General features: G+C 35.3%; 59 protein-coding genes (2 of these 59 only partly in view). 26 read left to right on the forward strand and 33 right to left on the reverse strand.

Features of this window, described 5'->3' with window-relative positions:
* On the reverse strand, positions 1-67 hold the beginning of the coding sequence (locus tag KORDIASMS9_RS03245; protein WP_114901459.1) for a 4'-phosphopantetheinyl transferase superfamily protein. It extends 575 nt beyond the left edge of the window; only the first 67 of its 642 coding nucleotides appear in the window; its start codon is at positions 65-67; its stop codon lies off the left edge, out of view.
* A gap of 136 nt (positions 68-203) precedes the next feature.
* On the opposite strand from KORDIASMS9_RS03245, the gene ahcY reads away from it, so the two are divergent.
* The 9 genes from ahcY to KORDIASMS9_RS03280 all read left to right on the forward strand — a co-directional run bounded on the left by ahcY (position 204) and on the right by KORDIASMS9_RS03280 (position 6,746).
* Entirely contained in the window at positions 204-1,520 is a 1,317-nt protein-coding gene (gene ahcY / locus KORDIASMS9_RS03250) for an adenosylhomocysteinase (RefSeq protein WP_114901460.1), read from the forward strand.
* 108 nt (positions 1,521-1,628) lie between these two features.
* Positions 1,629-3,326 (forward strand): helix-turn-helix domain-containing protein, encoded by a 1,698-nt coding sequence (locus KORDIASMS9_RS03255; RefSeq protein WP_114901461.1) that lies wholly within the window; start codon positions 1,629-1,631, stop codon positions 3,324-3,326.
* A 75-nt stretch (positions 3,327-3,401) separates the two neighbouring features.
* Positions 3,402-3,653 (forward strand): hypothetical protein, encoded by a 252-nt coding sequence (locus KORDIASMS9_RS03260; RefSeq protein ID WP_114901462.1) that lies wholly within the window; start codon positions 3,402-3,404, stop codon positions 3,651-3,653.
* 107 nt (positions 3,654-3,760) lie between these two features.
* Positions 3,761-4,030 carry a hypothetical protein gene (locus KORDIASMS9_RS23055; protein WP_162819741.1) on the forward strand — a complete coding sequence of 90 codons (270 nt, stop codon included), beginning with the start codon at positions 3,761-3,763 and terminating at the stop codon, positions 4,028-4,030.
* 25 nt (positions 4,031-4,055) lie between these two features.
* Entirely contained in the window at positions 4,056-4,130 is a 75-nt protein-coding gene (locus KORDIASMS9_RS23995) for an adenosylhomocysteinase (RefSeq protein WP_114905130.1), read from the forward strand.
* 131 nt (positions 4,131-4,261) lie between these two features.
* The gene (locus tag KORDIASMS9_RS03270; RefSeq protein ID WP_114901463.1) at positions 4,262-5,947 is read left to right on the forward strand and encodes a helix-turn-helix domain-containing protein; all 1,686 of its coding nucleotides are present in this window, start codon (positions 4,262-4,264) and stop codon (positions 5,945-5,947) included.
* A 76-nt stretch (positions 5,948-6,023) separates the two neighbouring features.
* On the forward strand, positions 6,024-6,203 hold the full coding sequence (locus KORDIASMS9_RS03275) for a hypothetical protein (RefSeq protein WP_114901464.1): 180 nt from the start codon (positions 6,024-6,026) through the stop codon (positions 6,201-6,203).
* A 124-nt stretch (positions 6,204-6,327) separates the two neighbouring features.
* Complete coding sequence (locus KORDIASMS9_RS23060; protein ID WP_162819742.1) at positions 6,328-6,489, forward strand: hypothetical protein; 162 nt, start codon at positions 6,328-6,330, stop codon at positions 6,487-6,489.
* A 35-nt stretch (positions 6,490-6,524) separates the two neighbouring features.
* Positions 6,525-6,746 carry a hypothetical protein gene (locus tag KORDIASMS9_RS03280; protein WP_114901465.1) on the forward strand — a complete coding sequence of 74 codons (222 nt, stop codon included), beginning with the start codon at positions 6,525-6,527 and terminating at the stop codon, positions 6,744-6,746.
* Between the two features lie 229 nt (positions 6,747-6,975).
* Here the strand turns inward: KORDIASMS9_RS03280 and KORDIASMS9_RS03285 are convergent, their stop codons facing one another.
* Entirely contained in the window at positions 6,976-7,725 is a 750-nt protein-coding gene (locus KORDIASMS9_RS03285; RefSeq protein ID WP_114901466.1) for a LytTR family DNA-binding domain-containing protein, read from the reverse strand.
* A complete protein-coding gene (locus KORDIASMS9_RS03290; RefSeq protein WP_162819743.1) occupies positions 7,722-8,870 on the reverse strand; it encodes a sensor histidine kinase in 1,149 nt (382 codons plus the stop codon). Before KORDIASMS9_RS03290 ends, KORDIASMS9_RS03285 begins: the two co-directional genes overlap by 4 nt.
* Before the next feature lie 190 nt (positions 8,871-9,060).
* Between KORDIASMS9_RS03290 and KORDIASMS9_RS03295 the strand changes: the two genes are divergently transcribed.
* From KORDIASMS9_RS03295 to KORDIASMS9_RS03310, 5 genes are all read left to right on the forward strand, one after another.
* Complete coding sequence (locus tag KORDIASMS9_RS03295) at positions 9,061-11,442, forward strand: TonB-dependent receptor (RefSeq protein WP_114901468.1); 2,382 nt, start codon at positions 9,061-9,063, stop codon at positions 11,440-11,442.
* Positions 11,443-11,524: 82 nt separating this feature from the next.
* Entirely contained in the window at positions 11,525-12,067 is a 543-nt protein-coding gene (locus KORDIASMS9_RS03300; RefSeq protein WP_114901469.1) for a DUF1569 domain-containing protein, read from the forward strand.
* 101 nt (positions 12,068-12,168) lie between these two features.
* Complete coding sequence (locus KORDIASMS9_RS03305; protein WP_114901470.1) at positions 12,169-13,866, forward strand: helix-turn-helix transcriptional regulator; 1,698 nt, start codon at positions 12,169-12,171, stop codon at positions 13,864-13,866.
* Positions 13,867-13,939: 73 nt separating this feature from the next.
* Complete coding sequence (locus KORDIASMS9_RS23065) at positions 13,940-14,119, forward strand: hypothetical protein (protein WP_162819744.1); 180 nt, start codon at positions 13,940-13,942, stop codon at positions 14,117-14,119.
* Positions 14,120-14,357: 238 nt separating this feature from the next.
* On the forward strand, positions 14,358-15,134 hold the full coding sequence (locus KORDIASMS9_RS03310) for a hypothetical protein (RefSeq protein ID WP_114901471.1): 777 nt from the start codon (positions 14,358-14,360) through the stop codon (positions 15,132-15,134).
* Between the two features lie 69 nt (positions 15,135-15,203).
* On the opposite strand, the gene KORDIASMS9_RS03315 is transcribed toward KORDIASMS9_RS03310, so the two are convergent.
* On the reverse strand, positions 15,204-15,959 hold the full coding sequence (locus KORDIASMS9_RS03315) for a hypothetical protein (protein ID WP_114901472.1): 756 nt from the start codon (positions 15,957-15,959) through the stop codon (positions 15,204-15,206).
* Between the two features lie 120 nt (positions 15,960-16,079).
* Between KORDIASMS9_RS03315 and KORDIASMS9_RS03320 the strand changes: the two genes are divergently transcribed.
* On the forward strand, positions 16,080-18,209 hold the full coding sequence (locus tag KORDIASMS9_RS03320) for a M3 family metallopeptidase (protein ID WP_114901473.1): 2,130 nt from the start codon (positions 16,080-16,082) through the stop codon (positions 18,207-18,209).
* 69 nt (positions 18,210-18,278) lie between these two features.
* Here KORDIASMS9_RS03320 and rpmA read toward each other — a convergent pair whose 3' ends face one another.
* The 3 genes from rpmA to KORDIASMS9_RS03335 form a co-directional block, all read right to left on the reverse strand.
* Positions 18,279-18,539: a 50S ribosomal protein L27 gene (gene rpmA / locus KORDIASMS9_RS03325; RefSeq protein WP_114901474.1), complete on the reverse strand. Its 261-nt coding sequence runs from the start codon at positions 18,537-18,539 to the stop codon at positions 18,279-18,281.
* 42 nt (positions 18,540-18,581) lie between these two features.
* A complete protein-coding gene (gene rplU, locus KORDIASMS9_RS03330; RefSeq protein ID WP_114901475.1) occupies positions 18,582-19,232 on the reverse strand; it encodes a 50S ribosomal protein L21 in 651 nt (216 codons plus the stop codon).
* A gap of 77 nt (positions 19,233-19,309) precedes the next feature.
* Positions 19,310-19,759, reverse strand: coding sequence for a DUF4199 domain-containing protein (locus KORDIASMS9_RS03335; RefSeq protein WP_114901476.1), 450 nt, complete (start codon positions 19,757-19,759; stop codon positions 19,310-19,312).
* 170 nt (positions 19,760-19,929) lie between these two features.
* Between KORDIASMS9_RS03335 and KORDIASMS9_RS03340 the strand changes: the two genes are divergently transcribed.
* The gene (locus KORDIASMS9_RS03340) at positions 19,930-21,267 is read left to right on the forward strand and encodes a pitrilysin family protein (protein ID WP_114901477.1); all 1,338 of its coding nucleotides are present in this window, start codon (positions 19,930-19,932) and stop codon (positions 21,265-21,267) included.
* Positions 21,268-21,277: 10 nt separating this feature from the next.
* Complete coding sequence (locus KORDIASMS9_RS03345) at positions 21,278-23,368, forward strand: pitrilysin family protein (protein WP_114905131.1); 2,091 nt, start codon at positions 21,278-21,280, stop codon at positions 23,366-23,368.
* A gap of 81 nt (positions 23,369-23,449) precedes the next feature.
* Here KORDIASMS9_RS03345 and KORDIASMS9_RS03350 read toward each other — a convergent pair whose 3' ends face one another.
* The gene (locus KORDIASMS9_RS03350) at positions 23,450-24,331 is read right to left on the reverse strand and encodes a DMT family transporter (RefSeq protein WP_114901478.1); all 882 of its coding nucleotides are present in this window, start codon (positions 24,329-24,331) and stop codon (positions 23,450-23,452) included.
* A gap of 114 nt (positions 24,332-24,445) precedes the next feature.
* On the opposite strand from KORDIASMS9_RS03350, the gene KORDIASMS9_RS03355 reads away from it, so the two are divergent.
* Together KORDIASMS9_RS03355 and KORDIASMS9_RS03360 are read left to right on the forward strand one after the other, a co-directional pair.
* Positions 24,446-24,991, forward strand: a complete 546-nt coding sequence (locus KORDIASMS9_RS03355; RefSeq protein ID WP_114901479.1) for a cation transporter — start codon at positions 24,446-24,448, stop codon at positions 24,989-24,991.
* An 85-nt stretch (positions 24,992-25,076) separates the two neighbouring features.
* Positions 25,077-25,703: a hypothetical protein gene (locus tag KORDIASMS9_RS03360; RefSeq protein WP_114901480.1), complete on the forward strand. Its 627-nt coding sequence runs from the start codon at positions 25,077-25,079 to the stop codon at positions 25,701-25,703.
* 116 nt (positions 25,704-25,819) lie between these two features.
* Here the strand turns inward: KORDIASMS9_RS03360 and gldD are convergent, their stop codons facing one another.
* From gldD to mutY, 4 genes are read right to left on the reverse strand one after another with little or no spacing between them, the layout of a single operon-like run.
* A complete protein-coding gene (gldD, locus tag KORDIASMS9_RS03365) occupies positions 25,820-26,383 on the reverse strand; it encodes a gliding motility lipoprotein GldD (RefSeq protein ID WP_114901481.1) in 564 nt (187 codons plus the stop codon).
* A complete protein-coding gene (locus tag KORDIASMS9_RS03370; protein ID WP_114901482.1) occupies positions 26,380-27,684 on the reverse strand; it encodes a gliding motility-associated protein GldE in 1,305 nt (434 codons plus the stop codon). The genes gldD and KORDIASMS9_RS03370 overlap by 4 nt, the downstream gene beginning before the upstream one ends.
* A 26-nt stretch (positions 27,685-27,710) precedes the next feature.
* Positions 27,711-28,193 (reverse strand): single-stranded DNA-binding protein, encoded by a 483-nt coding sequence (locus KORDIASMS9_RS03375; protein WP_114901483.1) that lies wholly within the window; start codon positions 28,191-28,193, stop codon positions 27,711-27,713.
* A gap of 42 nt (positions 28,194-28,235) precedes the next feature.
* Complete coding sequence (mutY, locus tag KORDIASMS9_RS03380; protein ID WP_114901484.1) at positions 28,236-29,273, reverse strand: A/G-specific adenine glycosylase; 1,038 nt, start codon at positions 29,271-29,273, stop codon at positions 28,236-28,238.
* Positions 29,274-29,405: 132 nt separating this feature from the next.
* Here mutY and KORDIASMS9_RS03385 point away from each other — a divergent pair, with 132 nt between their 5' ends.
* Both KORDIASMS9_RS03385 and KORDIASMS9_RS03390 read left to right on the forward strand, forming a co-directional pair.
* Positions 29,406-29,696 carry an HU family DNA-binding protein gene (locus tag KORDIASMS9_RS03385; RefSeq protein ID WP_114901485.1) on the forward strand — a complete coding sequence of 97 codons (291 nt, stop codon included), beginning with the start codon at positions 29,406-29,408 and terminating at the stop codon, positions 29,694-29,696.
* Between the two features lie 336 nt (positions 29,697-30,032).
* Positions 30,033-31,580, forward strand: a complete 1,548-nt coding sequence (locus tag KORDIASMS9_RS03390) for a ribonuclease E/G (RefSeq protein WP_114901486.1) — start codon at positions 30,033-30,035, stop codon at positions 31,578-31,580.
* Positions 31,581-31,640: 60 nt separating this feature from the next.
* On the opposite strand, the gene KORDIASMS9_RS03395 is transcribed toward KORDIASMS9_RS03390, so the two are convergent.
* Positions 31,641-32,270 (reverse strand): hypothetical protein, encoded by a 630-nt coding sequence (locus tag KORDIASMS9_RS03395; protein WP_114901487.1) that lies wholly within the window; start codon positions 32,268-32,270, stop codon positions 31,641-31,643.
* Positions 32,271-32,627: 357 nt separating this feature from the next.
* On the opposite strand from KORDIASMS9_RS03395, the gene KORDIASMS9_RS03400 reads away from it, so the two are divergent.
* The 4 genes from KORDIASMS9_RS03400 (at position 32,628) to KORDIASMS9_RS03415 (ending at position 35,679) form a co-directional block, all read left to right on the forward strand.
* Entirely contained in the window at positions 32,628-33,314 is a 687-nt protein-coding gene (locus tag KORDIASMS9_RS03400; RefSeq protein ID WP_114901488.1) for an alpha/beta fold hydrolase, read from the forward strand.
* 170 nt (positions 33,315-33,484) lie between these two features.
* Positions 33,485-34,351, forward strand: a complete 867-nt coding sequence (locus KORDIASMS9_RS03405) for a tetratricopeptide repeat protein (RefSeq protein WP_114901489.1) — start codon at positions 33,485-33,487, stop codon at positions 34,349-34,351.
* 55 nt (positions 34,352-34,406) lie between these two features.
* Entirely contained in the window at positions 34,407-35,186 is a 780-nt protein-coding gene (locus KORDIASMS9_RS03410) for an ATP-grasp domain-containing protein (protein WP_114901490.1), read from the forward strand.
* A gap of 10 nt (positions 35,187-35,196) precedes the next feature.
* Entirely contained in the window at positions 35,197-35,679 is a 483-nt protein-coding gene (locus KORDIASMS9_RS03415) for a hypothetical protein (protein WP_114901491.1), read from the forward strand.
* 20 nt (positions 35,680-35,699) lie between these two features.
* Here the strand turns inward: KORDIASMS9_RS03415 and KORDIASMS9_RS03420 are convergent, their stop codons facing one another.
* Positions 35,700-40,196, reverse strand: coding sequence for a lamin tail domain-containing protein (locus KORDIASMS9_RS03420; protein ID WP_114901492.1), 4,497 nt, complete (start codon positions 40,194-40,196; stop codon positions 35,700-35,702).
* 98 nt (positions 40,197-40,294) lie between these two features.
* Here KORDIASMS9_RS03420 and KORDIASMS9_RS03425 point away from each other — a divergent pair, with 98 nt between their 5' ends.
* Positions 40,295-40,771: a regulatory protein RecX gene (locus tag KORDIASMS9_RS03425; RefSeq protein WP_114901493.1), complete on the forward strand. Its 477-nt coding sequence runs from the start codon at positions 40,295-40,297 to the stop codon at positions 40,769-40,771.
* 2 nt (positions 40,772-40,773) lie between these two features.
* On the opposite strand, the gene KORDIASMS9_RS03430 is transcribed toward KORDIASMS9_RS03425, so the two are convergent.
* From KORDIASMS9_RS03430 to KORDIASMS9_RS03520, 19 genes are all read right to left on the reverse strand, one after another.
* The gene (locus KORDIASMS9_RS03430) at positions 40,774-41,643 is read right to left on the reverse strand and encodes a cupin-like domain-containing protein (RefSeq protein ID WP_114901494.1); all 870 of its coding nucleotides are present in this window, start codon (positions 41,641-41,643) and stop codon (positions 40,774-40,776) included.
* A gap of 110 nt (positions 41,644-41,753) precedes the next feature.
* A complete protein-coding gene (gene bioB, locus KORDIASMS9_RS03435; RefSeq protein ID WP_114901495.1) occupies positions 41,754-42,863 on the reverse strand; it encodes a biotin synthase BioB in 1,110 nt (369 codons plus the stop codon).
* A gap of 28 nt (positions 42,864-42,891) precedes the next feature.
* Positions 42,892-43,371 (reverse strand): hypothetical protein, encoded by a 480-nt coding sequence (locus KORDIASMS9_RS03440; RefSeq protein WP_114901496.1) that lies wholly within the window; start codon positions 43,369-43,371, stop codon positions 42,892-42,894.
* Positions 43,372-43,427: 56 nt separating this feature from the next.
* Complete coding sequence (locus KORDIASMS9_RS03445) at positions 43,428-44,822, reverse strand: flotillin family protein (protein WP_114905132.1); 1,395 nt, start codon at positions 44,820-44,822, stop codon at positions 43,428-43,430.
* Positions 44,823-44,850: 28 nt separating this feature from the next.
* Complete coding sequence (locus KORDIASMS9_RS03450) at positions 44,851-45,471, reverse strand: hypothetical protein (protein ID WP_114901497.1); 621 nt, start codon at positions 45,469-45,471, stop codon at positions 44,851-44,853.
* A gap of 42 nt (positions 45,472-45,513) precedes the next feature.
* Entirely contained in the window at positions 45,514-46,671 is a 1,158-nt protein-coding gene (locus tag KORDIASMS9_RS03455; RefSeq protein ID WP_205318063.1) for a beta-ketoacyl synthase N-terminal-like domain-containing protein, read from the reverse strand.
* 307 nt (positions 46,672-46,978) lie between these two features.
* Positions 46,979-47,554: a tyrosine-protein phosphatase gene (locus KORDIASMS9_RS03460; protein WP_114901499.1), complete on the reverse strand. Its 576-nt coding sequence runs from the start codon at positions 47,552-47,554 to the stop codon at positions 46,979-46,981.
* Positions 47,555-47,577: 23 nt separating this feature from the next.
* Positions 47,578-48,843: an adenosylmethionine--8-amino-7-oxononanoate transaminase gene (gene bioA / locus KORDIASMS9_RS03465; protein WP_114901500.1), complete on the reverse strand. Its 1,266-nt coding sequence runs from the start codon at positions 48,841-48,843 to the stop codon at positions 47,578-47,580.
* A complete protein-coding gene (gene bioD / locus KORDIASMS9_RS03470; RefSeq protein WP_114901501.1) occupies positions 48,843-49,454 on the reverse strand; it encodes a dethiobiotin synthase in 612 nt (203 codons plus the stop codon). The genes bioA and bioD overlap by 1 nt, the downstream gene beginning before the upstream one ends.
* Positions 49,454-49,843, reverse strand: a complete 390-nt coding sequence (locus KORDIASMS9_RS03475; protein ID WP_114901502.1) for a DUF2007 domain-containing protein — start codon at positions 49,841-49,843, stop codon at positions 49,454-49,456. Before KORDIASMS9_RS03475 ends, bioD begins: the two co-directional genes overlap by 1 nt.
* Positions 49,840-50,976 (reverse strand): pyridoxal phosphate-dependent aminotransferase family protein, encoded by a 1,137-nt coding sequence (locus KORDIASMS9_RS03480; RefSeq protein ID WP_114901503.1) that lies wholly within the window; start codon positions 50,974-50,976, stop codon positions 49,840-49,842. The genes KORDIASMS9_RS03475 and KORDIASMS9_RS03480 overlap by 4 nt, the downstream gene beginning before the upstream one ends.
* Positions 50,973-51,476, reverse strand: coding sequence for a hypothetical protein (locus KORDIASMS9_RS03485; protein ID WP_114901504.1), 504 nt, complete (start codon positions 51,474-51,476; stop codon positions 50,973-50,975). The genes KORDIASMS9_RS03480 and KORDIASMS9_RS03485 overlap by 4 nt, the downstream gene beginning before the upstream one ends.
* 154 nt (positions 51,477-51,630) lie before the next feature.
* Positions 51,631-52,413 carry a hypothetical protein gene (locus KORDIASMS9_RS03490; RefSeq protein ID WP_114901505.1) on the reverse strand — a complete coding sequence of 261 codons (783 nt, stop codon included), beginning with the start codon at positions 52,411-52,413 and terminating at the stop codon, positions 51,631-51,633.
* 197 nt (positions 52,414-52,610) lie between these two features.
* Positions 52,611-53,354: a hypothetical protein gene (locus tag KORDIASMS9_RS03495; protein ID WP_114901506.1), complete on the reverse strand. Its 744-nt coding sequence runs from the start codon at positions 53,352-53,354 to the stop codon at positions 52,611-52,613.
* Positions 53,355-53,467: 113 nt separating this feature from the next.
* Positions 53,468-54,181 (reverse strand): hypothetical protein, encoded by a 714-nt coding sequence (locus tag KORDIASMS9_RS03500; RefSeq protein WP_162819745.1) that lies wholly within the window; start codon positions 54,179-54,181, stop codon positions 53,468-53,470.
* Between the two features lie 111 nt (positions 54,182-54,292).
* The gene (locus tag KORDIASMS9_RS03505; RefSeq protein WP_162819746.1) at positions 54,293-55,000 is read right to left on the reverse strand and encodes a hypothetical protein; all 708 of its coding nucleotides are present in this window, start codon (positions 54,998-55,000) and stop codon (positions 54,293-54,295) included.
* A gap of 438 nt (positions 55,001-55,438) precedes the next feature.
* Positions 55,439-55,714, reverse strand: a complete 276-nt coding sequence (locus KORDIASMS9_RS03510) for a F0F1 ATP synthase subunit epsilon (protein WP_114901509.1) — start codon at positions 55,712-55,714, stop codon at positions 55,439-55,441.
* An 87-nt stretch (positions 55,715-55,801) separates the two neighbouring features.
* Positions 55,802-57,310 (reverse strand): F0F1 ATP synthase subunit beta, encoded by a 1,509-nt coding sequence (gene atpD, locus KORDIASMS9_RS03515; protein ID WP_114901510.1) that lies wholly within the window; start codon positions 57,308-57,310, stop codon positions 55,802-55,804.
* Positions 57,311-57,564: 254 nt separating this feature from the next.
* Positions 57,565-57,671: the end of a TonB-dependent receptor domain-containing protein gene (locus tag KORDIASMS9_RS03520; RefSeq protein WP_114901511.1), read on the reverse strand. 2,719 nt of this gene lie beyond the right edge of the window; 107 of the gene's 2,826 nt are visible here — the last part of the coding sequence; its start codon lies beyond the right edge, outside the window; the stop codon is at positions 57,565-57,567.

The raw sequence follows: 57,671 nt of genomic DNA on the forward strand, positions 1-57,671 counted from the left end.
ACTCTTCTATCTTCCAAATCAGCACTTTAGTATCATTATTTACTGTTATAGTTTTGTAAAGAGCCATTATATTAAAAACTTATTTAGTACCTTTGCACTCGCAAACTTTTAACCGCTGCTATTGTACGGTAAAGTTGTGCAGCGAATTTAAACATATTTTAGGTCACAAACCATAATTATTCAAACATAAAAAAAGAAAAAGTATGAGCACAAAATCAGTTCCTTACGTAGCTTATAAAGTTAAAGATATTTCTTTAGCAGCATGGGGAAGAAAAGAGATCGAGTTAGCCGAAGCTGAAATGCCAGGACTCATGAGTCTTCGTGAAGAATATAAGGATGAGCAACCGTTAAAAGGTGCTAGAATTGCAGGTTGTTTGCACATGACCATCCAAACTGCAGTTTTAATTGAGACATTACAGGCATTAGGAGCAGAAGTTACTTGGAGTTCTTGTAACATCTTCTCTACACAAGATCAAGCGGCGGCGGCAATTGCTGAAGCTGGAATTCCTGTGTATGCTTGGAAAGGAATGAATGAAGAAGAATTTGATTGGTGTATTGAGCAAACGTTATTCTTTGGAGAAGATCGCAAACCATTGAATATGATTTTAGATGATGGTGGCGATTTAACAAATATGGTTTTAGATCGGTACCCAGAATTGGTAGATGGCATCAACGGATTGTCTGAAGAAACTACTACGGGAGTTCACAGATTATACGAGCGTATGAAAAATGGTACATTGCCAATGCCTGCGATCAACATTAACGACTCTGTAACAAAGTCTAAGTTTGATAACAAGTACGGATGTAGAGAAAGTGCTGTAGATGCAATTCGTAGAGCTACAGACGTAATGTTGGCTGGAAAAAGAGTAGTTGTTTGTGGATACGGAGACGTTGGAAAAGGTACTGCAGCTTCTTTTAAAGGTGCAGGTTCTATTGTAACGGTTACGGAAATTGATCCAATTTGTGCATTACAAGCAGCCATGGACGGTTTTGAGGTAAAGAAATTAATGAACGTTGTTGGAAATGCTGATATCGTAATTACAACCACAGGAAATAAAGACATCGTTACTGGAGCGCATTTTGAAGCAATGAAAGATAAAACGATTGTATGTAACATTGGACACTTCGATAACGAAATCGCGGTGGCTTGGTTAAATGACAATCACGGAAACACAAAAGTTGAAATCAAACCACAAGTTGATAAGTATACCATCAACGGAAAAGACATCATCTTATTAGCAGAAGGTCGTTTGGTAAACTTAGGTTGTGCAACAGGTCACCCAAGTTTTGTAATGAGTAATTCATTTACAAACCAAACGTTGGCACAAATTGAACTTTGGAACAATGCTGATAATTACAAAAATGAAGTATACATGTTGCCAAAACATTTGGATGAAAAAGTAGCACGTTTGCACTTAGCAAAAATTGGAGTGGAATTGGAAGAACTTTCTACTGAACAAGCTGAGTACATTGGTGTAACGGTTGAAGGACCATTCAAGCCAGAATACTACAGATACTAAGAATCTATTTTATATATATGAAAGCCTTTTGTCAGATGATGAAAGGCTTTCTTTTTTTCTTATATTTAAACAATTACAAATTGCTTTCATAAAAGCTACTGTTATTGTATGTATAGATATATATTTTTTACTTATTGTCTTTTTTTTCTTTGTTGCTATTGTGGACATGCACAACAAGATTCACTACAAAAACTCACATATAAAGATTTAAAAAGCACCTATTGGTCATTGCGTAATAAAAATCCGAAAAAAGCAAAACGTTACGCTACCGCTGCGCTAGAAAAAGCAATTACGGAGCAAAATGACATGCAAAAAAATATTGCATTTGTATTTTTAAGTGATATTGACAATATATTAGGCAATTATGAAACCGCCTTAAAAAATATAAAAACCGTCATTCATTATGCTGACTTTAAGAAGAACGAAACTCTAAAAATATATGCATTAAAAGTGCAGAGCAGTATTTACAGAAACATCGGTAATTACGATAAAGCTTTAAAAATCAATATACAACTCAACACAATTGCCAAAGCATCTAATAATATTTTACTTGAGATAGATTCAAAACATGATATTGGGCTCATGAAAAATGAAATTGGCGTATATGAAGATGCTATTCTTTATTTTCTTGAAAACCTAGAGGCAATTAATACGTTGCCTGAAAAAAAACGTACCTCAAGACATACAAAAACAATTATTGCTTTGGCAGCAACCTATGTCAATACTGATTTGGAAAAAGGAATTTTGTATACTAATAAAGTTAAAGAAATTGCCGAAAAAAATAATGACCAAATTACTTTAGGCTATTACTTTATGTTTAAAGGTAAAATTGTATTTAAGCAAAAGTTATATGAAGAAGCACTAGAACTTTTTAACTCTTCAGAAAATGTATTTAGAACATTAGCATATGAACGAAATCTATTTACTGTATATCGCTATAAAGCAAAATGCCATTACGAATTACAACAATTTGAACAAGCAATTTCTACAGCTTTAAAAGCCAAAAAAATAAAAGATAAAAAACAGTTTCGTCATATTGAATTACTGGACTTACATTGGCTTCTAGTAGACAGCTATAAGAAAGTAAATCTTTTAGAGCGAGCTGAAGAGCATTATAAAATTGCCCGTGAATTGAGTAAAAAAAATGATGTTACAAAGACAAATATTTACACAACTCTCAAAGATAAGTACGATATAGAAAATTTTAAATCACAAATTAAAATACTTACTTCCACATCAAAGAAAGAACAACTATACCGTAAAATTTTATTCTATACAGGAATTACACTTTTTACTTTTCTATTACTTTTTATGATACGATTCTATCAACAGAAAAAAAGAAACAAAGAAAAATTTGCAAACCTGTTGGCGCACATTAAAAAATTAGAAGATGATACTAAAAAAATAGAGGTCAAGAGTGCAAAAAAAGACATTGAACAAAAAGTGCCAGATATAAAAGTTTTACAAATACTCAAAGCACTGGATAAATTTGAAGCAAAAAAAGAATATCTAAATCCCAAGACTAGCTTGGCTACTGTTGCTAAAAAACTAAATACAAATACCAAATATCTATCCAATACAATTAACGAGTATAAGAAGCAAACATTTATAAATTATATTACTTCTTTGCGGGTTAATTATGCTCTACAACGTATTAAAAATGATAAAGTTTTTAGATCATATAGTATTAAAGGAATGGCAGAAGAATTAGGCTTTAAAAGTCAAGGTCCTTTTGCTAGAGCATTCAAAAAACAAACGGGCATATATCCTTCATATTTTATTAAAAATATAGTGTCTAATTCTTAAATTGAAGATACTACAGCTATAAAGTGTTAAAAATATATCATAATGTTACATCATATTAACACTAAAATATTTTTTATGAAAAAAAAACCATTTGCACTAAAACTTAAAAAAGTAAGCATTGCCGACCTCAACTCTCTTTATGGCAAAGGAGACCAAGAAAACCAATCCAATTCGCGTAGAAATAACGTATGTAACCAAACTATTCAAGCAGACACCACTTGTAACACATTTGATGCCTGCGACACTAAATGTTGTCCTACGTTTGAATGTACTAGTACTTCGGAAGCAAACTCTTTATCAGATACAGAATCGTTACTTGAATGTTAGAAATACAGCTGCATATAATTCTTAAAATGAAGACTATAAGTGTTGTGAAGAGCAAAAAACTCCCTTAGTTTCGAGGCATTATTAACACAACATAAAATTATAGGATTATGAAAAAAAAGAATTTAAGTTTATTAAGAATTAATAAAACAGTTATTTCTTCACTTGATACTACTTCTTTAAATGGAGGTAGAACCGTTCAGTCTAATGATGGACCTACTAACTTTGGAGGCACTTGTCCAACACACTGCAATGTAGACCCTCCATTACCTGTAGAATCTTGCGGTTGTATTTATAATACAGTTGCTCCACCTTGTTATCAAGATACGCATGAAATGTGTGAATCAGACTTTTGTAATAATTCAAGAGAGCGCTGTTAGTAACTAATTCATGACTAGCTAAAACATAAAGTTAGGTCAAGCTGAGTACATTGGTGTAACGGTTGAAGGACCTTTCAAGCCAGAATACTACAGATACTAAGAATCTATTTTTATATACTTGAAAGCCTTTTGTCAGATGACAAAAGGCTTTCTTTTTTTAGTATCTTGGGTAACAATAGCACATATACTTAACTAGTATTTAATATGCACATTTTCTAAAATTGTTGCCTCATGAATTTTCGTCACTATTCTTCTTTTTTCTTTTTTTTAATTTTTGTGGGAAACATCATTGCACAGGAAAAAGATTCGCTGGCAACCTTAACCTATCAAACCCTTAAAAATCGCTATCAAGAATTTGCCTATTCCAATCCTAAAATTGCCAAAACGTATGCAGATGCATTGCTAAAAAAAGCGGCAACCGAGCAAAATCTTCAAGAAAAATACGCAGCCTTTTTGTTAAAATCATCTTCCGAAAGCTATTTTGGTAATATGAATGCGTCCTTACGCTATATTGATTCTACAATTGTATATTCCAAAAACACAAAAAACGATCTGTTATACATCAAAGCGTTGAGTCAAAAAGGAAAAACCTATTTCACCTTTGGAAAATACAATAACGCAATTACCTATTACTTACAATTAGATTCTTTAGCGCGAAAAACGAAAAATGTACGGTATCAAATTTACTCCAATCACAGTATTGGTTCTATCAAAAATATCATGGGCGATCATAAAGGTGCCACAGAATTATTTTTAAAAAACAAAGAGATCATTTCGCCCATTATAGAAGAAAAAAAATACCACACACTGTACTTAAATACATTGATCGGACTCAGTTCTGCCTACACCTATTTTGATGTGGACGCTGCCGCAGATTATTTGCCTGAACTTAAAAAAGTGAGTGCTGAACAAAACGACACAGACGCATTAAGTTATTACTTCACCTTGCAAGGAATTGTAGATTACAAGCGCAAAGACTATGAAAAAGCACTAGCGGTTTTGGCGCAAGCAGACAGTTTGGTGTCTTCATTAGGCACAAAAAGAAATTTGTATCCTGTATATCGCTTTCGCGGGAAAACCTACTACGAAAAAAAGATGTTTCCAGAAGCTATTGTTGCTTTTGAAGCGATCAAAACATTGCAACAAGAAATTGAATTTGATGATTTTCAATTTAGAGAAGTACTTTCTTTGTTAGCTAATAGTTACGAACAGATTGACAGCACGGACAAAGCCTTGGAAAATTACCGTTTGGCACACAATTTTTCATACACAGATACCATTCAAAAAGCCATTCGATATACAATTTTAAAAGAATATGACAAGAAAACACTGGAAAGTAAGATTGATACCTTAAAGATAAAATCGACTCAAAAAGAACGACAAAATACTTCGCTGTGGATTGCTTCTGCCGGATTGCTAACAGCGTTTGTCATTTTATTTTGGTTTTACAAGAAACAACAACGCGACAATCAACAAAAGTTTGATGAAGTATTGCAAAAGTTAGCTACGGAAGCTTCACCAACAAAAACCATAGAAACTTCTGGTAAATATCAAATTTCCGATGAAAAAATTACCAAAATCTTAGAAGGCTTGGAAAAGTTTGAGAAGTCGGAAACGTTTTTACAACAAAATACGAGTTTGGTGACGGTTGCCAAAAAACTCAATACAAATACAACCTATTTATCGCAAATTGTAAACGAGCAGAAAGGCGTCAGTTTCAAAAATTACATTACTAAATTACGCATCAATTATGTATTACATCGACTCAAAAACGACAAAGTTTTACGTTCATACAGCATTAAAGCCATTGCCAAGGAATTGGGTTTTAAAAGTGAAGGCGCATTTTCAAGAGCTTTCAAAAAACAAACAGGCATTTATCCATCATTTTTTATCAAAAACCTCACGTCTATTTTATAAAATAAACGTGCTTTTTTTTCATTCAACCTAGCGTATATGCTATCTTCATAAGAAATTATTAAAAACTCAATAAACCATGAAAAAGCATCAACCTTCTTTACATTCTTTAAAATTTAGAAAAACGAGTATTGCAAACTTGTACACCTTGCAAGGTGGCGGCAAACCAATTGTGAGTGACGAATCTTCTTGTTGTTCTGAGCCTCCAGTATGTCCACAAACCGTAACTACAAGACCTGACAGCTTGGCGGATGCGTAAAAAAGCATTCCTTTTACAGTGAAAAATTGCACCGCTATTTTATAAAATGAATTTTGCTTTGATTGTTTTAAGCAAAAATCCAACCTAATTTCATGGCATTAATCAACTTTAAAAACTCAATATCATGAAAAAAAGAAATGTAAAAAGTTTAGCACTAAGTAAAAGATCAATTTCACGATTCAATACTGCATGGATCAATGGTGGAGCATTACCATCTGATCAAGGAAGTTATCCGCCAAGTAAAGAAAAAGAATGGATGAGTCTTCCATATTCGCATTGTTGCTAGTCTCTAATTTATATCTAAACTAAAGTTTTACAATTATGAAAAAAACAAGAATTAAGTTAAGCTTACACAAGCAAAGCATCTCAAACTTAAAAACAGGTGCTGTAAAAGGTGGAATTACAGGAACTACGTGTAACCTTACCAACAAATATTACGATACTTGCTACAGTGGATGTGTTCCAGGACCTACGTTTTGGGATTGCTTTACCATAGGTCAAGGTTGCCCAGTAGAAAATACTGTTCGTGTATGCGATCATTAAAAATTATCGAATCAAAATTAGTTTAACGACTATACGAAAGCCATTATCAAAGTAATTTTTGGTAATGGCTTTTTTTTAGATTATACCAATTTTACTATAAGAAGCGAAGTTGCTTTGGCATTATAGAACGCTGCGAATGTTTTGCAAAGCCTTAGCTACGGAAAATAGTCGCAAGGAAATAGAATGCTGAATGAACGAGCTTATTTGTTGCATCTGATAGTAAAATTGGTTACATATCCAACCACTTCTTAAAATTGGTCGTGCGCTCGCGAGAAACGATAATTTGTTCTTCTTGTGATGGAGTCAACTTTAACAACAATCTGCTGTTAAAGTAACTGTGAATTTCCTGTACCGAATTCACCGAAACCATGTATTTTCGGTTGATACGAAAAAAGTGAATCGGATCGAGAATTTCTTCCAATTGATCAATGGTATATTCAATAGGACATTTTTGACCGACATTTGTGTAGAGAAAAATCACGCCTTCATCCGCCATAAAATATGCGATATCTTCTACTTTATAGGTTTTGAATTGATTCCCAACTTTCACCATAAAACGACGTTTGTATTCTTTTGTGAATAAATGACGTAGTTTGTCAATATCGGTAGATTGCTGTCGATTGTCTATCGTTTCTGTGTATTTATTCAATGCTTTTTTAAGTTCTGATTTGTCAATCGGCTTCAACAAATAATCCAATCCGTTGTACTTAAATCCGCGAATGGCATATTCGTTATACGCCGTTGTAAAAATGATGGGCGGATGTTTTTCGAGTTTGTCAATAATATCAAAACCATATCCATCATTCAATTGAATGTCTAAAAAAATCAAATCGGGCAAATCGTTCGATTGAAACCATTTGTAACCACTTTCTACCGAAGAAAGTTGTGCCAAAATTTCACAATCAGGTGCCAATTCTTCTATTAAATTTCGCAATCTTCTGGAAGCAATATCTTCGTCTTCTATAATAAGTGCTTTCATGCGTGTACAGTTTGTAAAGTTTCTTTTTGTTCTTGAATCAAATCGCTAGAAAGTAATGGCATCACGACTTTAAATTGTGTTTCAGTTTCTTCGATTAACACTTCTTTTTTCGTGTAAAACGCATATCGCTTTTTAATATTTGCCAAACCTAATTGTGTAGATTCTTGCGAATCGGAACGTTTTCTGATGTTGTTTTGAACGATTAACACCTCATCTTTTGTAAAAATATCAATGGTAATCGGATGTTCTTTTGAATAGTAATTATGCTTCAACGCATTTTCCACCAACATTTGAATGGACAAGGTTGGAATGACAAATTTATGTGGCTTTGTATCAATTTTTGTGTGAATGGCAATCGCACCATCATGACGTACTTTCATCATAAAAATAAACGAGTCTAAAAACTGCATTTCTTTCTCCAAACTCACTAAGTCACTTTCTCTATTGTCCAAAATATACCGATAACAACTCGCCAAACGCGCTACAAAATCCGACGCCAAATCGCGATCTTCATACATAAGCGAGGTCAATGTGTTTAAACTATTAAACAAAAAATGTGGACTTATTTGACTTTTTAAAGAATTGTATTTCGAAGTCATCATTTCCTTTTTCAACAATTGCAAGGAACTTTCAATTTCCTTCTTTTCTTGTGTGGTTCTATAAAACTGATTAAAAATGGTCAATGAACCTGTTAACAATGCAGCGCGAAAAAAGTCAATTCGAAAACGCAACCACGATTTATCTGTTGGTAAATCGCAAATACCGTCTATTTCAAAAATTCCCACATAATAAATAATAGCGGCAACAGGCAACACAATCGCCATTGTTGTCAATAAAATTCGAATGCTACTTGAAACCGTTACGCTCGCGATGACCAATGATTTCTTTTCACGACGCATCAACCAATCGTTCACTTCCCAGGTAAGCATAAACAAGGTAAAGGCGGAGAAATAATAAAAAATAGCGGTATAATCTACCACAGGTTCGTCCATTTCATCATGATCAATCGTGAGTTTTACCAACAGAAAAACCACCGTGATAACAACGAATCGGAAGAGTAATTTTTTTAAATACGCCTTTTTGATCATTTCTTTTGTACTTGTAAACTCAAATATAAGGAGATATTTATGGCTAAAATATCGCATGAAGGTTGAATTGTTAAAAAAAGCCATGAACTGTTACATTCCATGCTTTAATTGAAAAAATACTTTTTAAAGATGAAAATTTATAATTAAACACGCTGCAACACAATTCAATAGAAAATATCCCAACTCAGCACTTCTTCATTTTCAATATGATCAAAATCTATCAAATTTGATCAAAAACTAAGAAATCATGAATAAATTAACCGTACTTTTTGTGCTTTGCTGTTCGTTTTGTATGGCACAAACCGGAATTATTAAAGGTAGAATTTTAGACAAACAATCCGAAACTCCACTTCCTGGCGCAACGATTGAATTATTAAATACTGAAAGTCCTGTTGGTGTTACTACGGACATGAATGGGTATTATACTATTGAAAATGTGCCCGTGGGACGACAAATCATTCGCGTAAGCTATATTGGTTTTGAGTCGATTACCATTCCGAATGTGGTGGTGACGACTGGAAAAGACGCTGTTGTCAACGTAAGTTTAGAAGAAGTTTTTGATCAGTTGGATGCGGTCGTTTTAGACACTCCAACCAATAAAGATCGCACCATTAATAAACTCGCTACGGTTTCTGCGCGACAGTTCAGTTTGGAAGAAGTAAACCGTTTTTCGGGCGGACGAAGCGATGTTGGGCGTTTGGCAGCCAATTTTGCAGGCGTTTCTGCACCAGACGATAGTAGAAATGATATTGTAATTCGTGGTAACTCGCCCACAGGATTGTTATGGCGTTTGGAAGGCATTCCCATTCCGAGTCCCAACCACTACTCTACGTTAGGAACTACGGGCGGACCTGTTTCTGCACTGAACACAAACATGTTACGAAACTCAGATTTCCTCACCTCAGCCTTTCCTGCGGAATATGGAAACGCACTTGGTGGTGTGTTTGATTTAGGCTTCCGAAAAGGAAATATTGACAATTATGAATATACCGCACAAGTAGGTGCCTTTACAGGAGTGGAAGCCATGGCAGAAGGTCCGCTAGGAAACAAACAAGGTTCATTTTTAGTCGCGGCGCGTTATTCATTGGTCGGTTTGTTGGGTGTTGGTGCTGGTGGAACTTCCGCTACGCCAAATTATAGTGATATTTCATTCAATATAGATTTTGGTACTGGGAAATTTGGAAATTTAAGTGTATTTGGAATTCTTGGAAACTCTGATATTGAATTTCTGGGTGATGATATTGATGAAGACGACTTGTTTTCTGCGGAAGATGAAAATGCTTTTGTAGAATCTGGTTTTGGTGTGATTGGATTGAATCACCGATTGAATATTGGTAGTAAAAGTTATTTGAAAACCATTGCTTCCGTGTCTACCTCTACCAATACGTTTGAATCGGATCGTTTTATTAATAAAGATACGCCGCAAGAACGCATCATTCGGTATACAGAAGCAGATGACACGCAGAGTAGATTTACTTTTTCCACACTTTTTAATTCTAAATTAAGTAATAAAATTACCTTGAGAACAGGAGTTTTGTATGAGAATTTCAACATAGAATCCGTATTGCGTGATCGTGAAGAACAGCCTGACAACAACAACGACGGCGATCCAGATTTGTTTACATTCCGTGATACCGATGAGCGTTTCGGTTTATGGCAACCGTATATTCAAGGACAATTTCGACTTACCAAAAAGTTAACCTTAAACGCTGGTTTGCATGCACAATACACCAACTTAAACTACCAGTTTGTGTTGGAGCCAAGAACTGCATTAAGTTATAAAATAGCGCCCAAACACAGTTTAAACTTCGGTTTCGGAATTCATCATCAGCAAGCGCCGTTGCCATTATTATTTTTGAATGAAGAGATTAATGGCGAACTCGTACAATCGAATATTGAGTTGGATTTTACCCGAAGTGCGCATTATGTGTTGGGCTATGATGTGCGAATTGCCAAAGGTTGGCGTGGAAAAGTGGAAGTGTATTACCAAGATATTGACAATGCAGCTGTTGAAGCATTTCCGTCGAGTTATTCTTCGTTGACCGAAGGAACCGATTTTGTGTTTGACAATGATCGTGTGTCGTTGACCAATGATGGAACCGGATACAATCAAGGATTGGAAATTACAGTTGAAAAATTCTTTAGTGATGGGTATTACGGTTTGTTGACTACTTCGCTGTTTGAAAGTAAATATGAAGGAAGCGACGGTATTGAACGCAACACGCCTTTTAACAACGGTTATGTATTTAATTTGTTGGCAGGACGTGAATTTGCGATTGGTCGCGAAAAGCAAAATGTATTGTTCTTTGATACGCGTGTTACGTTTGCTGGTGGACGTTATTTTACACCTGTTGATTTGGAGGCGTCACAACAAGCTGGTTATGAAGTGTTGCAAGAAGACATTGCGTTCAGTCAACAATATGACGATTATTTTCGTTGGGATTTAAAATTTGGAATCAAAATTAACAGTACCAAGAAAAAATTGTCACATCAATTTTACGTAGACTTTCAAAACGTGACCAATCAGGAGAATGTTTTTGTGCGTCGTTACAATCGTTTGACCAATAATGTAGATCAAGTGAATCAAATTGGATTTTTCCCAGATGTTGGGTATAGATTACAGTTTTAAAAAAGTTTGTTTATTTAATTAATTCTTGGAAACGTTTTGTTCTTATGAATGAAGCGTTTCCTCACTATTTTAATTTTAGCTTATGAAAAGACGCATTATTTTAGGAATTCTCGCTGTTATTATTTTTTTATTCATCTTTATCAATGTCCGAATGAACCAATCTGATCCCAATGTATTATTACCACAACTTGTAGAAATTGAGCAATATGTAGCATTTCGCAATAGCAGAAATCCAGCAATTTCCAAAGCTGATGTTGCTTGGCATTTGGATCATGTGTTGAAAACCATCAACAGAATTACAGAAGTTTTAGAAAATTCTGATCCGAAAGTGTATGAAGGTTCGTTTAATTTCACCAAAATGGCTTCACTTACCGCAGGATTCATCCCGAGAGGAAAAGTACAATCGCCACCAAGTGTACGTCCGCCAGCCATAATTGTTACAGATGACATTTTAAAGCAATTAACCGAATCGCGAAAAAACATAGAAAAATTAAAGACTTTAGAAGCTACTACAAACTTCAATCATCCCATGTTTGGCATGTTGAACAAGGCGCAAACCATTCGGTTTTTGGAAGTACACACCAACCATCACTTAAAAATCATTTCTGACATTTTGAGACAATAAGGAATTGTTAAAAAGCGAAGATTCCTGTACTTTTTTTATATATTGGGAGTTCATCATTACATTGTCATTCGCGTGACACGTATCTTTCTAATTGTTACCACATGAATTTTCGTTGTTATTTTAGTTTCTTGTTCTGTATATGTTTTGTTGGAACGTTGTTTTCGCAAGAGCGAGATTCGTTAGCTACGTATTCTTATGGAGAATTAAATAAACTTTTTTCTACGTTCAGATATAATGATCCTAAAACTGCAAAGTTATATGCAGATGCTACACTTAAAAAAGCAATTGCTGAAAAAAATACTACAGAGGAATACAATGCATACATACTTCAATCAAAATCTTTTGGATATTTAGGGAATTTACCTGAAGCACTAACACTTGCCGATAAATGTGTTGCATACGCAGAAGAACAGCAGGATATTGTTTTTTATGTAAAAGCGATTAAACGAAAAGGAACATTATATTACAATTTTGGAAAATACAATGAAGCTATTACCTATTATTTAAAGGTTGACTCTATTGCGCGAATTACAGAGAATAAAGACTATCAAGTATATGCAAATCAAAGCATTGCCTCGGTAAAGACTGTACTTGGCGATCATAAAAATGCTGCAAAGTTATTTTCGGTCAATGAAACGATATTAGAGCCTTTGAAAGACGATGCTCTGTACAGCTCAAGATATCTTAGCACCATTATTGGATTATGCTCTTCATATACATATTTCAATATTCCTAAGTCAGAAAAATATCTTTCAATAATCAAAGAGATCAGCACAAAATCTGGAGATAAAGATGCATTATCATACTATTATTCACTTAAAGGAATAATTTCTTATTTGAAGAAGGAGCCTGAAGCTGCCATCAACACATTACACATTGCTGATAGTTTAGTTACCGAACTTGGAAGAAAGAGAAACTTATTTCCCATATATCGTTTTCAAGGAAAAGCCTATTATGATACTGGACAGTTTGAAAAAACAATAGATGTATATGAAAAAATCAAAACGTTACGAAAAGACATTAAGTTTGATCATTTCAAATATCAGGAAGTTATTGCAACATTAGCACTTAGTTATGACACGATTAATAATATAGAAAAGGCTATTGAAAACTTTACACTTGCGCAAGAGTTGGTAAAAGCAAATGATACGATTAAGCAAGCTATTAATTATGAAATCATCAATAAGTATGATAATAAAATTTTACAAGATAAGATTGATCAACTCGTCATTAGAAGCCAAAAAAAGGAACAACAGAATACTTCTTTAGTATATCTGAGTATTGGTTTAGTGATGTTACTTATCGTACTTTTTATAATTTATCAAAAAAATAAAACCAATAATCGCAAGAAATTTGAAACACTTGTTCAAAAATTAGAACAGGTTGAAGAAGAAGCAAGCAAAAAAACAAGCTTCAAAACAACGAAAGAAAAGAAAGTTCCAGACGAGAAGATAACACAAATTCTCAATAGCTTACAAAAGTTTGAAGATACACATGCATACTTGCATAAAAATACGAGTTTGACTTCCGTTGCTAAAAAACTGCATACAAATACTTCATATTTATCCAAAACAATTAATACGTATAAAGAGCAATCTTTTAAAAATTATATTACCGAATTGAGAATCAACTACGCATTGCAAAAACTAAAAAACGATCGACAATTTCGTTCGTATAGCATCAAAGGAATTTCGGAAGAATTAGGCTTTAAAAGTGAAGGTTCGTTCTCCAGAGCTTTCAAAGCACAAACAGGTATTTATCCTTCTTATTTTATTAAAAATATAACCGCTAATTCATAAACCAAAGGTGTTAATTTTAGGCTTCAGTCCTTTTGTTTACTATATTTCAGCTATTAAAACATAAAATCGAAATATGATGAAAAACAAAAAAGAAATGTCTATCAGGCTACGAAAAAGAAGTATTGCAAATTTAAGTTTAGTAAAAGGAGGACATGACACAACACCTGGAGAATCTCACGGTTGTACAGGACCGAAACAATGTCCTACAACCATTGATCCAAGAGCGGATGATTTTCAATCTAATGACTGCTAAAATGCACGAATCAAAAACATCCAGTTCATAAACCGAAACTATAGAAACTAGTTTCTGACAAAAATCCATTTTAATTCAACTCAGAATTGAAATGGATTTTTTAGTGTTATCAAATAACCTCCAGTTCATAAACCAAAGGGTATTTATGTTGTTTTCCTATGTTTAGGCAGTTAATTTCACCTCCAAAATACAGCGTTTGGTGCGCTATTAAAAAAATATGAATCAATTAATATAACAGATGAAAAAAAGCAAGCTAAAACTACGTATCCTAGTCGTTTTTATCATTACCAGTCTATATGCCTGTACTCCTGACAACAACACTGAAGAAACGATAATTCCGGCAAACACCACAAAAATTGCTAGAATTGAACTCACCAGAACAGATTCTCAAGAAATTGAAGAAACCTACGATTTTGAATACCAAAACAACAAATTGCAAAAAATGACCTTAAATGAGTATGTAAGTAATACGGTTGTGTCGTTTGAGTCTAATTATTTTTACACCGATGACATTTTAACACAAATCAATAACGCGCCAGTTAGCTACGACGGAAATACGCTAACAATTACTGGAGAAGACGAACAAGAGATTTTATTTTTCAATGATAATATGCAAATAGAAAAAATAGAACTCTATTACAGATATGCCACGATATTAGAATTAGATGCGATATTTTACTTTACCTATGATGCCGCTGGAAATATCATAAGAAACGATACGCATAATGCAAACGACGAACTACTTTGGTATGCTATTTTTGAATATGATTCGAAACAAAATCCTTTACAAAATATACAATATCCAGTAAAGCAATTACTATACAGTGAGTTTTTTGGTGGGAATGAAAACAATCCTATTAGCCGAAAAGAATTTAACAATAACGGAGAATTACAAGAAGAATTTATCTACGAATATCAATACAATGCCAATGATTTCCCTGTAGAAATGAAAATTACATATATCAATCCATTAGGAACATTTATTTCCTATGAATATTTCACATACGATGAGTAATTAGTTAGTTGAATATTGCAAGATTACCTCACGTAAAAGGCGCTTCAATTGGTTTTGAAGCGTCTTCTTCTAATATCCTGTTACCAATAAACCACGAGCGCCACGCATTCCACACTTTTGATATTTGTGATACGCTTTGGCAGCGCGTTCGCGAATTTCCGCATCGGTTTCATTTAAAATCCAACCGTCAATGGCCCATTTTAACGTATATGCTTCGGGCGACATCAATCCTGTTGTCCACACCAATGGATTTGCGCCAGTTTGTTGCAAATACGTTTTAAAATAGTCTTTACTGATGCATGCCAAGATAATCGCATCTCGTTTTTTAGTATTTTTTGGTGTGAATTTTTCCTCCAAACGGAACTCCATCAAACCATCATGACCAATGTATGCAAGCAAATCTGAATCGCCTCCAAAGTTCATTTGTTGATCGTTTATAGTTATTTCTGTGGAATGATTGCCACTACTCGCTTGTAAAAAATCAATCGTAGTCTGTTTGATAAACTTGCCATCATACGCATCGGCTAACAAATACGTATTAGTTGTTTTATGTTTAAAAAGTACGCGTTCTAGTATTTTGGTGTTCTCTGTGGGAAGTGTTTTGACGAATTCCCAATCCTTACTACGCTTAAAATGTGTTTTCATACCATACAATGCGCCCCAATATAAATTTGTGCGTGGATTTTGTCCATTACCCAACGATTTCGGCACAGGCACAATTCCTTGATTTACATTATCGCACAACGCCACAAACACATGAATCTTCTTTTGTGCGAAAACAGTAAAAGTCATGCAGAAAAGAATACTTGTTAAGAGTGGTTTCATGGTGTTTGGTTTTTAGAAATGTATCTATATAACGCATAAAATGAAAAACTAGTGTAGAACGTTAAAATCATTCATAAAATTTAAAAAAACAGTATCTTGTTAGTCAAAACCCTAACTAAAATGAAACGTATTTCAATAGCCATCATGAGTAGTATTTTAGTATTTGCATCCTGCAATGATGCTACACCCGAAAAAAAATCAGAAACTTCTATGAACAAAAATCCTTTGCTCACCGAATGGAATACACCGTTCGGAGTGCCACCGTTTGATCAAATTAAAAGCAGCGATTACTTGCCAGCATTTCACATTGCATTGAAAGAAAATCAAGATGAAATTACTGCTATTAGCGAAAATACAGAAACACCAACGTTTCAAAATACAATTGAAGCCTTAGAATTAAGCGGAACGTATTTAAACAGAATACAACGTTTATTTTACGCGGTCAACGGAGCAAATACTGACGACATCCTAAAAGCCGCCGCAAAAGAAATTACACCAGCACTCGCAGCACACGACGATTTTATCAACTTGAACGCCAAATTATACGATCGTGTAAAAGCGGTGTACTATCAAAAAGACAAACTCAATTTATCATCTGAAGAAATGCGTTTGCTCGAAGAAAGACTGAAACTTTTTGTGCGTGCAGGAATTGGGCTCAAAGGAGAAAAACAAGATCGCTTGCGCGAAATTAACAAACGATTGGCGAAACTAAGCGGCGATTTTAGCGAGCATCTTCTCGATGAAACGAATGCATTTGAATATCACACAAAAGACAAAAAAGAACTAGGAAATCTTCCTGAAAGTTTGGTAGAATTGGCAAAATCAGAAGCTAAAAAACGCGGTCATGAAGATGGCTATTCGTTTACCTTGCAACGTCCGAGCATCAATCCGTTTTTGCAATCGTCTCCAAACAGAGAAGCGCGTAAAAAATTATTTGACGGATACGCAATGCGTGCTAACAATGACAATGAAAACGACAACAAAGCAATTCTCAGCGAAATGGCAACCTTACGTTTGGAAAAAGCAAAATTGTTAGGGTATGAATCGCATGCAGCCTATATTCTTTCGGATAACATGGCAGAAACGCCAGAAGCTGTATATGGTTTTATGGATAAATTGTGGCCTTCTGCATTGGCGATGGCAAAATCGGAACGAGAAGCGTTGGCGAAAAAGATGAAAAGCGAAGGTGTTTCTGGAACGTTTCAAGGAAGCGATTGGCGACATTATGTAGAAAAAGTTCGGAAAGAACGTTACAACTTTGATGAAGAAGAAACGCGTCCGTATTTTGAAGTAAATGCCGTAAGAGATGGAGTTTTTGCGTTAGCGAAAGAACTGTTTGGTTTGACTTTTAAAGAAATGAACAATGTTCCAAAATGGCATGAAGATCAGCAAGTGTTTGAAGTGTTGGAAGCAGACGGAACACATTTAGGAATTATTTACATGGATTTCTTTGCACGTCCAAGCAAACGCGGCGGCGCATGGATGAACGCGTTGCGCGCTCAGATGAACGTAGATGGAATGGTGACACCAATTGTAACAAACAACTTTAATTATCCAGCACCTACAGGAGATTCACCTTCGTTGTTATCGTTTACGGAAGCAGAAACATTATTTCACGAATTTGGACATGCACTTCACGGATTGTTCTCTAATGTAAAATACGAATCGTTGTCAGGAACCAATGTTCCAAGAGATTTTGTAGAATTTCCATCGCAAGTTATGGAAAACTGGATGAGCGAACCACAAGTATTACGCATGTTTGCAAAACATTACAAAACAGGGGAAGTCATTCCTGATGCAATGATTAAAAAGATGAAAGATGCCAATTCGTTCAATGGCGGATTTGCTACGGTTGAATATATGGCAGCAGCGTATTTAGACATGGCTTGGCATTCTAAAACAGGCGATATTCCAACAGACGTTAATAAGTTTGAAAAAGAAGCTATGGACAAGTTGGGTTTAATTGATGAAATCATTCCTCGATATAGAAGTACGTATTTTGGACACATATTTTCAAGTCCAGTGGGCTACTCTTCAGGATATTACAGTTATTTATGGTCAGAAGTGTTGGATGCAGATGCGTTTCAAGCATTTAAAGACACTGGAAACTTATTTGATCCCGCGACAGCGAAACGATATCGTAAAATGCTCAGTTTGGGCGGATCGCAATTGGGAATGGATTTATACAAAGGCTTCCGAGGTGCCGAACCTGAAATTGAACCTTTGTTAAAGAAAAAAGGATTTAACTAATATAAATCCTTCATAACAAAAAAAGCCTGAACGCAATGTTCAGGCTTTTTTTATACTACTAAATCTTACTTATACTTCGAAAGGTTCGATTGATACATAAGATCTGTTGTTAGATTTCTTTGTGAATTTCACAAGACCGTCTACTTTGGCATGTAATGTATGGTCTTTTCCCATATATACATTTTCGCCTGGATTGTGCGTAGTTCCTCTTTGTCTAACGATGATATTCCCAGCAATTGCTGCTTGTCCACCAAAAATCTTAACTCCTAATCGTTTCGATTCTGATTCTCTACCGTTTTTAGAACTACCAACTCCTTTTTTGTGAGCCATCTTCGTAAGGTTTTAAATTGTTATACTAAAGTGATATTGCAATTAAGCTTTACCACCATCTAATTCATCTTGCCATTTCTTTAACTCATCCCACTTTCCATCAGCAGCTAATTGTGCTTGTGCTGGCCAAGTGTCAGTAACGTGTTTTCCACGAACTTCCGCAATGATTTCAGAAATTTTTGCTGGTTCAGTTTTCGCTAATTCAGCGAATGTTGAAATTCCAGCTTCTACTAAAGTTGATGCAATTTTAGGACCAATTCCTTCAATTTTCTTTAAATCATCTGCTTTAGCAGTTGTTGCTTTTTGAGCTGCAGGCTTCTCTGCGGCTGGTTTTGCAACTTCTTTTTTAGCTTCTTCTTTCTTTGGTGCTGCTTTAGCTCCTGAAGCTACAATGTTTTCAATAACAATTTCTGTTAAAGACTGACGGTGACCATTTTTAACACGGTAACCTTTACGTCTTTTCTTCTTGAAAACAATCACTTTGTCACCTTTAAGGTGTTTTAAAACTTTTGCCTCTACTGCGGCTCCGTTTATAGCTGGGGCGCCAATGGTAACTTGTCCGTTATCGTCTAACAAAAGAACATTGTCGAAAGTCACTTGCTTTCCTTCTTCTGTAGCCAAACGATGAACAAATACTTTTTGGTCTTTCGCAACTTTAAATTGCTGCCCTGCTATCTCTACAATTGCATACATAGCGTATCGTTTAATTAATTAATTTTATCCAAAAATGGACGCAAATATACATCTAATTAATTAATCTACAAATACTTCTATGGTAGTTTATCACTAATATTCCAACTTGGCTTAAATTTTTGCATAAATAATAGACTTAATATCACAGTAGACGCGAAACCTTCTATTAAAATAATAAAGAGTAAAAGTCCAGGTTCTTTCGAAACACTACCAACACTCATTGCCATAATTTTTTCAGCAAATCCTACATCAATGTGAAAAATATAGATGGCCATAAAAAAGGTAAATACTAAAGTTGCTATGAACCCTGAGAAGATTCCGACTTTAAATCCTTCAAAATAATTGAAATTAACACCACTTTCTTTTTTGGTATCTTTAATGACGCTATAAATTCCAAAAGCGACAATGGCACCATTAAGCAAACGCAACCAAGGATTTTCGTGTAAGCCGAATAGTCGTACGAGCAAGAAGTACATAATAAGTCCTAAAGCTATCAAAACACCGTATTTTATAATTTTCTTTTCCATAATAATTTGAGGGTTTTTGGTTATTAATTAACTGATTCCCTTTAATATACGAAAAATTGAACACTTACTAAAATAATCATAAATTTAACAGTTTTCTTGTGAGATGTAACAATTTTATAGAACTTGCGTCTGATCTAAAATAACTCAAAGTCAAAAAAAAGTTTAATGCAATGAAAAAAAGACTATTTTCAATAGCTTCTTTAATGCTGGTAGGTTTGCTTGCCCAAGCACAAGAAGTTAAGTTTGAAGAATACGATCTAGACAACGGTCTGCACGTAATTCTTCATCAAGACAACACAGCTCCTGTGGTAACAACAGCAGTAATGTATGATGTTGGTGGAAAAGATTTAGGAGGCAATAACAATCCTGAACGTACGGGTTTTGCTCACTTCTTCGAGCATTTATTGTTTGAAGGAACAGAAAATATTGACCGCGGACAGTGGTTTAAAATTGTATCTTCAAATGGAGGAAGTAACAATGCAAATACTTCCAACGATAGAACGTATTATTATGAAGTGTTTCCTTCTAACAATTTAGAATTAGGTTTATGGATGGAATCCGAGCGTATGCTGCATCCAGTCATCAATCAAATTGGCGTAGATACGCAAAGTGAAGTTGTAAAAGAAGAAAAAAGACAACGTTATGACAACCAACCATACGGACAATTATTGTTTGTAGTAAGTGAAAACATCTTCAAAAAACATCCATACAAGAATAAAAATATCGGTGAGATGGAGCATTTAGATGCTGCTACCTTGGATGAATTTAAAGCATACTTCAAAAAATATTATGTACCAAACAACGCTACGTTGGTTGTTGCTGGAGATATTGATGTGGCGAAGACAAAGAAAATGATCAAAGATTACTTTGGTTCTATTCCAAGAGGAAAAGACGTCGTAAGAAACTTTCCAAAAGAAGATCCGATCACAGAGCAATTTAATGTAAAATTTGAAGATTCAAACATTCAAATTCCTGCCATTGTTGCAGCATATAGAACACCTGGATTTACCACAAGAGATGCTCGTATATTAGACATGATTTCTACCTATTTAAGTGGTGGAAAAAGCTCAAAATTATACAAGCGTTTGGTAGAAGACAAAAAAATGGCTTTAGCAGTACAAGCGGTAAATTTCAGTCAGAAAGATTATGGTACGTATGCACTATTTTCACTTCCAATTGGCGAGAATTCATTGGAAGATTTGTTAGTTGAAATGGATGATGAAATTAAAAAGCTTCAAACAGACCTTATTTCTGAAAGAGACTACCAAAAACTTCAAAACAAATTTGAGAACAACTTCGTAAACTCAAATTCGAGTGTACAAGGAATCGCAAACTCTTTAGCGAGATACAATGTAATGTATGGTGATACGAACTTAATCAATACGGAAATTGATATCTTCAGATCGATTACTAGAGAGGAAATCAGAGAAGTTGCTAATAAGTACTTAAAATCAAACCAACGTTTGCTTTTAGAATATGTACCTGCTGAAAAAACAGAAAAAAAATAAAAAACAACAGATGAAAACAAAAATAGTTTCACTTCTTGTATTGTTTGTGGCTTCACTTACAATGCAAGCACAAATAGATAGATCGGTTCAACCAAAACCTGGTCCTGCACCCAAAGTTAATATTGGAAAACCAAACACGTTTACCTTGAAAAATGGTTTGACCGTAATGGTGGTAGAAAACAACAAATTACCGCGTGTTTCTGCAACACTTAATATTGACAATCCACTTATTGTAGAAGGAAAAAAAGCCGGAATTTCAAGTTTAGTAAGTTCTTTATTAGGTAGCGGTTCAACTTCCATATCTAAAGATGACTTTAATGAAGAAGTTGATTATTTAGGTGCTTCTTTAAATTTTGGTTCGCAAAGCGCCTTTGCTGCCTCACTTTCAAAGTATTTCCCAAGAATTATGGAATTGATGGCAGATGCTGGACTAAACCCTAATTTCACCCAAGAAGATTTAGACAGTGAACGTGCTAAAATTATAGAAGGAATCAAATCGCAAAAGAAAAACGTAGAAGCTATTTCTGATAGAGTACGATCTGTTTTGGCGTATGGTGTGAATCATCCGTATGGAGAATTTGTTTCTGAAGAAACTGTAAAGAATGTAACATTACAGGATATTAAGGATTTCCATAAAAAATACTTCAGACCAAATAATGCATACTTAATCGTTATTGGAGATGTAAAAACCAAAGACGTTAAAAAACTTGTAAAGAAGCTTTTTAAAAAGTGGGAAAAAGGAACAATCACTGCTGCTTCGTATGATACAGCTTCCAATCCTACTAACACGGAAATCAACTTTATCAATGCAGACAATGCGGTACAATCGGAATTAAGTGTGCAAAACACGGTAAATCTTACCATGAAAGATGCAGATTATTTCCCAGTGTTAATTGCCAACAATATTCTTGGTGGCGGTGGAGAAGCGCGTTTGTTCAACAACTTACGTGAAGACAAGAAATTTACATATGGTTCGTATTCCAGAATTGGAAATAACAGAAAAACCATCTCAAGGTTTAGTGCTACAGCTAAGGTTCGTAACGCGGTAACTGATAGTGCTGTTGTTGAAATTTTAAAAGAAATTAAAACAATTACTTCTGAGTTAGTTTCTGATGAAGAATTAAAGAATGTAAAAGCAAAATACGTTGGACGATTTGTAACGGGAGTTGAACGTCCAGCTACCATTGCTAATTATGCATTAAATATCATTACAGAAGATCTTCCTGAAAATTTTTATGAAACATATCTTGAAAAAATTGAAGCTGTTACCAAAGAAGATGTATTAAGGGCAGCTAAAAAATATTTCTTGAAAGACAATCTTAGAATTGTAGTTACAGGAAAAGGAAGTGAAGTTATTGGTGGCTTAGAAAACATGATGTTTGAAGGTAAAAAAGTTCCTGTAAAATATTTTGATCAATATGGAAGTCCAACAGAGAAGCCCGTATTTAAAAAACCAATTCCTGCAGGCGTAACGGCGCAAACGGTTATTGATGATTACCTAAAAGCTATTGGCGGAAAAGAAAAACTCATGAGTGTTACTACGATTGTACAAGAAATGGGAACTTCTTTCCAAGGAATGGACATGATGATGACAATGAAACAAAAAAATCCAAACATGTTAGTCGTTGACATGAGTATTGCAGGCATGGGATCAGTATTTAAACAAGCTTTTGATAGTGAAGCAGGATACATGGAGCAACAAGGTCAAAAAAGAGACATGCCAGCAGAAATGATCGCTGATATGAAAGCTAAAAAAGGATTATTCCCTGAATTATATTACGATAGCAATACTATAAAATTAACAGGGATTGAAGCTGTAGACGGAAAAGATGCCTATGCAGTGGTTATTGAAAAAGCTGATGGAAGCAAAACAACTAACTATTATGATGTTGCTTCTGGTTTGAAAGTGAAAAAAGCAGAAACTGCTAAAGGACCTGGAGGACAAGAAACTGCACAAGAAACTACTTACGGTGAATATAAAGATGTAGACGGTGTAAAGTTTCCTTATAAAATGGTGTTACCAATGATGGGACAAAAAGTAGAATTTTCTACAATATCTGCAAAAATAAATGCACCTTTAACAAAAGAAGATTTCCAGTAAATCTCACAAAAATAAAATAGCTAAAAAGCCGAAAGTCTAATATGATTTTCGGCTTTTTTTATAATGATCAACTTCTTAAAATCAAGCTTTCTTTTTCCTTTTATTCACCAAATACACTCCTAATAAAATCACAAATCCGCCTAATATTTGATAGAAACTTAATTTTTCTCCCGCAAGAATGCCCCAAAAAATAGCCACAATCGGCATGGTGTACGTTACTGAAGAAGCAAACACAGGACTTGATATTTGCACCAATCTGCTGTAAATAACTTTTGCAATAGCAGTTCCAAACAAAGACAACACAACCACATATCCTAACGCAACTTGCATCGCTTCATTTTTCAAAATATCATTAAAAAATCCTGTAAAAGCTAAAATGATGAAAGCGGGAATAATAATGATGACAAAGTTTCCTGTTACAATTGCCATCGCATTCACATCATTCAAATACTTTTTAATAATATTCACATTCAAACCGTATCCAATAGTTGCTAAAAATACAAACGCGCTGTACCAATAGTTTTGACTTTCGTTAAAATTCGCTCCTGCAATAATCAACACCAAAGCGCCAATTAGACCAATCAACACGCCGTAAATCTGCCTTTTAGAAACTGCCACTCCAAACAACAAACTTCCAAAAACAATGGTATTTAAAGGTGTAAGCGAATTCAACATACTGGTCACGGCACTGTCTAACTGCTCTTGCGCCAACGCAAATAAAAACACAGGAAATAAAGAACCTGCCATCGCCGTCCAAAAAATCCATTTCCATTGTGAACGTTGAATTGCTTTTACTTTTTTCAATCCAATCGGAAACAAAAAAACAGCAGTAACGCAAATTCGCAACGCGCCTACCTGCACAAAATCCAATCCTTTGATGGCTTGTTCAATTAGAATAAAAGAACTTCCCCAAATTATTGAAAGCAAGCTAAGATAAATCCACTTTAATTTTGCGTGATCCATGAGTATATTTCGTAATATCGCACAAAAGTCCAATAATTATTTCGAATAATTCGTTCATATTTCCTTAATTTTGTAATGCGTATATAAGCAAAAATTATATTAAAAAACATAACGATGAAAAAAATACTATTTATCTGTGCATTGGCATTAGCGATTGTAAGCTGTAAAGACAGCAACACCCCAAAAACAATTACTATTGACACACAAGCGACCACTGTAAAGAAAGAAGCAAGTAAAGAAGACCTTGCGGCAAACTATAACAAAGCCGAATTTAAAATTGACGGAATGACCTGTGCCATTGGTTGCGCAAAACGCATCGAAAGCAAATTAGCGTCTATGGAAGGTGTAAAATCTGCCACGGTAGATTTTGAGCAGAAACTTGCAATGGTTGAATACAACGAAGAAAAAGTGGATTTTGACGCGTTAGTAGGAACTGTTGCCAAAGTTCCTGGCAAATACAAAGTGTCTGATATGAAAAATGTGGAAGCATTCTCTAAAAAATGTGATACTGATTGTAAAAAAGAATGTTGTGCTAAAAAAGGAGAAGTAAAAGAAGCATGTAAAGCAGACTGCAAGAAAGAATGCTGTGCTAAAAAAGAAGTAAAAGCTATGGCGTGTGCCAAAGATTGTAAAAAAGCGTGCTGCACAAAAAAGGCATAAACTTTATAAAAATAGAATACTTAAAATCCTCAATTGTTATGATTGGGGATTTTATTTTTTAAATTAGAAACAAATAAAAAATAAGATGTTTGACCAAGATTTTAAAAATGCAATTAGCGAATTGCCATCCAAAGAAAAAGACAAACTTATTTTTCGACTTCTAAAAAAAGATTTGGCATTGGCGGATCGACTTTATTTTGAACTTCTTGATGATAGAACCGTGGATGATCGACGCAACGAAATGGAAACGAAAATACTGCGAAAAGTTGAACACGCTTCTGAACGCTATTGGTCTCCTGGTTATTTAATGATGGACATGCGGGAAATTAGCGGAGACATCACTGAACACGTAAAAATCACCAAAGACAAATTTGGAGAAGCCAGTTTAAATCTCCTCATGTTAAACGAAATTTTAAAACAAAATAGTCATAGAATTGAAAAGGCAACACCTGCCAAAGCGTATAAACTGTGTATTTATATTATTGCGAGAGTTTTTAAAATCCTTATGCTCATTCAAAAACTGCATGAAGATTATTTATTGGATTTCAAAGACAATTTAAAACTATTAGGCAATCAAATAGGAAATGTTCATCACCTTATGAAAAATTCCATCTACAACGGATTGGATGTTAATTGGTTGCTTTCGGGTGAAATTCCAGAAAATATTGTTCAACATCACAAGGAGTTAAAAGCCAACGGCTATTTGAAATAAAATCATTATACCAATTTACAGTTAAAATGGTATTATTCTATCTATTTGATGATTTGAAAATGTGTCAATACATTTCAAACAAAATTCAAAAATTCCTTAATAAACCTAGCAAAAATCTAGTTTTTCCACTCCAACGATTCCACCAACTTCCGAATGTCTTTCTTGATGTAATTCACCGCAGGATAAATAGAATCATAATTTGGGCGAACATTGAAGTATAACGAACCTGTTAAAAAGTGATGGATGCTATCTGTAACGTAAAATTGTGCTTGTGAAGCCGCATTCCCAGAAACTTCATACACCATTCCATATACATTTTGCTCCTTATTTTCATACACAGTCGGATCAATAGCATCTGCTTTTACTGCGTGTTCGTAGGTTAGTTTTTGAACATCTTCTAAGAGTTTGTTCAAGTTATTTGTAATCGGAATGTACGACAAATGCAAGGTTCCATTCAACGCAGGATAGTCCAAATTCATCCAGCAATTTTGCTTCGGATCAATAATGGCCAATTCATTCTTTTCAAACGCATACGGACAGTCTGATTGTACTTTGGCATATTTTGGTGCCGGATAATCCAATCGTAAAAAAGCTTTGGGTTTTGGCAATACTTCACCTTCACACGAACCAAAAAGAATGGCTAAGAGTAAAAAAAGAGGTGTACATTTTATAAGATTCATTCTTTGAGCGTTACTTTTACTTGTTTCAATCGTTTGTTGTCAATCACTTCCACTGTAAACGTATATGTACCAAAGTTTATTTTATCGCGTACTTTCGGGAAACCTCTAAAAATTTCCAACACAAAACCCGCCACCGTTTCCGATTCACCTTTGTGCGATTCAAATTCAGAAGTGTCTTCCAATCCAATAATTTTGTAGAAATCTTTCAAATTTGTTTTTCCTTCAAAGACATAGTTTTTATCGTCAATTTTGGAATAATGTACGTCTTCATCATCAAACTCGTCACTAATATCGCCCACAATTTCTTCAATCACATCTTCCAACGATACCAAACCTGAAGTTCCGCCATATTCATCGACCACAATGGCTAAGTGAATTTTCTTTTCTTGAAACTCGCGTAATAAATCGTCTAGCTTCTTGTTCTCGGGCACAAAATATGGATCACGCAAAATCTTCTCCCAATCAAAGTTTTTTGTGTCTATATATGGAATGAGATCTTTTACGTATAAAATTCCCGAAATATCATCCAAACTCTCTTTGTAGACTGGAATTCGCGAGTAGCCTTTTTTAGTAATTTCACTCAAAACAGCTTCAAACGACATGCCTTCTTTCAACGCAAAAACGTCCATTCGTGGTTGCATCACTTGCTTGGTATCGGTATTTCCAAACGACACAATTCCTTGTAAAATTTTCTGTTCTTCTTTGGTAGTTTCGTCTTCAGAAGTCAGTTCTAAGGCTTGCGATAACTGATCTACCGAAAGGTTGGAACGTTTTTTTCCCAATTTATTCTGAATCAATCCAGAAACAAAACTCATCGGCATGCTAATCGGCGCAAAAAGTTTGTCCAATATATTTAGCGGAAAAGCCATCATCGCGGAAAACTTGTGTTTGTTTCGACTTGCATATACTTTCGGAAGAATTTCTCCAAAAAGTAAAATAAAAAAGGTAACGACGCCAATTTCAATTAGTAAACGAAGCCAATCTGTGGTAATTCCACCAAAAAATTTATCACTAAAGGAAGCAAATAATAAAACAGTTGCAATATTGATAAAATTATTCGCAACCAAAATGGTTCCTAACAATCTTCTCGGTTTTCGGAGTAATTTTGCAGCCAATCGTAAACTTGAAGATTTGGATTCTTCAGCCTCGTTAATGTCCGTTTGTGATAAAGAAAATAGCGCGACTTCCGCACCCGAAATCAAAGCTGAACACAATAATAACACACCAAAAAGCACAATCTTGAAGATATCGAGACTTTCAAAAGTTGCTAAAAAGATGAATAAACTGGGTTCTGGATCCAAAATCTAACTGATTAATTATACTTCGATTAAAATGGCAGATCATCGTTGTCGTCAACTGGCGTTGCTTGTGGCGATTGCTGTTGTGGTTGCGATTGCTGCGTTGGTTGCGCAGCTGGATGATTCGTAGTTGTATTTGCAGGAGCAGGTGCCGCTGCATTGGATTGCGATTCTTGTTTCGTAGATAAAAAAGTAAAATCAGTCACTTGAACTTCCGTCGTGTAGCGCGTTTGTCCATCTTCACCTTGCCATTGCCTGTTTTTCAAACGTCCTTCCACATATATTTTATCACCTTTACTTAGGTATTTTTCACAAATTTCGGCGGCTTTATTACGTACTACGATATTGTGCCAGTCCGTATTTGTAACGCGTTCGCCAGTTTGCTTATTGGTATACGAATCATTTGTTGCAATCGGAAAACGCCCAATGCAGCCGCCACCTTCAAAGTAGTGCATTTTTACCTCATCGCCCAAGTGTCCTATCAACATTACTTTATTTAGTGTTCCGCTCATTGTTTTTAATTTATGTATCTATTCAAATGTACTAAAAAACCATTAAAAATTGAATTCTTCAATGAAGTTTCCAATAAGAATTGGCACTGGATATTTTCGAATTTCCTGTAAAAGTATGCCTTTTTTTAAATTCTCGGTCGTTTCCACTATCCAAAATGTAGTATGCAAGTGTTGGTGCGATAATTTGTGAATTTTTTCTTTTTGATTGAATGCTGTGATGGAAAAATCGTTGAGATTCATAATTTCAGCTATTTTGGTACGATGTGACTCAACATCTTCTACGGCTTTTTCAGTTTCTAGTAAGGGAAATTGATACAATCCTTGCCAAATTCCTTTTCCTTTTCGTTCTTCCAGAAGCGTCTCAGCTTGGTTTGAAACGACGACGAGGTAATTGAACCAACGATGCTTTACCTTTGTCTTTTTCAACTTTACCGGCAACATATTTACGCGTTGTTGCTTCAATCCTTCACAACTTTCACTTAACGGACATATTATACAATACGGACTTTGTGGTTTGCATTGAACCGCGCCAAACTCCATGATTGCCTGATTAAAATCTGCAGGTTCTTCACGATCTATTACTTCAAAAGCGAGTTCTTTAAACTTTTTAATGCCTTCTGTACTATTAATAGGAAGATCTACATTAAAATAACGAGACAGCACTCGGTATACATTTCCATCAACCACGGGCGCTACTTCCTCAAAACAAATAGACGCAATGGCACTTGCAGTATAATCGCCAACACCTTTTAGTTGTATAAGTCCTTTATACGTATTGGGAAACTGTCCGTTGTAATTTTCTACAATATCTTTTGCGGTGTAGTGTAAATTGCGTGCGCGCGAGTAATAGCCTAATCCTTGCCACAGTTTTAGCACTTGTGATTCTTCGGCTTTCGCCAGATCGTACACGGTGGGAAATGCTTCCGTAAACTTCTGATAATAAGGCAATCCTTGTGCTACACGGGTTTGTTGCAGCATAATTTCAGAGAGCCAAATTCGGTATGGATCTTTCGTTTTTCGCCAAGGTAAATCGCGCTTATTTTGCCGATACCAATGTATAATTTCTTTAGAAAAGTTCATCAAATCAAAATAATGTGTAAAAATAAATGTTTATATCGTTAAATTTTAATCAATTAGAACATAAATATTATCTAATTAATTATATATTTGCATCCCTTAATTTTATAACGAATAAACAAAATATATAATAAAATGACGAAAGCGGACATCGTAGCAAAGATTTCAGAAAAGTTAGGAATGGAGAAGAGTGAAGTACAGGCAACTGTAGAAACTTTTATGGAAGAAGTAAAGAATTCACTTGAAAGTGGAGACAATGTTTACTTAAGAGGTTTTGGTAGCTTTATTATCAAAACGAGAGCAGAGAAAACAGGTAGAAACATCTCTAAGAACACAACTATCAAAATTCCTGCACACAATATTCCAGCATTCAAGCCAGCAAAAATCTTTGTTGAAGGAGTGAAAGACAACGTTAAAGTAAAATAATAACGAAATACATTAATTAATTTAAAAAAACATAGAGCATTATGCCAAGTGGTAAAAAAAGAAAAAGACACAAGGTGGCTACGCATAAGCGTAAAAAGCGAAGAAGAGCTAATCGTCACAAGAAGAAGTAGTTTTTAGTAAACTACTTCTTTATTTTATGGCTATATAGTTTTATAGCTAAACAAAACGTTCTTTGAAAAAAAATTGCATATCTGAGTAAGCACTTCTGTCTTGTGTTTGCATAGTCGGTATGTATATTTTATTGGGTAAAAACAATACCTGTGAAAATTGTTTAATCCATCTGTACATTTATGTATGGATAAAAATTAAATCAGAGTGAATAAAGAATTAATAATTAGATCCAATTCCTCTGAAGTTGATTTTGCCTTGCTAAAGGATGGAAAACTTATTGAATTACATAAGGAAGAAGGCACAAATGATTTTGCCGTTGGAGATGTGTTTCTTGCTAAAATTAGAAAACCCGTTTCAGGACTAAATGCAGCGTTTGTAAACGTAGGCTACGAAAAAGATGCCTTTTTACATTACCACGATTTAGGACCACAACTTCTTTCCTTATTAAAATTTATAAAACGTGTAAGCACAGGTAAATTAAAAGATTATACTTTAAAAAACTTTCCGTTTGAACCAAATATTGACAAAAATGGCAGCATCATGGATGCTATAAAAGCCAATCAGTCGATATTAGTACAAATTGTGAAAGAGCCAATTTCGACCAAAGGTCCTAGAATTAGTTCGGAGCTTTCTATAGCAGGACGATATATTGTACTTGTTCCCTTTTCGGAGCGTGTTTCCATATCGCAAAAAATAGAAAGTAAAGAAGAAAAAGACCGATTAAAACGTTTGGTACTCAGTATCAAGCCTAAAGGTTTTGGCGTTATTGTACGTACAGTAGCTGAAGGCAAAAAAGTAGCTGAATTGGACCAAGACTTGCAAAATTTGTTGACAAAATGGTCAACAATGTGCAAAAAACTGTATAAAGCGGAACATCCATCAAAAGTATTAAGTGAAATGAATAAGGCGTCTTCTATTTTAAGAGACATCTTTAATGAATCATTCACGGGAATTCAAGTTGATGATGAAGATCTTTATTACGAAATTAAAGAATACGTGCACAAAATTGCACCCAAAAAAGAGTCTATCGTAAAATTGTACCAATCTAAAGTTCCACTCTTTGAAAAATATGGAGTAGAACGACAAATTAAAACCTCTTTTGGAAAAACCGTTTCCATGAGTAAAGGCGCATATTTGGTCATAGAACACACTGAAGCATTGCATGTTATTGATGTGAATAGTGGAAACCGATCTAACAAAGCCAAAACACAAGAGGACACTGCGTTAGAAGTCAACATGATTGCCGCAAAAGAAATTGCTAGGCAACTCCGATTGCGAGATATGGGAGGAATCATCGTTATCGACTTTATCGATATGACCAATGCAGAACACCGAAGAACTCTATTTGATCATTTGAAGACAGAAATGAAAGATGATAGAGCGAAACATAAAATATTACCTCCAAGTAAATTTGGTTTGGTACAAATTACAAGACAACGAGTACGACCAGAAGTAAATATTAAAACACGAGAAGTAAACCCTAATGGAACTGGTAGCGAAGTGGAAGCTCCCATTGTTCTCGTCGACAAAATTACAACTGATCTAGAAAGAATTTTAGCCAAGAAAAATGGCTTCAACGGGATCACGCTCAACACGCATCCGTTTATTGCAGCGTATCTCACAAAAGGATTTCCATCCATCCGTTTTAAGTGGTTTTTAGAACACAAAAAATGGGTAAAAATATTACCAAGAGATGCTTACACGTATCTAGAATATCGTTTTAAAGATAAAAACGATGAAGTCTACAACTAATGAAAAGCGACCATTGCTGGTCGCTTTTTTTTGTTGATTAAATTGTATTCTAAATATTCTTTATAATTGAAAGAAACCTAAATTCCCTCCAGCTCCTACGCATAATACATTAGCGTTATTTTCTTTTAATTTAGGATAATAAATCATCTTTAATTTCCAATTATTATTCATTTGATTAATTCCATTACTAGCATTATCAGTTTCAAACTTACCTAAGTTTTCACCTGCACCCACACAATAAATTTCAGAACTAGGATCGTTAGCTGAAAAATCTACCCAATTTAAAGTCCAGTTTATGCCTTCCTGCTTCTTAAAAATCGGAGAATCGTTATGAGAATGATCATTATAAAATAATTCTCCATTTAAAGTAACAAACCACATTTTATTTTCTAAATCAAATGCTACCATCTTGAAATTATGCCCATTCCAGTTAGTTAAATTCGACCATTTATCAGGATGCCATTTATAATATTTATGATCTGTTTTTACACACCACATTGTCCCGTCCTTATCAAATGCTATCATTTTTATATCATTCCCATATGTATAACTTTTATCGATCCAACCCATTTGATCGTTACTCCACAAGCCTATACTATTATTATTATTTACACAATAAATGTCTGTGCCATTTTTGGCAATAGTATTTAGTGTCCATAATCCAGGGTTTCCTTGATTTTTCCAATTCATTTTATTTAATTTTTAAATCCTACTCTATTTACTATAGGTTTTTCGGATTCCACCTTTCGCTAAAAACACAGCTATACATCTAATTATCAAATTAATAGTTTTAAGTTAATGATTATACTCATGCATTTTAAAAAAAAGGAATGAGCGTTAAATATCTAACCATGAGTACGCAAAATATTAGTATAAGATTTTTAACTAATGAAATACTATTTCCTTTTCTGGAGCACTTTTATATAGTTCAACTAAGCTTTTCGAAATACAATTTTCTATATTTAGTTTCAAATAAAAACTCAATTCTCAGATCTCATTACTAAAACCTATCTTTTTGCCGTAACTTTATAGTTCTAAAACAACACCATGAAAACCAACCTACTATTATTGCACGGCGCTTTGGGAAGTGAAGCACAACTAAAGTCACTACAAGAACTCTTAGCAAACGACTTTAATGTACATACACTTAATTTTGAAGGTCACGGCGGACGCACTTTCACTCATGAGTTTGAGATGGAACGATTTGCCAATAATGTAGTTGAGAAGCTTCAAACATTGGGAATTTCCAATACCCATATTTTTGGCTACAGCATGGGCGGTTATGTAGCATTGACACTTGCAAAGAAGCATCCTGAAAAGGTAGACAAGATTGTTACGCTTGGCACAAAATTTAATTGGAGTTTCGAAAGCGCACAACAAGAAATCAAACTATTAAATCCAGAGAAAATTGAAGAAAAAGTACCTGCTTTTGCCAAACGATTGCATGAATTACATCAACCAAACGACTGGAAAAAAGTGATGCATAAAACAGCCGAAATGATGTTGGATTTAGCAAATGGTAAAAAATTAACGAATTCAGATCTTCAAGAAATTCAACATAAAACTCTAATCGCAATTGGTGCTTTAGACAACATGGTTACGCTAGAAGAATCTGAAAATGCAGCAACTCAATTACCCAACGGAACATTTAAAATTGTTGAAAACGTAAAACATCCTATTGAAAAAGTAGACTTGAATGTGTTAGCGAATTTGATTAGAGATTTTGTGGTTTGATTTTCTATTGCAGGTTTGTAACTTGCAATAGCGCAATATTTAATCTCAAAGAAACTTTTTATATTGTGAAGTCTATTTACTAACTGACCATTTGTGTTCACTCATTGTAATTTTCATTAAGAAATGAATTCCACTATTTTTAAGCACAAAAGTAACCATAACAAATACTCATGAAAAACACCATTATATTTTTTTGCACACTCTTCATTTTCAATGTTAGTTTCTCACAAAGTGATACAAAAGAAATATTTCGATTTGATAAAAAATACTATGAAGCTGTAGACAAATGGGTTGTTTCTCCAAGAAAAGCAACAGATACGACCTATTCGCTAAGCTTTATTTATATTGATGAGCAAGCAGGATTTACGGAGAATTTTGAAACTGAACTTTCTGTGACCGCAAACGGATTAAAAAAAGTAAAGTCGGAATTAGACAATGTAAGTTTTAAAGCAAGGTTAAGTAATACTACAATTAGTATTGCCATTTTATCACCTGAGCAAGTCAAACAACTTGGACTGCCTGAGCAACCAGACTGGCTAAAGAGTTATAAACAAAATGCAGGGACAGTTTCATATTTGACTAAAATGGGATATTACTATAATCATGTTGGTGCCAGCAAGCTCGCATTAACTCCTTTATTAAAAGCTTATGAAAAGGAACCTCATTTTGAAGGATTAGAGTTTGAACTTTCGTACGCATACAACGCAATAAAACAGTTTAAAAAGGCAATTACAGTTTTAGAAAAAGCAATTCAAAACAATCCTAATGATTACTATTTCTTTCGCGAATTAGGTTATTCCTATAAAAACCTGAATCAGGTTGTAGATGCCGAACGCATTTATAAAAAAGGAATTTCTATTTCGGATAATGATTTTGAAAAGAGTGAAATGGCTGTAAATATGGCACAAACCTATTTTGAACTTCGCAATAGAAAGAAATTTGACGAATGGGCAAAATTGACTCGAAAGTTTGCAAAAGAAGGATCTCGATATGCAAAGTTTATCGATTATTTTGAAAGTAAATGGAATGAAAAATAAACGCTTCTCTATCAAAAATTTTCAATAGAAACACACAAAATTACAGTCACTTTTTATGCTTTTTCTAGTCCAATCAAATATGTATTCTGATCCAGATCATGCGCGTATTTTTGATGCGTTACTCGATTTGAATATTCCTTTTGAGAAAATTGAATTGAACTCAGCAACCAAAGAAATTACCGTTCAAGCAAATCGTTCACACGTTTTTGTATACGGTTCTGTGAAATTGGCACGACTCGCGAAAGCAAATACAAACTGGAATCCAGGTTCGTTTTATGGTGGAAATCATCAATATGAAATTTACTCAAAACAGTACAAAGAGAACTTACTGAATTATGATGTAAACGTGTTTCAATTTAATGATTTCATTACTTGGAAACCCAATGAACAGAAATTCATCAAACCGTATAAAGACGCTAAAATTTTTACGGGAAAAGTGTTTACCGAAACCAAATGGACAGATTTTGTGGCGAATTCACTCGAAAACCCAAAAACACCTTTATTACACGCCAAATCATTAGTACAAGCTTCTATTCCGAAAGAAATATATAAAGAAGCACGCTTGTGGATTGTTGGCGGACAAATTGTAGCCGCTGTATATTACAAATTTAATGGCGACATCGTTTTTGAAGCGGAAGTCTCTTCGGAGGGAATTGCCTTTGCCAAAAAAATGCTTAAAACGTATGAAGTCGCAGAAGCGTTTGTCATGGATATTTGTTTGACAAATTACGGTTGGAAAATTGTAGAAATTAATTGTATCAACAGTGCAGGATTTTACCCAAACCTCAACGTACATAGCTTGGTAAAAGCGTTGCATATTTATTTTTCAAAGTAAATCTATAGAAATGAATTCATTACATAAATTTTGCCAATCTATAATTAATGCCCAAAAAACCATTCTTAAAGGTGATATTCATTTTACGGAATCTAAAGGAAAATGGTCCGTTGAAGTGAATGCTGTTTGGAATAAGAGAATCAATAGAATAACTATTAGAGCAAGAAACTCAGATTTTTCTCAGGATTTTCCTTACTGCAAACTTTTTAAAGCCAAATTTCTAACGTTAGTTTCATACATGATGATGCGAAGCGAGTCATATAGTTTTAAGGGAGAAAGAAGTGTTTTTTCAGAAACAATGCTCAGCAGTAAAGCTGTAATACCTTTGATGGAAACTAAAAATCCAATCATTGAACTCAAAGATTCTTTTCTGATTTTTTCTGGTGGAATTCGTTCAAAAGATTACAAAAGTCTTTCAAACATTTTCATTTTATTCGATGTTTTATTAGCCGAAATAGATCAAGTAATTACAAACAACCTTCCAAAACAGTAACATTTAACAAGAGTTATGAATTACCGCGTAATTTTCTTCGTCAACGAACCTTTTTCAGTATCAATTACCACCAAATATACGCCAGAAGCTTGTGCTCGTAAAGAAATCTTCTGATTCATGTTTGAAGTCATTCCCACCAATTGTCCTAGCATTGAATATACTTTTACGCTATTGATTTCCGTGCCTGTACGTTGTTTGATTTCGATCTCTTTAGTATTGTTTAAATAAACAGCTAATGCATCTTCGGCAAGCACTTCTTCATCCACACTCAAAATATTGTTGATAAATTGTAGTTGAAATCTATTTGGAAACGTTCCATCCGTAGTCGTAAATGTATACGGAGAAACTTTTAAATTGTGTGTGATGTTTAAGTCTAAATCTTTCAAAAACACATCTACATCGGCTGTATTTAAAATTCCTTCCATTTGATCGATACTAATCGTAATGTCTCCCAAAACCGCTGAATCATATCCTACAGGAACAATATCAGTATCCGCAAATGTTGGTCGTCCTTGAATTCCGTACGTATGTGTTGCGTCTTTTGAGTAGAGTCGTAAATAGTTGAAACCATTCAATCGAATTCCATCATACAAACGATCTTTTTGCAACGTCGCATTTTCTAAAAATCCGATTAATATTTGACTAAATGCACCATCTGCATTGGTAAGATTTAACCAAATTCGATCGCGTTCTACTTGGGTAGATTCTGTGGAAAATTCCTCAGCATCATCACTCGATCTGTAAAAATTTGTATTGTCATACGCACTACTTCGCAAACTGTTGTTAAACGTGACCGAACCTGCCGTAATGGCTTCTATAAAGAATCCTTGTCCCGAAGCTATAAAACCTGTTGGTGCCGTACTTCCACTTGTAGAACCTGTTCCCACACTTCCTGTTGCGTTATACATTGCATAATCGTCCGTACTGTAATTGAATACATCTGGACCAGGATTTGACATGGAAGCGTCATCTACATGTGTCCAAAAGTACAAAGTTCCAGTAATGTTTGTATTGAGCGCCACAAAATCATCCGCACTTATCGCTGATGGATACGGATTTCCCACAAAATTCCAATCGTCATCAGCATCGGTTGCATCTGCACTTAAACTAATAGGCGACGTAATAACACCATTGTTAACCGTTCCGCTAAAAGTTACGGTTTCTGTTCTTGGAAACGTTCCTGTAGTTGGTCCCATAACTGCATAACCGACACCTGGAGACATTGTATCTGCTGAAAGCATATTTGACCAAATATCGTCATTATCATCAAGTTCATCAGCATCTAAATCTTCAAAATTAGCAGCTATATATCTATAAGCTCGATCTAAACGCCAACTACTCAAAGCTGTTCCAAAAGTGGTACTTGTTACAGGAGAAGACCAATAGGTATAATCGTATTGCTCAAAGGAAGTTGTCGTTTTTTCTACATTTACAGTTCCAGAAACTGTTCCTGCATCGTCTACCATAATCAACGAACCTTGGTGTTCAACATTGAACGTTCCGCCAACACTTACTGTTAAATCGTTTTGAATATCAATAAATGTTCCACTAGGAACAGTCACTGTGATACCACTATCTGCAGATAACGAGCATGCTACTAAATCTCCATCCGTAGAAGCATTGTAATTTCCCGACAAAGACACTATTCTTGAACGATCAGGCAATCCGTTACTCCACGAAGAACCATTCCATGTAGTAGCACTTTCTTCATGTTCTCCTAAATATGGGTTGGTTCCAGAAACAGGATTTTCAACTTCTGTATCTGTAAATTCAACCCAATCATTAATATCAAACGTAGTTGACGGACCTGTTGCTACACAAGAGTTTCGCACAAAGCATCTACGATCACCCCAAGTTGTTCCATCACCAATAACATCTACTCTATTTGCCCATGTATTGCTATCGAGACTTGTGGTAATTATCACCAAATCATCTCCACTAAATAGACTTGCTGTTGATGGAAAATCAAACGTAGGATTTCCATCATATCCAGTTTCTCCCGGAGATGCATATGCTGGCAAAATAGCTGTATTTTCTCGGTAACGTCTTACTTCTCCAACAGCCAAATCTGTGGATATGATCGTGTTATTATTAAACGAAGGTGAACCAGCGTTTGAAGGATCAGCTGCCGCAGGATTATCCGCATCTGCATTGTTTAAAACTACAATATAATAGGTGTTTGCGGGAATGACTGCGCCACTTACATTTTTTACTTCAATCCATTTATTATTTCCTGAACCTTCATAGTATTGCGTGATCATGATATCGCTAGAACCTGCACCATCATTGTCAGTAATGGTTAACGTATGCGTTGAATTTGTTCCAATAGAAGGTGTCGTTCCTCCAGAAACATTTTGTAAATTTAAAATGACCGTTTCACTCGGTTCTACCACAGCATCATCATTTGAAATAAATATCGTTACACACTGATTCGCAGATGAACCAGCAGGAAAGGTAAGTGTTACGGGAAATGAAATGGCTGCAGGTGTTCCGGCACCATCGTCATAATCGGTTCCATTGGTTGCTGTACTTCCACCATCTAAGGCAACTTCAACTGTTGTTGCTACAGAACCACTCGGATTGGTGATAGCAACACAGATATCAATAAAAGCACCATCTTCGGCTAGAGTGGAAGTTGTTGCTACAAATGCTACTTGTGTAGTAGCACAGGGAGAAAGTAACGCATTTGTTCCTGGTGAACCTCCAACAGTGACTTCTTGCCAGTTTGTTCCTGTAGAAGAATTGTTTAAAGACGCATCAATTACATGCAAAGAAGCATCATTACCGTTTGCGCCATCGGCAGTTGAATAGGTAACTACATCAGCAACAGTAGTTCCATCTGCTGCAAATAACGTAATTGTATCAGATGAATTTACTAAATTATTTGTGCTATTTGTACTGGCATCTTCACCTTGATCTGGTGTAAAGTTACATCCTGGGTTGTACGTTCCGTCACCATTACTTCCTAATGAAATTGTGATACAATCGCCATCAGCGAGAATCGTACTTACATCTACCGTATGTTCTGTAGTTCCGCCAACATCAACGATGTATGAACTTATGTCTTGTGAACTTCCCGAAACATTACAAATCTCTATCCATTCGTCGTCTGTCCCTGAGGTATTGTACATAATTTCCGTGATCACAACATCGGCAGTTGGTGGCGGATTTATGGTTAAAATTCCCGAATTGTACGTCACAGGATCCCAAAAGTTCCCCATATTATCTGCTAAAATTCCACCATAGGTAAAATCGCTACTATTGATTCTAAATCGTGACGCGTAGTAATAGGTTCCTACCGTTAATGCTGAACCGATTTCCGCGGTATATTGATCGTTATTGCCACTATCAGAATCATACGTTGCTGCAATCCATGTCCAACCTGCATCTACTCTAGGATCATTGTCCGTTGTGTTGTAACCAATCCACGCTTCTACATTGGCACCTTGCCCTACAGCATCTGTAATTCCAGGTTCATATACTTGTGCAAATACACTAAAATTATCGCCTTGTGTAATGGTTCCTGTTTTTGGAAAATCTACATTACAGAAATCAGCTGTATCTGGATCAACCGTTAATTGTACCGAATCATTACTCCAAACACCGCCAGAACCGCCATAGGTGAAATTACAGCTATTGAGTCGAAAGCGACTCGCATAAAAGTACGTTCCTGTAGGCAATGCGGAACCGATTTCGGCACTAAATTTATCATTATTTCCAACTTGCACATTGAATGTTGCTGCAATCCATGTCCAACCAGCGCCAACACTTGGATCATTGTTTGTGGTGTTATATCCTATCCAAGCTTCTACGCCAGTACCTGCGCCAGCGGCTTCGGTAACTCCTGACTCAAAGGTTTGTGCAAAAACTGTAAAATTATCACCGACTGTGATGGTTTGTGCTGTTGTTGGAAATTGCACATTGGCAAAATCCATAGCGTCTGTACACGATAATGAGACTGTTCCGTTTACGATAATGTCATTGCCAGAACCTTCAAATCCTCCAGAACCTGTTGTAGCTTCAGCCCATCCATATATTCTGTAGGTTACGGCTGCTGTATTTCCTGTTTGACTTATTGAAAATGTGATTACTTGTGTGCTTGAGTTGTCGGCAATTGCCATTTCTGTATCAATATTAGCAGCGTAACTGTCTAGCGAACTTCTAACAGCAATGCCTCTTAATCCTGTATTTGATCGTTGTACATTAAAAACCATCGTTGTTACATCAAATTCAAATCCACTGTTTGGCGTAATTGTAAATTCCATATAATCGTTTCCTGAAACGGCATTGGCTATATTTGAAGTAGCCCAAGAAGTTGCATTAAATCTATTTCCGTTATTGGATGCTGTTAATCCGCTACCTCTTGTTATGGTGGAAGATGTTAAATTTGCATCATTAAAGTTAGATGCTGCTGAAGCTTCATTTCCTGCTAATCCGTTGAAGTCAAATGTTAAAATTTGAGCATGACTCAAAAAACACATTAGAAAAAAGAAAACTGGGGCTATTTTTTTTTTCATACCGCTGCATGTTAAATACCTACAATAATACTAGATAATTATTAAATAATCAAAAGCTTTTTTTTTGTAAGTGTGAATAAATAGTTATTTTTTTGCTTATGTCGTTAAATGAAAAATCGTATTCTCTTACAGAAGCTATGGTAAAAATACAACAATTTTGCGTATATCAAGATCGTTGTCACAAAGAAGTTGTAGAAAAGTTACAAACCATGAACATGATACCCGAGGCAATTGACCTAATTGTTAGCGGATTAATTCAAGATAATTTTCTAAATGAAGAACGTTTTGCCAGAAGTTTTGCTAGAGGGAAATTTCGCATTAAAAAGTGGGGGCGTTTGCGCATTGTCAGAGAATTGAAGTTTCGAAATATTTCTAAGTTTGTGATTGATGCTGCCTTGAAAGAAATTGAAGAAACTACCTATCTTGCAACACTTAATGAATTGGCACAGAAACGCGCAAAAGCCGTAAAAGAGACAAATCCGCTAAAGCGAAAAAAGAAAATTGCTGATTATTTATTGTATCGTGGTTGGGAATCGCATTTGGTGTACCAAAAGATCAATGAGATTGTGAAGTAATATTACACAATACTATTTTTACGATGTGTTCTGATAATGGCTTGTTCATTTTTCCAATCGATCCATTTTTGACCTTTTATTTTGCGCATGAAATTGTCGTAATTTCTCATAATAAACAAGTTGTATATCGCTTGTCCAAAGTTTTTTGGTTTTCTAGCAATCGCGCGTAAACTCATGGAAAAACCTGGTGTTATATATTTCATGTAATGCCACCAACCTTCAGGCATATAGAGAATGTTGCCATGTTCTAAGTTTGCAATATATCCTTGTGCTTTTTGTAGTGCTGGCCATTTTTCAAAGTCTGGATTGGAGAAGTCAATGTCTTCACGAACAATCAAAGAATGTGGAATTTTGTAGAGGTAATTACTTTGCTCTTGATCAAATAGAATGCATTGCTTTTTTCCTTCAAAGTGAAAGTGAAAGATATTGGCCAAATCAATATCATAATGCATAAACGTATGCGAATTGGTTCCTCCAAAAAATAACATTGGTAAAGATTTCATCAACTTTAATCCAAAATTAGGAAAGGTAAAATCTTCTTGCAAGGATGGTACTTCTTTTAGAATATTCCACAAGAAAATACGATATTTTGTAGGTTCACGTTTGAGCAAATCCACATATTCTGACATTTTCATTTTGGCATGTGCTTCATTGAAACCGTCTTTATAGTCTACAGGTCTGTCATCGTACAAAGGCACTTCAATATCGCCTGCAATCTCTTTCATATAGTCCAAACTCCATTTGCTGTACGCAGGCCAATCTTCTATATAATTCTCTATCACCACAGGTTTTTGCGGCTTGAAGTAATTTTTTATAAAGTCTTCTTTGGTAATTGTGTTAACCCTTGGAATTTCTTGCAGATTCAATTTCAAAATTCTAACGTTTATGATAGCTAAGTTACTAAATTGTTACGAAATATTATTTTTTTAAATTAAAAAAGAGCCCAATTATGAGCTCTTTAGTAACTATTTTTTGGTACTCATTATTGTTTTTTCGTTAATACTGCAGCTTTCTTTTTTTGTTTGGCTTCTTCGTTTCGTTCAATTGTATGATCGGGTCTTGACCATTTTGGTTTTTCTCCCAATGCTTGATATTGAGAATCTTCTGCTTCTACAGTTTGCGGTTGCACTTTTTTGGTGAATGGTTTTTGTGGGTTTAATCCTAACATTTCAAACATTTTCATGTCTTCATTGACATCTGGATTTGGTGTCGTTAATAACTTATCGCCTGCAAAGATAGAGTTTGCTCCCGCGAAGAAACACATTGCTTGTCCTTCTCTACTCATATTAGTTCTTCCCGCAGATAAACGTACTTGCGTTTCTGGCATTACAATTCTTGTGGTAGCTACCATACGAATCATTTCCCAGATTTCTACAGGTTTTTCATCTTCCAACGGCGTTCCATCAACAGCAACTAAAGCGTTGATTGGCACAGATTCTGGTTGCGGATTTAGCGTAGCTAACGCGACTAGCATGCCTGCGCGATCTGCTACCGATTCACCCATTCCGATAATTCCTCCACTACAAACCGTTACATTGGTTTTGCGCACATTGTCAATGGTTTCCAAACGATCTTCGTACCCACGTGTAGAAATAACTTCTTTATAATATTCTTCCGAAGAGTCTAAGTTATGATTGTATGCGTACAATCCGGCTTCTGCCAAACGTTGCGCTTGATTTTCTGTCACCATTCCCAGTGTACAACACACTTCCATATCTAATTTATTGATGGTACGCACCATTTCCAATACTTGATCGAATTCTGGTCCGTCTTTTACATTTCGCCATGCAGCTCCCATACATACACGTGAACTTCCAGAAGCTTTGGCGCGTAATGCTTGTGCTTTTACATGCGGAACGGTCATTAAATCGTTGCCTTCAATATCGGTATGATAGCGTGCTGCTTGCGGACAATACCCGCAATCTTCTGGGCAACCGCCCGTTTTTATAGATAGTAATGTAGAGACTTGTACTGTATTTGGGTCGTGATGAATTCTGTGTACTGTTGCGGCTTCGTACAACAGTTCCATCATGGGTTTATTATAAATTTCTATGATTTCTTCTTTCGTCCAATTGTGTCGTATGTTGCTCATAAAAAAGTGAATTTGGTGACAAAAATAGTTATATCCATTTAGATTCTGCTTCTGTGGCGTCTAAAATATCAATTTTTAATCTTTCTGCAATTTGTTTTGCTACTTTAAACGCATCTTCCTTATCAGTTGTTGCATAGGCTTTGATGCGGTGGTTTCCATTGTAGAATAAATTGAGTACAATGATATCATTTTTTACAGTAGCTTCCGCAGATAATGCGCGTACTTTTGCCGATTCTGTAGTGCTGAATACTGAAACATATTCAATATCGGGCAAATCTTCCCATTTCCCAAAACGAAAGCCAAACAACTCTACAAAAGTTCTGTAACGTTTGATGTCTAGCTCAATTTCTGATCCGTCTCTATTAAAGAAGAAGATGGACATTCCGCAGAAAATCATTCCAAATAAATTTCCAGTCACCAGCCAAGCAATTCCCATAAAGAAAAAAGCAACACCAAATACATAACGCATGATCGGAACTTTACGCTTAAAAACTATGTTTTTTTTCATTGTTTGTGTAAAAGATAAAATCCGCACAACGGCGGATTTTATAGTGTTTTGTATGTTTATTCTTCTGTTGTAGCATCAGCGTCGTCCGAAGTAGTAGCTTCGACTTCTGTAATGTCTTTTCCTTTTAAATATTCTGGCAAATCCATTCCTGCCATGTTGAACATTTCCTGTAATGGCGGAACCGCTTTGTACATGCCTGAAATAAAGTTGGACGTAGAAGTTTTTCCATCTTTTCCGCCACTACCATTTTCCCAAACGGTCACTTTATCAATTTTAATATTTTTAATTGCTTCTGCTTGTAGTTTCACCAATTCAGGTAATTTATCAGCAATTAATAATAGAACGGCATCTCTGGAGCTATCGCCCGCAGCTTTTACAACTTCTTCTAAACCTGCTGCTTGCTTCGTTAATACTTCGTACTGACCTTGTGCTTCTGCTTGTGCTTTGAATAAGATAGCATCTGCTTCCCCTTTTGCTTTTCTACGAATGCGTTCTGCTTCTGCTTCTGCATCAATTTCTACTTTCTTTTTATCAATTTCCGCAGGAACAATAACATCTGCCATTTGTGAAGAACGTTCTCTTTCTGCTCTGGCAACTTCTGCTTCACGCTCTGCTGCATACGATTCTTCCAAGGCTTTTGCCGATTGCACTTTTTCAGATGCTATTGCCACACGTTCTGCTTCTGCTTCACGCTGTCTACGTAAGGAATCAGAGTTTGCTACAGCAATTTTTGCGGTGTTTTCTCCTTCTACTGCTTGTGCATTTGCAGCGGCTACTTGTGTACGTTCATCTTGTAATGCATTTGCTTCACCAATAGAACCATCTCTATTTTTTTCTGCAACCGATTTACGTGCTGCGTTAATTGCATGTGCTGCTGCTTCTTTACCAAGTGCTTCAATATAGCCTGATTCGTCAACGATATCTGTAATGTTTACGTTGATTAGTTTTAAACCTACTTTCTTTAATTCTGATTCGACGCTTTGTGAAATGTTCGTTAAGAATTTATCTCTATCGGAATTAATTTCTTCAATATCCATTGAAGCCACTACCAAACGTAATTGTCCGAAGATAATTTCTTGTGCAAGTTCTTGAATTTCATTCTGACCTAATCCAAGTAAACGTTCGGCTGCATTTTGCATAACGCCTGGTTCTGTAGAAATACCAATGGTAAATCGAGAAGGTACATTCACACGAATGTTTTGCTTACTCAAAGCATTGACCAAGTTTACTTCTATGGAGATGGGCGTTAAGTCTAAGAATTCATAATCTTGAATCACTGGTAGTATAAATGCTGCTCCACCATGAATACATTTTGCAGATTCTCCGCCACCAACTTTACCATATACTACTAAAATTCGATCTGAAGGACAGCGTTTATATCTACGTATAAATACTGTGATTAATAAAAAGATAAAGAGTCCAGCGGCGACGAGTAAGATAAGTCCAGACATTTCGCCAATTGGATTTCCATCGCTACCACTATTTTGCATTTGCAATAAGAGGAATGCTTTTGTCATAATTTGTTTTGTTTATTGGTTGAACGATTAATATTCCGGTTCCTGTAATTTCGATTACTTCTACTACAGTTCCTGTTTTGAGTGTTTCATTACTGTCGGCAAGTGCGTCTAATTCGCGTAATGCTCCTTGAACGTTGACGTGTACTTTTCCTATTTTGGAACGATTGGCTCCGATGGTTAAATACACTTCTCCTACGTTTCCTATCGCATTTTCTAGTTTGAGTGTTCCGCTACTTACCAATTTGTTTATATAGTAAATAAGCGACGCCATGACAAACATCATTGCCAAGCCAGCTAATGTGGATATTAAAATAGTCACACCTTTTCCGTAACCTGCATTGATGGAAGAGATTCCTGCCCAGCTAAAAATGGTAAAGAACGCTACCAAATTTTTGAATGTAAAGAATTGAAAACCAATTCCTGTATCGCTTTCTATTTCGGCATCTACGTCGCCGTCCACGCCATCTGCATCACCTACTAAAAAAGTAGTGATTAATACAAATACAAAAATTGTGGATGATATTGCAGCGATGATCCAATACCCTTTTTCAAAAGCTGTTAATGCTGAAAACCAATCTCCCATAGCATACGGTTTTAATGTGTTATTTTTAATTTTTTGTTGAATTTAGTCTTTGCATAACAATACTGAAACAGCATTCCCTCCAAATCCGACCGCATTCACTAAAATGTTGTTTAGTTGTTTCGGTTTTTTTCCTTGATCAAGATACGGAATTGAGATGAATTGTTGTTGCTGTATCATCAGAATTGCTAATTCTACACTTAATATTCCTGAAGCTCCAAAAGTGTGACCTATTTTCCATTTATTCGTAGTTAAACTTGGCATTTTGTTACAAAATATTTTTTTGATTGCTTGATATTCTGCCAAATCGCCTTTTATCGTGCCTGGCGCATGCAGTATGATTGCGTCAATTTCTGCTGGTGAATGTTGCTGGATTGCCATACGCATCGACTTTTCAAAACAGATACCTTCTGCAGAAATAGACGTATTGTGTTTTAAAATTTCAGTTGCATAGCCAATGCCTCTAATTTTTGCTAATGCACTTGACTTTTCTCCTTTTTCCAAACAGATAGCAGCGGCACCTTCGCCCAAAATCATGGTGTTTCGCTTTTTTTCTAAGTCTAAGGAAATACACGGATACGCTGCTTCTTTTTTGGCATAAATGTGCAATGCTTGCATTTGTGCAATGGTAAATGGTGTTAATGGTGCTTCACTTCCGCCGACTAAAAACTTATCTGCCATTCCCGATTGCAACCAGGCAATTCCGTTGAGTAGCGCATGCAATGCGGTAGAACAGGTTATGGAATGTGATATTTGTGGACCAGCAGTTTGCAAATCGTGCGCCACCCACGAAGAAATATTACCCAATGTTGTGGTTGGTGAACTTAGCGTTTGTGCGTGTCCATCTTGTAAAAAATCTTTGTGATATTTTTCAAAAAGTGTCGTTGCTCCACGTGACGAACCCATGTTGATTCCGAAGTCACTTTCGTTTTTCCAACCTGCGTTTTCAATAGCAATTCGCGAAGCTATCATTGCATATAAAACACTATTGTCTAGATTTTTATATTTTGAATTGGAATTTTTCAACGCGGTTACGGCTGCTTCTGCTGTGGCAGAAAGTGATGCTGTATATACTTTTGTATCTTGAATTGTTTTTTGTTGAAAACAATGTGAGTTGTTAAGGTAGTTTTTCCAGATTTCAGCTTGCGTATTTCCTAATGGAGATACCGAACCCAAGCCTGTTATTGAAATACAATCATGCATCATATCGACATATATTGAGAGTGCTAATATCGTAAGAAATGTGATGATTTGCTAACATTTGTAGACGAGTTTGAAATTCATTTTGTTTGTGTGAAAAAGTCTGTTGGATTTTAATTTAGAAAGTAGTATTTAACGTGAGTTCGATATAAATATTATGCTATGTACTTTATTGTTAATACATTACACTTAATGTCAAATCGAGCGCAGTCGAGATTCCTTTGAAAATATCAATTCTTAGCTGTTCTCGACTGCGCTCGAACTGACAAGTGTTTATTTTTCAGTAAATTACAAGTAAAATAAAGGTTTTTTAAGTCGAACTCACGTTATTTAAAAGATTCTTCTTCAATTGTTTTTGAACTATTGGAAGATCAATTCTATCAAAATAGGTGTGTATATCTTGCATTCCGTCTATTGCCAGACGAATCCATTCTTTTTTTACTTCACCTTCGCTGAGTAAATATTCTTCTATGATGGTTTCTTGGGGAATTTCAAGAATTAATAATATCGCTGCAATGACAATTCCTGTGCGATCTTTTCCAGATAAACAATGCACAAGTATTGGAAATTGTACCGCTGGATTTTCGAACGTTTTTATGATTTTATTGAGCCAATTTTTTACTTCTTTTTGACTGGTATCGTATTTTTCAACCTTGTTGGCCATGGGAAAATGATAATAGTCAACTTCAAATACAGCATCATCTGCACCGTTTCGTAAGTTGATGATGGTTTTTGCATGTCCTATTTCGTCAGGTGTTTTTACATAATCAATACTTCCACCTCGTAAGAGTCGGTTTTCTTGCACTATTTTTTTTCCACTGATGAGATTTATATAGTCACCAACATCTCTAAAATTTACGCAGCCATCTGTATAGTCTAATCCCATAGGTGTTGTATTGCGAAAGTTAGTTATAGCTCATCTAGCGTATCACGAATTGCCTGATAAATTTGTTCCAATTGCGCATCTGTTGTAATGTATGGCGCTAAAATGTAAATGGTATTTCCCAACGGACGTAAACAGACACCTTTGCTCATAAACGAATTGAAAAGTTGATCGCGCAGGTTTCCATATCGTTCCATTTTGATGTTGAGATCGAGCGCAAATATTTGTCCTTGTTGTCGTGTAGCTGCAACTTTGTGATGTATTTGTATTTCTTGATCAAATTTTTTGTGGGAAGCTTCTATCCGTTTCAAATTTACCTGCATTTCATCAGATTGCAGCAATTCAATTCCCGCAATAGCGGCACTACACGCCACCGGATTTCCCGAATAGGTATGCCCGTGAAAGAAGCCTTTTTTCATGTCGTCCGCATAGAAAGCACTGTAAATTTTTTCACTGCAACTCGTAATTGCCATGGGCACCATTCCTGCAGAAAGCGCTTTGGACAAACACATAATATCAGGCTGCGTTTCTATGTATTCAGAAGCAAAGTTTTTTCCCGTTTTTCCAAAACCTGTCATAATTTCGTCGGCAATTGTAACGACATTGTGTTGCTGTGCAATTTTTAAGATTTCATTGATATGTTCAGCTTTGTGCATTTGCATTGCTGCCGCACCTTGCACTAACGGTTCATAAACGAAAGCAGCTACTTTGTGTTTGGTAATTAATTGTGTGAATAGTGCTTTTACATCTTCTATATTTTCAGCATTGGGCACAGGAATTCGTGCTACATCTATAAAGAATTCTTCAAACGGTCCGTTGTAGACGGATAATCCTGAAACTGACATCGCACCAAACGTATCTCCATGAAAACCGTTTTCCAACGCGATGATTTTTCCGCGTTTTTCGTTGTTGTTGAAATGATATTGCAATGCCATTTTGATCGCGACATCAATTGCTGTAGAACCATTGTCAGAGAAGAATAATTTTTCTTGATTGTCGGGTAATATGTCGATAAGTTTTTCGGAAAGTTCTACCGCAGGTTGGTGCGTGAATCCTGTGAAAACCACATGATCCAAGCTGTGCATTTGCGCCGTTACTTTTTCAATGATATACGAGTTGCAATGTCCGTACACGCAGGTATACCATGAAGCGATTCCGTCAATATATTCATTGCCATCTTCATCGTATAAAACGGCTCCTTTTGCGCTGGTAATTGCAATGTGATTGGGATGCGATTTGTGCTGCGTTAACGGATGCCAAAGATGTTTTTTATCTCTTTCTTGTAAGCTCATTATAGTGTTGATTTGAATGTTTCCGCGTATTCGCGAATGACATTTTGGTCAAAATACGGTTCTTCATCAATGCGTCCGATCACAGGAATATTGGTCATTTTTTTGATGATTTCTTCTGTTGTTGGATGTTGTTCTCCACTAAAAATAATAGACACGTTGAACCCTTTTTCTTTCAATAAATTTACCGTTAGTAATGTATGATTGATGCTTCCCAGATAATGGCGCGACACCACAATAACGTGATATTCAGGTTTGATGAGATCTAAAATGGTGTTTTCATCATTTAACGGTACTAAAATGCCGCCTGCGCCTTCAATAACGAGATGATTTTCCGTTGTTGGCTCTTGAATTTCTTCCAGATTTATGGTACGATTGTCAATTTCCGCGGAAGCGTGCGGACTCATCGGCGTATTGAGCGCATAGCTATTCGGATGAATTTTAGTTTTTTTGTTAGAAATGTATTTTTCTATTTTGTGACTGTCTGAATTGTCTAAATCGCCCGCCTGTATAGGTTTCCAATAGTCTGCTTCCAATGCTTCAGTTAAAATTGCAGAAGCGACTGTTTTACCAACTTCGGTAGAAATTCCTGTAACGAATATTTTTTTTTGCATTAGTTTTCTTCTGGTTTAAAAATTTCTCCACATACGTTGCATTGATAGCGTTTTGGTTCTATAAATGGAAATAACAGGTATAGTAAATTTTTCTTTGGTGGTGCAATTAGCACTTTGTTTTCATTACAATTAGGACAAATAATTCTGTTTCTTTTTCTATCTACTTCATATTCGCGCAATTCGTTGTAAAGGGCAATTGCAGCTTCTTTGTCTTGCAAATGCACTTGCAATTTTACACCTCCAATTGCGTTGCTTACAAACGGATCTACATCTACAGTATACTGGTCTCTTAGAAACACTTCGATGCCTTCCGACATGAATTTTCCTTGCATGACACGTGCTTCTGCGGTGTATTCAAAAGTGGTTACTGTGTAAAAATCGTTTTTCATAGTTTCAGTCTTTGTAGTGCGTTGGCAACTGCTTTTATTTCAGTTTCTGTATTGTATGAATGTATACAAAAACGCAAACGTTCTTTTCCTTTGGGAACTGTGGGCGATACAATAGGTTTGACTTCAAATCCTTTTTCTTGTAGCTTTTTTGCTGCGTTTTTCACATTTTCAATTCCAGAAAAGATACAACAATGAATTGCCGCATTTCCAGGAATGAAGTTTAGATTTTTTGTAGCTTCTTGAAATACACGAATGTTTTGTTGTAAACGTTGTATTTCGGTTGTTACAGTGAGTTCGTCATAGGCAATTTTGATCGTAGCTACCGAATGTGGCGATAAACCAGTTGTGTAAATGAGACTTCGTGCAAAGTTGACCAAGTAGCTTTTTAAGGTTTCGCTTCCTAAAATTGCAGCTCCGTGACACCCTAGCGCTTTTCCAAATGTGTAGATTCTGGCGAATACGTCATTTTCTAGGTTTAATTCGTGTAATATTCCTTGTCCGTTTTCACCAAAAACACCCAACGCATGCGCTTCATCTATAATTAGAAATACATTTGAAGCTTTACACAATTCTACCAAGGTTTTTATATCGGGCGAATCGCCATCCATGGAAAATACAGATTCTGTAACAACATAGATTTCTTGATCGGGAGTATTGGATTGTTGTATTTTTTGAATTTTTTCTTGTAAGTCTGTAAGATCGTTGTGTGTGAATTTGTATGATTTTGCATGACTCATTCCAACACCATCACGAATGGACGCATGAATGAATTCGTCATAAAAAATGACATCTCCACGTTGAGGCACTGCCGAGAAAAACCCAATATTGGCATCGTATCCGGAGTTGAAGAGCAACGCACTTTCTGCATTGTGAAATTGGCAGAGTTGTGCTTCTACTTCTTGATATAGTAGATGATTCCCTGAAAGCAAACGCGATCCTGTGGCGCCATTTTGTTGTAGGTTTCTGTCTATGAGAAATTGATGCGTTTTGTTAAAGATCGTTTCCGAAGTAGCAAATCCTAAGTAATCATTCGATGCAAAATCAACCAAATCTGTGGATACTGAAAGTGAGCGCAAACTGTTGTTTTGGATGCGTTGTTGTAATTTTGCGTGTATTTTTTTGGGTATTTTCATAAATCAATCCACTTCGAATTATGAGCTATTCTTGCATCTAGCAAATCTATTTGTAATGTTGTGGCTAGTTGTTTTCCTACTTTCATTGCTTCATCACCATTGACCAAACGGTATATTTTAAAATGTTTGTTTCCAGCATACCATAAATTTACTTCATACGTGTCTACATTTTTCTTAAATACTGAAATATATTCTAGTGCAGGCAATGGTTTCCATGTTCCTTGTTTAAATATTAGGAATGAACGTTCGTGTTTGTAACGATTGTTTTTGAAATCGAAATAATATGCTTGAATTATAGAGAAATAAAAAGCAAACATGAGTGCAAAAGTTGCCAATTCGAACGTGTTTATGTTTCTCATAAGTTTGGTTCTTTCCAAGGAGAATTCGAATTCATAAAAGAAGAGTACCGCAAGTGTAATTGCTGTTGCGTACAACAATGCTGCTATCACATTTTGCCAAAGCGGTCTGTTTCCTTGCGAGATTACAACTTCATCTTTCATGAGGTAAAAATAGGGATTATTCTATGGAAATTTGCGAAGATTTTATGGAGAAATGTGATTATTGGATGGTAATTTTTTCAATAATAAAATAGGCTGTTTGGAAAGTCTGGATTTTAACTTTTCAAACAGCCTATTTCGGTTTGTCCGTTTATTTTTAGATGGTATTGATGTATGTGATGAGCTTTTTCAAGCTTTTTTCCTTGTTGAGTTTGATGCGATTTTCTTTGATGAACGCACTAATTAAGTCAGCTTTTTCAGGAAATAACGCTAAAAAGTCTTTTTTCCTTTTCGGAATTTTAATCGCGTGTCCGTCATGTGCTTTTTCTATATAGAATTCGCAACGCATGTCTTTGAATTCTGTCGTTACCGTAGAAGCAGTACCGCCATAAGTTGCTTTGTTTCGCTTTACGAGTTTTTTACATTGCTTTCTGTATAGTGAAACGTTTTTATTTTCTTGCAAACTGATGTAATATCCTAAATCGTTTTCTTTTTCACTGTCAACTTTTTTCAATACTCGGTACGTAACATTATTTGCATGCTGATTGATGACATAGTTTTTCTTTTTGGAAATGATGAGAATGTCTTCTTTTTCAGAACTTTTTACTTCCATTTCATCCATTAATGCATTGTAGCGTACTAGGTACACTTTTCCAACAGGTGCAATTTTTGCTGTAGCGAATGAATTTTGCACGTATGGAGTTCCAATCGTATTTGGTCCGTACGTGACTCCTTGATTTCGCACAACAACAGCATTTAAGTCATTGTCAAAGTCCATGGAGGCTCGCAAACCATAATCTGCGACATCTGTTGACGGTTTTTCTCCATAATAACTTCCTCCGCTACATTGTTGCGCATTTACTTCAAAAGCAAATAGCATGCAAATTGCCATAAAGAAAGTTAATTTTTTAATTGTGGTTTTGGTGTGAAGTGTTTTCATAATGAATCTTTTTTTGGTTTAATGTTACTTTAAAGTTACAAAAAAATACACGCCAACGAAATTATTGGCACACTTTCCACAAATAAACACCTGATTTTGTTTATTTTACACAAAAAAAAGCATTAAACGGATGCTTAATGCTTTTTCTATACTGGAAACTATGCCAATTTTACTATAAAATTGGTATTAGTAAATACTTACAGGGAATTTACGTACGTAATAATTTGTATTAAATCTTCGTCATTGATGACTTTGAGTTTGTTTTCTTTTATGTACGCTTTTACGATGTCTTCTTTGCCCACAAAGAGTTTTGCAACACCTCTGCGTGTTCTTGAAAGTTTTTGTGCGTTTCCATTGTTATTGAATTCCACATAGTATTCTGTTTTCAATTTTTGGAATTCCGTCACTACTTCTTGTACAGGAATCATGTATGGAGATTGTTCTAAACCGACAGCTAGTTTTTTAGCATTCTTTTTGTAGAGCGCTACTCGATTGCTTTCTAGTAATACTTCATAATATCCTAAAGCACTCATTTCTGGTCTGTCATCGCCATCTAAAATTTTATATACAGTATTATCTTCCGTAAAAATTATTTTTTCTCTTTGACGGTATTTGTTGATCCATCCTTTTTCCTTTCCGTTTTCAATTTCCATCTCATCAAAAAATGCATTGTATCGTCCTTTGATGGCTTTGCTTGTTGCTGAAACTTTTACTTCTTTGAATTCCTCGTCAAAATATTGTGAACCATCAGCAACTTCAAGTAAACTTTTGTCTGGATTTACATATCCAAGTCCGAATAATGGATTGAAATGTGGTACTAAAAAGAATGTAATGGTAGGCGAATTGTCTGTTTGGAGCGTTGTTGTTTGTTGTGCGTATGCTGTTGCAACAAATAGGAGTAAAAATGCACTAAGGCAACTAGTTTTAAAAAATGATCTCATAGCGGTCTGCTTTAATTGTTAATAAATAAATCAATTAAGTTTTACATTTTATACCACAAAAATCTTACCAATTTCACATTTTAAAGTAGATTTTTTGATATTAAAACCATCTTTTACAAGGAGTTCGCATAATTGATCAATCGCACCAAGTCTTGTTCTTTTGTTACTTTAATTTTATTCTTTTTGATGAATGATTTGATATCGCCTTGTTTACTTGCAAATAGCTTGATGAGTGATTTTTTCTTTTTAGGCAATTTTACAGCACTTCCGCTATCACCATATTCGATGTAGAACTCGCTTTTTTGCTCTTTGTATTTTGCAGACGTTTTATTGATATTTCCATACGCCGCAGCTTTCGCTTCCACAAATTTCTTACGGTCTTTTCTGTACAGTTTAATGTTTTCACCATTGGTTAGCTGCACATAATATCCTAATTTGTCTTCTTTAGCTTCTACATTTTCTAATATTTTATAGGTAATATTTCCTTTGTTCTGCTTGATGACATAGTTTCTATTTTCCTTAACCATTACAACAGTGTCATTTTGCTGAATCACTTCCATTACGTCTAAAGCGACATTGTAACGAATCATAAACACTTTATCTATTGGCGAAATTTTAGCTGAATTAAAAGTTTCATCGTAATACGGAGTTCCTTCAATATTTGCTTTCAGTATTCTGTTTAAGTTTTTCTGAAGGATTGCTTGTGTGCTAACATCGTTGTGAAACATGGAAGCCTGCACAGCTTGTTTTGCGGATTGTGCAAAGCCTATTGAAGTTACAAGGAAGAGTGCACAAAGGCAACTACTTTTTTTAAAAAATGATCTCATAGTGACCTGGTTTAATTGTTAGTAAATAAATCAATTAAGTTTTTACATTGTATGCTCCAAAAATCTTATCAATTTAACCTTTTCATAAGATTTTAACATTAAGGGAATCTTTTATAGGGAGTTCGCATAATTGATCAATCGCACCAAGTCTTGTTCTTTGGTTAATTTGATTTTATTCTTTTTGATGAATGATTTGATATCACCTTGTTTACTTGCAAATAGCTTGATGAGTGATTTTTTCTTTTTAGGTAATTTTACAGCACTTCCACTATCACCATATTCAATATAAAATTCACTTTTTTGCTCTTTGTATTTAGCAGAAGTAGAGGTTGTGGTGCTACCATAAGCGGTACGAGTAACTTCTACGAACTTTTTTTTATCTTTTCTATACAGTTTAATCTTTTCACCATTAGTTAGCTGAATATAATATCCTAATTTATCCTGTTTAGCTTCTGCATTTTCTAAAATCTTGTAGGTAATATTTCCTTTATTTTGTTTAATGGTGTAATTTCTATAGGCCTTATTCATTACCAAAGTATCCGTTTTTTGAATAACTTCCATCACATCTAAAGCAACATTATAACGAACCATAAATACTTTACCAATCGGTAAAATTTTAGCTGAGTTAAATGTTTCATCATAGTACGGTGAGCCTTCAATATCGTTTTCATAGTCTTTCCCCATGTTTTTTTGCAATATTGCTTGTGTGGTCATCTCATTGTGCATCATTGTACTTTGTCGTTGAGAAAATCCGAGTGTACTGAATAAAAGGATGCTACAAAGAAGTATAATTTGTTTTCCGATTACGGGTAGTTTCATAATGTTTTGGTTTTATTGAAGTGAATTTACGAATTGAATGATGTTCGTTCCAAATAATTTGTTGTTTTTTAACGTATTGCAAATATCAGTCCACTTTTGGAAATCAAGAACACAATTTTTAATTTCTGTACTGTGCATCAACACTTCTAAAAGTAATACCAATTTACATTTAAAATGGTGTTTTGGATACGAAGTTGCTTTGGCTGTATAGGATGCTGTGAATGGTTTGCATAGCCATAGCTACGGAAAGTATTCGCAAAGAACTAAACTGCCAAATGAACGAGTTTATAAACATCATTTTATGTGTAAATTGGTATAAGTTTGTATAGTAAGACGAATTATAGGCAATATGGTTTAATTGAGGTATTTTCTAAAAACCAAAAAAGCACCAAACTTAATAGTTTGATGCTTTCCGTGTTTGTATATGATTTGCTGTTATTAATCAGCTAATACAATAACTTTATTGTCTTTCATTTCAATAGTACCAGAATTGATCGCTAAAATCGTTTCTTTACCATTTTGTGTAAATTTTTCGGCGATTTCTTCATCGAGTGTAATGTCTCCTTGAATTTTCACAGTTCCTTCACCCAATAATGATACAATAGGTGCGTGATTGTTTAACATTTGAAACTCACCATTGATTCCTGGAACAGCCACCGAAGTAACTTCTCCTTTAAATAATACGGCTTCTGGTGTAACAATTTCTAAATACATATTCTTTTAGTATTGAGTTATGAGTATTGAGTATTGAGTTGTTAGTAATTATATTACCGCTAATATCTCAATTCTCACTACTTAATTTTACGCTTCTGAAAGCATTTTTTCTCCAGCTTCAATCGCTTCTTCAATGGTTCCTTTTAAGTTGAAAGCAGCTTCTGGTAAGTGATCTAATTCTCCATCCATAATCATGTTGAATCCTTTGATCGTTTCCTTAATATCTACCAATACTCCTGGAATTCCTGTAAATTGTTCTGCTACGTGGAATGGCTGAGATAGGAAACGTTGCACACGACGCGCTCGGTTTACCGCCATTTTATCTTCTTCAGATAATTCTTCCATCCCAAGAATCGCAATAATATCTTGTAATTCTTTGTAACGTTGTAATAACTCTTTTACACGCGTAGCACAATCGTAATGCTCATCTCCTAAAATATCTGCTGCTAAAATTCTTGACGTAGAATCTAATGGATCTACCGCTGGATAAATACCAAGCTCGGCAATTTTACGAGATAATACTGTGGTTGCATCTAAGTGGGCAAATGTTGTTGCTGGTGCTGGATCGGTAAGGTCATCCGCAGGTACGTAAACTGCCTGTACAGATGTAATAGATCCTTTTTTGGTAGAGGTAATACGTTCCTGCATTGCTCCCATTTCGGTTGCTAATGTAGGTTGGTATCCTACCGCTGATGGCATACGTCCTAAAAGGGCAGATACCTCAGAACCTGCTTGTGTAAAACGGAAGATGTTATCTACGAAGAAAAGTACATCTTTTCCTTGTCCATCACCTGCTCCATCACGGAAATACTCAGCAATGGTCAATCCTGATAATGCAACTCGTGCACGTGCTCCAGGAGGCTCGTTCATTTGTCCGAATACGAATGTTGCTTTCGATTCTTTCATCGCAGCTTTATCAACTTTCGATAAATCCCATCCACCTTCTTCCATAGAGTGCATGAAATCGTCACCGTACTTGATAATTCCAGATTCTAACATCTCACGTAAAAGGTCATTTCCTTCACGCGTTCTTTCTCCTACTCCTGCGAATACTGAAAGTCCACCGTGACCTTTTGCAATATTGTTAATCAACTCCTGAATTAGTACTGTTTTACCTACTCCGGCACCACCAAATAATCCAATTTTTCCACCTTTTGCATAAGGCTCAATTAAGTCGATTACTTTAATCCCTGTAAATAATACTTCTGTAGAAGTTGATAAGTCTTCGAATTTTGGTGCTTCTCTGTGGATAGACAAGCCGTTATCACCATCTTTTGGCAATTCTCCTAATCCATCAATCGCATCTCCGATTACGTTAAATAGTCGGCCGTATACATCGTCGCCAATAGGCATTTTAATAGAGTCACCTGTAGTGAGTACGTCTGTACCTCTACTGAGACCATCTGTTGAATCCATAGAAATAGTACGTACGGTATTTTCTCCTACGTGAGATTGTACTTCTAGTACTAATTTTGTACCGTCTTCTCTAGTTATTTCTAATGAATCGTAAATTCTTGGAAGTTCGCTCCCAGCGTTGAATGCTACATCAACAACAGGACCTATAATTTGTGCAACTTTACCTGTAACTTTTGACATTACTTAAGTGTTTAATGTTTAGGTTATTAAATACTGAAAAACGGATTTCATATTTTATGCTAAAACATGACCTTTTTTCGCGGTGCAAAGATATATTTTATTAATTAAAATAAGTAGTGTTTTGGTATGATTTTTACGAATTAAATAGAAACTTTGATTTCTACACGTATTTTTTGACTTTATGAATCTAGATTTCATAAAAAAAGCGCACCATAATGGTACGCTTTTCATATTTATTTGTGTTTATGTTTTTATTAATTGATCACCCAAGAAACAAAGTATTGAGCTCCAATAGTTCCAACTCCAGGTGCGCTTAGGTATTCATGTCCTAAGATGTTTGCTGCACCTAGTTTGATCGTTG

The organism is Kordia sp. SMS9, from assembly GCF_003352465.1.
Classification (GTDB): Bacteria; Bacteroidota; Bacteroidia; order Flavobacteriales; family Flavobacteriaceae; genus Kordia.

Coding starts and splice junctions, on each gene's coding strand:
- ahcY (WP_114901460.1), top strand. CDS start 204: ATGAGCACAAAATCAGTTCCTTACGTAGCTTATAAAGTTAAAGATATT.
- KORDIASMS9_RS03255 (WP_114901461.1), top strand. CDS start 1,629: ATGTATAGATATATATTTTTTACTTATTGTCTTTTTTTTCTTTGTTGC.
- KORDIASMS9_RS03260 (WP_114901462.1), top strand. CDS start 3,402: ATGAAAAAAAAACCATTTGCACTAAAACTTAAAAAAGTAAGCATTGCC.
- KORDIASMS9_RS23055 (WP_162819741.1), top strand. CDS start 3,761: ATGAAAAAAAAGAATTTAAGTTTATTAAGAATTAATAAAACAGTTATT.
- KORDIASMS9_RS03270 (WP_114901463.1), top strand. CDS start 4,262: ATGAATTTTCGTCACTATTCTTCTTTTTTCTTTTTTTTAATTTTTGTG.
- KORDIASMS9_RS03275 (WP_114901464.1), top strand. CDS start 6,024: ATGAAAAAGCATCAACCTTCTTTACATTCTTTAAAATTTAGAAAAACG.
- KORDIASMS9_RS23060 (WP_162819742.1), top strand. CDS start 6,328: ATGAAAAAAAGAAATGTAAAAAGTTTAGCACTAAGTAAAAGATCAATT.
- KORDIASMS9_RS03280 (WP_114901465.1), top strand. CDS start 6,525: ATGAAAAAAACAAGAATTAAGTTAAGCTTACACAAGCAAAGCATCTCA.
- KORDIASMS9_RS03285 (WP_114901466.1), bottom strand. CDS start 7,725: ATGAAAGCACTTATTATAGAAGACGAAGATATTGCTTCCAGAAGATTG.
- KORDIASMS9_RS03290 (WP_162819743.1), bottom strand. CDS start 8,870: ATGCGATATTTTAGCCATAAATATCTCCTTATATTTGAGTTTACAAGT.
- KORDIASMS9_RS03295 (WP_114901468.1), top strand. CDS start 9,061: ATGAATAAATTAACCGTACTTTTTGTGCTTTGCTGTTCGTTTTGTATG.
- KORDIASMS9_RS03300 (WP_114901469.1), top strand. CDS start 11,525: ATGAAAAGACGCATTATTTTAGGAATTCTCGCTGTTATTATTTTTTTA.
- KORDIASMS9_RS03305 (WP_114901470.1), top strand. CDS start 12,169: ATGAATTTTCGTTGTTATTTTAGTTTCTTGTTCTGTATATGTTTTGTT.
- KORDIASMS9_RS23065 (WP_162819744.1), top strand. CDS start 13,940: ATGATGAAAAACAAAAAAGAAATGTCTATCAGGCTACGAAAAAGAAGT.
- KORDIASMS9_RS03310 (WP_114901471.1), top strand. CDS start 14,358: ATGAAAAAAAGCAAGCTAAAACTACGTATCCTAGTCGTTTTTATCATT.
- KORDIASMS9_RS03315 (WP_114901472.1), bottom strand. CDS start 15,959: ATGAAACCACTCTTAACAAGTATTCTTTTCTGCATGACTTTTACTGTT.
- KORDIASMS9_RS03320 (WP_114901473.1), top strand. CDS start 16,080: ATGAAACGTATTTCAATAGCCATCATGAGTAGTATTTTAGTATTTGCA.
- rpmA (WP_114901474.1), bottom strand. CDS start 18,539: ATGGCTCACAAAAAAGGAGTTGGTAGTTCTAAAAACGGTAGAGAATCA.
- rplU (WP_114901475.1), bottom strand. CDS start 19,232: ATGTATGCAATTGTAGAGATAGCAGGGCAGCAATTTAAAGTTGCGAAA.
- KORDIASMS9_RS03335 (WP_114901476.1), bottom strand. CDS start 19,759: ATGGAAAAGAAAATTATAAAATACGGTGTTTTGATAGCTTTAGGACTT.
- KORDIASMS9_RS03340 (WP_114901477.1), top strand. CDS start 19,930: ATGAAAAAAAGACTATTTTCAATAGCTTCTTTAATGCTGGTAGGTTTG.
- KORDIASMS9_RS03345 (WP_114905131.1), top strand. CDS start 21,278: ATGAAAACAAAAATAGTTTCACTTCTTGTATTGTTTGTGGCTTCACTT.
- KORDIASMS9_RS03350 (WP_114901478.1), bottom strand. CDS start 24,331: ATGGATCACGCAAAATTAAAGTGGATTTATCTTAGCTTGCTTTCAATA.
- KORDIASMS9_RS03355 (WP_114901479.1), top strand. CDS start 24,446: ATGAAAAAAATACTATTTATCTGTGCATTGGCATTAGCGATTGTAAGC.
- KORDIASMS9_RS03360 (WP_114901480.1), top strand. CDS start 25,077: ATGTTTGACCAAGATTTTAAAAATGCAATTAGCGAATTGCCATCCAAA.
- gldD (WP_114901481.1), bottom strand. CDS start 26,383: ATGAATCTTATAAAATGTACACCTCTTTTTTTACTCTTAGCCATTCTT.
- KORDIASMS9_RS03375 (WP_114901483.1), bottom strand. CDS start 28,193: ATGAGCGGAACACTAAATAAAGTAATGTTGATAGGACACTTGGGCGAT.
- mutY (WP_114901484.1), bottom strand. CDS start 29,273: ATGAACTTTTCTAAAGAAATTATACATTGGTATCGGCAAAATAAGCGC.
- KORDIASMS9_RS03385 (WP_114901485.1), top strand. CDS start 29,406: ATGACGAAAGCGGACATCGTAGCAAAGATTTCAGAAAAGTTAGGAATG.
- KORDIASMS9_RS03395 (WP_114901487.1), bottom strand. CDS start 32,270: ATGAATTGGAAAAATCAAGGAAACCCTGGATTATGGACACTAAATACT.
- KORDIASMS9_RS03400 (WP_114901488.1), top strand. CDS start 32,628: ATGAAAACCAACCTACTATTATTGCACGGCGCTTTGGGAAGTGAAGCA.
- KORDIASMS9_RS03405 (WP_114901489.1), top strand. CDS start 33,485: ATGAAAAACACCATTATATTTTTTTGCACACTCTTCATTTTCAATGTT.
- KORDIASMS9_RS03410 (WP_114901490.1), top strand. CDS start 34,407: ATGCTTTTTCTAGTCCAATCAAATATGTATTCTGATCCAGATCATGCG.
- KORDIASMS9_RS03415 (WP_114901491.1), top strand. CDS start 35,197: ATGAATTCATTACATAAATTTTGCCAATCTATAATTAATGCCCAAAAA.
- KORDIASMS9_RS03420 (WP_114901492.1), bottom strand. CDS start 40,196: ATGAAAAAAAAAATAGCCCCAGTTTTCTTTTTTCTAATGTGTTTTTTG.
- KORDIASMS9_RS03425 (WP_114901493.1), top strand. CDS start 40,295: ATGTCGTTAAATGAAAAATCGTATTCTCTTACAGAAGCTATGGTAAAA.
- bioB (WP_114901495.1), bottom strand. CDS start 42,863: ATGAGCAACATACGACACAATTGGACGAAAGAAGAAATCATAGAAATT.
- KORDIASMS9_RS03440 (WP_114901496.1), bottom strand. CDS start 43,371: ATGAAAAAAAACATAGTTTTTAAGCGTAAAGTTCCGATCATGCGTTAT.
- KORDIASMS9_RS03445 (WP_114905132.1), bottom strand. CDS start 44,822: ATGTCTGGACTTATCTTACTCGTCGCCGCTGGACTCTTTATCTTTTTA.
- KORDIASMS9_RS03450 (WP_114901497.1), bottom strand. CDS start 45,471: ATGGGAGATTGGTTTTCAGCATTAACAGCTTTTGAAAAAGGGTATTGG.
- KORDIASMS9_RS03455 (WP_205318063.1), bottom strand. CDS start 46,671: ATGCATGATTGTATTTCAATAACAGGCTTGGGTTCGGTATCTCCATTA.
- KORDIASMS9_RS03460 (WP_114901499.1), bottom strand. CDS start 47,554: ATGGGATTAGACTATACAGATGGCTGCGTAAATTTTAGAGATGTTGGT.
- bioA (WP_114901500.1), bottom strand. CDS start 48,843: ATGAGCTTACAAGAAAGAGATAAAAAACATCTTTGGCATCCGTTAACG.
- bioD (WP_114901501.1), bottom strand. CDS start 49,454: ATGCAAAAAAAAATATTCGTTACAGGAATTTCTACCGAAGTTGGTAAA.
- KORDIASMS9_RS03475 (WP_114901502.1), bottom strand. CDS start 49,843: ATGAAAAACGATTTTTACACAGTAACCACTTTTGAATACACCGCAGAA.
- KORDIASMS9_RS03480 (WP_114901503.1), bottom strand. CDS start 50,976: ATGAAAATACCCAAAAAAATACACGCAAAATTACAACAACGCATCCAA.
- KORDIASMS9_RS03485 (WP_114901504.1), bottom strand. CDS start 51,476: ATGAAAGATGAAGTTGTAATCTCGCAAGGAAACAGACCGCTTTGGCAA.
- KORDIASMS9_RS03490 (WP_114901505.1), bottom strand. CDS start 52,413: ATGAAAACACTTCACACCAAAACCACAATTAAAAAATTAACTTTCTTT.
- KORDIASMS9_RS03495 (WP_114901506.1), bottom strand. CDS start 53,354: ATGAGATCATTTTTTAAAACTAGTTGCCTTAGTGCATTTTTACTCCTA.
- KORDIASMS9_RS03500 (WP_162819745.1), bottom strand. CDS start 54,181: ATGAGATCATTTTTTAAAAAAAGTAGTTGCCTTTGTGCACTCTTCCTT.
- KORDIASMS9_RS03505 (WP_162819746.1), bottom strand. CDS start 55,000: ATGAAACTACCCGTAATCGGAAAACAAATTATACTTCTTTGTAGCATC.
- KORDIASMS9_RS03510 (WP_114901509.1), bottom strand. CDS start 55,714: ATGTATTTAGAAATTGTTACACCAGAAGCCGTATTATTTAAAGGAGAA.
- atpD (WP_114901510.1), bottom strand. CDS start 57,310: ATGTCAAAAGTTACAGGTAAAGTTGCACAAATTATAGGTCCTGTTGTT.